52 protein-coding genes (2 of these 52 cut by a window edge) are annotated in these 56,871 nt (G+C 64.5%); 33 read left to right on the top strand and 19 right to left on the bottom strand.

Going from position 1 to position 56,871, the window contains the following annotated elements:
• Both P0652_RS15025 and P0652_RS15020 read right to left on the bottom strand, forming a co-directional pair.
• Positions 1-12: the start of a hypothetical protein gene (locus P0652_RS15025; protein WP_284179669.1), read on the bottom strand. 1,362 nt of this gene lie to the left of the window's left edge; 12 of the gene's 1,374 nt are visible here — the first part of the coding sequence; its start codon is at positions 10-12; the stop codon falls past the left edge of the window.
• Positions 13-200: 188 nt separating this feature from the next.
• Complete coding sequence (locus tag P0652_RS15020; RefSeq protein WP_284179668.1) at positions 201-1,499, bottom strand: glycoside hydrolase family 5 protein; 1,299 nt, start codon at positions 1,497-1,499, stop codon at positions 201-203.
• A 94-nt stretch (positions 1,500-1,593) separates the two neighbouring features.
• Here P0652_RS15020 and P0652_RS15015 point away from each other — a divergent pair, with 94 nt between their 5' ends.
• Together P0652_RS15015 and P0652_RS15010 are read left to right on the top strand one after the other, a co-directional pair.
• A complete protein-coding gene (locus P0652_RS15015) occupies positions 1,594-2,898 on the top strand; it encodes a GntT/GntP/DsdX family permease (protein ID WP_284179667.1) in 1,305 nt (434 codons plus the stop codon).
• Between the two features lie 86 nt (positions 2,899-2,984).
• Positions 2,985-3,665 (top strand): Crp/Fnr family transcriptional regulator, encoded by a 681-nt coding sequence (locus P0652_RS15010; protein ID WP_284179666.1) that lies wholly within the window; start codon positions 2,985-2,987, stop codon positions 3,663-3,665.
• A gap of 8 nt (positions 3,666-3,673) precedes the next feature.
• Here P0652_RS15010 and P0652_RS15005 read toward each other — a convergent pair whose 3' ends face one another.
• Genes P0652_RS15005 through P0652_RS14995 form a run of 3 tightly spaced genes read right to left on the bottom strand, consistent with a single transcriptional unit; the run spans position 3,674 to position 8,851 of the window.
• Complete coding sequence (locus tag P0652_RS15005; RefSeq protein ID WP_284179665.1) at positions 3,674-5,758, bottom strand: S8/S53 family peptidase; 2,085 nt, start codon at positions 5,756-5,758, stop codon at positions 3,674-3,676.
• A gap of 31 nt (positions 5,759-5,789) precedes the next feature.
• Positions 5,790-7,025, bottom strand: coding sequence for a phosphatase PAP2 family protein (locus tag P0652_RS15000; protein WP_284179664.1), 1,236 nt, complete (start codon positions 7,023-7,025; stop codon positions 5,790-5,792).
• A gap of 29 nt (positions 7,026-7,054) precedes the next feature.
• Complete coding sequence (locus P0652_RS14995) at positions 7,055-8,851, bottom strand: adenylate/guanylate cyclase domain-containing protein (protein ID WP_284179663.1); 1,797 nt, start codon at positions 8,849-8,851, stop codon at positions 7,055-7,057.
• 386 nt (positions 8,852-9,237) lie between these two features.
• On the opposite strand from P0652_RS14995, the gene P0652_RS14990 reads away from it, so the two are divergent.
• Entirely contained in the window at positions 9,238-10,425 is a 1,188-nt protein-coding gene (locus P0652_RS14990) for a TMEM43 family protein (RefSeq protein WP_284179662.1), read from the top strand.
• 9 nt (positions 10,426-10,434) lie between these two features.
• On the opposite strand, the gene P0652_RS14985 is transcribed toward P0652_RS14990, so the two are convergent.
• On the bottom strand, positions 10,435-11,379 hold the full coding sequence (locus tag P0652_RS14985; RefSeq protein WP_284179661.1) for a dihydrodipicolinate synthase family protein: 945 nt from the start codon (positions 11,377-11,379) through the stop codon (positions 10,435-10,437).
• Positions 11,380-11,526: 147 nt separating this feature from the next.
• On the opposite strand from P0652_RS14985, the gene P0652_RS14980 reads away from it, so the two are divergent.
• From P0652_RS14980 to P0652_RS14950, 7 genes are read left to right on the top strand one after another with little or no spacing between them, the layout of a single operon-like run.
• Positions 11,527-12,417, top strand: a complete 891-nt coding sequence (locus P0652_RS14980) for an amidohydrolase family protein (RefSeq protein ID WP_284179660.1) — start codon at positions 11,527-11,529, stop codon at positions 12,415-12,417.
• The gene (locus tag P0652_RS14975) at positions 12,410-13,303 is read left to right on the top strand and encodes an NAD(P)-dependent oxidoreductase (RefSeq protein WP_284179659.1); all 894 of its coding nucleotides are present in this window, start codon (positions 12,410-12,412) and stop codon (positions 13,301-13,303) included. Before P0652_RS14980 ends, P0652_RS14975 begins: the two co-directional genes overlap by 8 nt.
• 48 nt (positions 13,304-13,351) lie before the next feature.
• Complete coding sequence (locus P0652_RS14970; RefSeq protein ID WP_284179658.1) at positions 13,352-14,344, top strand: TRAP transporter substrate-binding protein; 993 nt, start codon at positions 13,352-13,354, stop codon at positions 14,342-14,344.
• A 55-nt stretch (positions 14,345-14,399) separates the two neighbouring features.
• Positions 14,400-14,882: a TRAP transporter small permease gene (locus P0652_RS14965; protein WP_284179657.1), complete on the top strand. Its 483-nt coding sequence runs from the start codon at positions 14,400-14,402 to the stop codon at positions 14,880-14,882.
• Positions 14,883-14,892: 10 nt separating this feature from the next.
• Positions 14,893-16,176, top strand: coding sequence for a TRAP transporter large permease (locus P0652_RS14960; protein WP_284179656.1), 1,284 nt, complete (start codon positions 14,893-14,895; stop codon positions 16,174-16,176).
• Positions 16,177-16,179: 3 nt separating this feature from the next.
• A complete protein-coding gene (locus P0652_RS14955; RefSeq protein WP_284179655.1) occupies positions 16,180-17,388 on the top strand; it encodes a CaiB/BaiF CoA transferase family protein in 1,209 nt (402 codons plus the stop codon).
• A complete protein-coding gene (locus tag P0652_RS14950; RefSeq protein ID WP_284179654.1) occupies positions 17,385-18,170 on the top strand; it encodes an enoyl-CoA hydratase/isomerase family protein in 786 nt (261 codons plus the stop codon). The genes P0652_RS14955 and P0652_RS14950 overlap by 4 nt, the downstream gene beginning before the upstream one ends.
• A 6-nt stretch (positions 18,171-18,176) precedes the next feature.
• Here the strand turns inward: P0652_RS14950 and P0652_RS14945 are convergent, their stop codons facing one another.
• Together P0652_RS14945 and P0652_RS14940 are read right to left on the bottom strand one after the other, a co-directional pair.
• A complete protein-coding gene (locus tag P0652_RS14945) occupies positions 18,177-18,830 on the bottom strand; it encodes a GntR family transcriptional regulator (protein ID WP_284179908.1) in 654 nt (217 codons plus the stop codon).
• 297 nt (positions 18,831-19,127) lie between these two features.
• Complete coding sequence (locus tag P0652_RS14940; RefSeq protein WP_284179653.1) at positions 19,128-20,519, bottom strand: SAF domain-containing protein; 1,392 nt, start codon at positions 20,517-20,519, stop codon at positions 19,128-19,130.
• A 121-nt stretch (positions 20,520-20,640) separates the two neighbouring features.
• Between P0652_RS14940 and P0652_RS14935 the strand changes: the two genes are divergently transcribed.
• From P0652_RS14935 to P0652_RS14925, 3 genes are read left to right on the top strand one after another with little or no spacing between them, the layout of a single operon-like run.
• Positions 20,641-21,633, top strand: coding sequence for a tripartite tricarboxylate transporter substrate binding protein (locus tag P0652_RS14935; protein WP_284179652.1), 993 nt, complete (start codon positions 20,641-20,643; stop codon positions 21,631-21,633).
• Between the two features lie 12 nt (positions 21,634-21,645).
• Entirely contained in the window at positions 21,646-22,134 is a 489-nt protein-coding gene (locus tag P0652_RS14930; RefSeq protein ID WP_284179651.1) for a tripartite tricarboxylate transporter TctB family protein, read from the top strand.
• A gap of 7 nt (positions 22,135-22,141) precedes the next feature.
• Positions 22,142-23,641, top strand: coding sequence for a tripartite tricarboxylate transporter permease (locus P0652_RS14925; RefSeq protein WP_284179650.1), 1,500 nt, complete (start codon positions 22,142-22,144; stop codon positions 23,639-23,641).
• An 83-nt stretch (positions 23,642-23,724) separates the two neighbouring features.
• On the opposite strand, the gene P0652_RS14920 is transcribed toward P0652_RS14925, so the two are convergent.
• Entirely contained in the window at positions 23,725-24,735 is a 1,011-nt protein-coding gene (locus P0652_RS14920; protein WP_284179649.1) for a 4-hydroxythreonine-4-phosphate dehydrogenase PdxA, read from the bottom strand.
• 217 nt (positions 24,736-24,952) lie between these two features.
• Here P0652_RS14920 and P0652_RS14915 point away from each other — a divergent pair, with 217 nt between their 5' ends.
• The 6 genes from P0652_RS14915 to P0652_RS14890 all read left to right on the top strand — a co-directional run bounded on the left by P0652_RS14915 (position 24,953) and on the right by P0652_RS14890 (position 31,854).
• Positions 24,953-26,398 carry an FAD-binding oxidoreductase gene (locus P0652_RS14915; RefSeq protein WP_284179648.1) on the top strand — a complete coding sequence of 482 codons (1,446 nt, stop codon included), beginning with the start codon at positions 24,953-24,955 and terminating at the stop codon, positions 26,396-26,398.
• A gap of 9 nt (positions 26,399-26,407) precedes the next feature.
• Positions 26,408-26,815, top strand: coding sequence for a hypothetical protein (locus tag P0652_RS14910; RefSeq protein WP_284179647.1), 408 nt, complete (start codon positions 26,408-26,410; stop codon positions 26,813-26,815).
• 3 nt (positions 26,816-26,818) lie between these two features.
• The gene (locus tag P0652_RS14905) at positions 26,819-27,886 is read left to right on the top strand and encodes a hypothetical protein (RefSeq protein ID WP_284179646.1); all 1,068 of its coding nucleotides are present in this window, start codon (positions 26,819-26,821) and stop codon (positions 27,884-27,886) included.
• Positions 27,876-28,181, top strand: coding sequence for a hypothetical protein (locus P0652_RS14900; protein WP_284179645.1), 306 nt, complete (start codon positions 27,876-27,878; stop codon positions 28,179-28,181). Before P0652_RS14905 ends, P0652_RS14900 begins: the two co-directional genes overlap by 11 nt.
• Before the next feature lie 452 nt (positions 28,182-28,633).
• Positions 28,634-31,465, top strand: a complete 2,832-nt coding sequence (locus tag P0652_RS14895; RefSeq protein ID WP_284179644.1) for a glycosyltransferase — start codon at positions 28,634-28,636, stop codon at positions 31,463-31,465.
• 2 nt (positions 31,466-31,467) lie between these two features.
• Positions 31,468-31,854, top strand: a complete 387-nt coding sequence (locus tag P0652_RS14890) for a hypothetical protein (RefSeq protein WP_284179643.1) — start codon at positions 31,468-31,470, stop codon at positions 31,852-31,854.
• Here the strand turns inward: P0652_RS14890 and P0652_RS14885 are convergent.
• Positions 31,792-33,393 (bottom strand): glycoside hydrolase family 17 protein, encoded by a 1,602-nt coding sequence (locus P0652_RS14885; RefSeq protein WP_284179642.1) that lies wholly within the window; start codon positions 33,391-33,393, stop codon positions 31,792-31,794. The genes P0652_RS14890 and P0652_RS14885 overlap by 63 nt on opposite strands.
• Before the next feature lie 213 nt (positions 33,394-33,606).
• Between P0652_RS14885 and P0652_RS14880 the strand changes: the two genes are divergently transcribed.
• The 8 genes from P0652_RS14880 to P0652_RS14845 are packed head-to-tail and all read left to right on the top strand — an operon-like array spanning position 33,607 to position 40,343.
• Positions 33,607-34,515, top strand: a complete 909-nt coding sequence (locus P0652_RS14880) for a dihydrodipicolinate synthase family protein (protein WP_284179641.1) — start codon at positions 33,607-33,609, stop codon at positions 34,513-34,515.
• Between the two features lies 1 nt (position 34,516).
• Entirely contained in the window at positions 34,517-35,173 is a 657-nt protein-coding gene (locus P0652_RS14875; protein WP_284179640.1) for a GntR family transcriptional regulator, read from the top strand.
• Between the two features lie 41 nt (positions 35,174-35,214).
• Entirely contained in the window at positions 35,215-36,207 is a 993-nt protein-coding gene (locus P0652_RS14870) for a sialic acid TRAP transporter substrate-binding protein SiaP (protein ID WP_284179639.1), read from the top strand.
• Positions 36,208-36,264: 57 nt separating this feature from the next.
• The gene (locus tag P0652_RS14865; RefSeq protein ID WP_284179638.1) at positions 36,265-36,759 is read left to right on the top strand and encodes a TRAP transporter small permease; all 495 of its coding nucleotides are present in this window, start codon (positions 36,265-36,267) and stop codon (positions 36,757-36,759) included.
• Positions 36,756-38,042 (top strand): TRAP transporter large permease, encoded by a 1,287-nt coding sequence (locus P0652_RS14860; protein ID WP_284179637.1) that lies wholly within the window; start codon positions 36,756-36,758, stop codon positions 38,040-38,042. The genes P0652_RS14865 and P0652_RS14860 overlap by 4 nt, the downstream gene beginning before the upstream one ends.
• Positions 38,042-39,058, top strand: coding sequence for an aldo/keto reductase (locus P0652_RS14855; RefSeq protein WP_284179636.1), 1,017 nt, complete (start codon positions 38,042-38,044; stop codon positions 39,056-39,058). The genes P0652_RS14860 and P0652_RS14855 overlap by 1 nt, the downstream gene beginning before the upstream one ends.
• Positions 39,058-39,897, top strand: coding sequence for an amidohydrolase family protein (locus P0652_RS14850; protein ID WP_284179635.1), 840 nt, complete (start codon positions 39,058-39,060; stop codon positions 39,895-39,897). Before P0652_RS14855 ends, P0652_RS14850 begins: the two co-directional genes overlap by 1 nt.
• The gene (locus tag P0652_RS14845; protein WP_284179634.1) at positions 39,897-40,343 is read left to right on the top strand and encodes an RbsD/FucU family protein; all 447 of its coding nucleotides are present in this window, start codon (positions 39,897-39,899) and stop codon (positions 40,341-40,343) included. The genes P0652_RS14850 and P0652_RS14845 overlap by 1 nt, the downstream gene beginning before the upstream one ends.
• 8 nt (positions 40,344-40,351) lie before the next feature.
• Here P0652_RS14845 and P0652_RS14840 read toward each other — a convergent pair whose 3' ends face one another.
• Entirely contained in the window at positions 40,352-41,227 is an 876-nt protein-coding gene (locus tag P0652_RS14840; protein ID WP_284179633.1) for a substrate-binding domain-containing protein, read from the bottom strand.
• Positions 41,228-41,338: 111 nt separating this feature from the next.
• Between P0652_RS14840 and P0652_RS14835 the strand changes: the two genes are divergently transcribed.
• The 3 genes from P0652_RS14835 to P0652_RS14825 are packed head-to-tail and all read left to right on the top strand — an operon-like array spanning position 41,339 to position 43,618.
• The gene (locus P0652_RS14835) at positions 41,339-42,022 is read left to right on the top strand and encodes an ABC transporter permease (protein WP_284179632.1); all 684 of its coding nucleotides are present in this window, start codon (positions 41,339-41,341) and stop codon (positions 42,020-42,022) included.
• Between the two features lie 5 nt (positions 42,023-42,027).
• Complete coding sequence (locus tag P0652_RS14830; RefSeq protein ID WP_284179631.1) at positions 42,028-42,750, top strand: ATP-binding cassette domain-containing protein; 723 nt, start codon at positions 42,028-42,030, stop codon at positions 42,748-42,750.
• Positions 42,751-42,778: 28 nt separating this feature from the next.
• Complete coding sequence (locus P0652_RS14825) at positions 42,779-43,618, top strand: ABC transporter substrate-binding protein (RefSeq protein ID WP_502947537.1); 840 nt, start codon at positions 42,779-42,781, stop codon at positions 43,616-43,618.
• A gap of 48 nt (positions 43,619-43,666) precedes the next feature.
• On the opposite strand, the gene P0652_RS14820 is transcribed toward P0652_RS14825, so the two are convergent.
• From P0652_RS14820 to P0652_RS14810, 3 genes are read right to left on the bottom strand one after another with little or no spacing between them, the layout of a single operon-like run.
• A complete protein-coding gene (locus P0652_RS14820) occupies positions 43,667-44,380 on the bottom strand; it encodes an ATP-binding cassette domain-containing protein (protein ID WP_284179630.1) in 714 nt (237 codons plus the stop codon).
• Positions 44,380-45,555, bottom strand: coding sequence for an ABC transporter permease DevC (gene devC / locus P0652_RS14815; protein WP_284179629.1), 1,176 nt, complete (start codon positions 45,553-45,555; stop codon positions 44,380-44,382). The genes P0652_RS14820 and devC overlap by 1 nt, the downstream gene beginning before the upstream one ends.
• A complete protein-coding gene (locus P0652_RS14810) occupies positions 45,552-46,784 on the bottom strand; it encodes an HlyD family efflux transporter periplasmic adaptor subunit (protein ID WP_284179628.1) in 1,233 nt (410 codons plus the stop codon). Before P0652_RS14810 ends, devC begins: the two co-directional genes overlap by 4 nt.
• A gap of 77 nt (positions 46,785-46,861) precedes the next feature.
• On the opposite strand from P0652_RS14810, the gene P0652_RS14805 reads away from it, so the two are divergent.
• Both P0652_RS14805 and P0652_RS14800 read left to right on the top strand, forming a co-directional pair.
• Positions 46,862-47,527 carry a TetR/AcrR family transcriptional regulator gene (locus tag P0652_RS14805; RefSeq protein WP_284179627.1) on the top strand — a complete coding sequence of 222 codons (666 nt, stop codon included), beginning with the start codon at positions 46,862-46,864 and terminating at the stop codon, positions 47,525-47,527.
• A gap of 1 nt (position 47,528) precedes the next feature.
• Complete coding sequence (locus P0652_RS14800) at positions 47,529-49,013, top strand: NAD(P)H-hydrate dehydratase (protein WP_284179626.1); 1,485 nt, start codon at positions 47,529-47,531, stop codon at positions 49,011-49,013.
• 2 nt (positions 49,014-49,015) lie between these two features.
• Here P0652_RS14800 and P0652_RS14795 read toward each other — a convergent pair whose 3' ends face one another.
• From P0652_RS14795 to P0652_RS14780, 4 genes are all read right to left on the bottom strand, one after another.
• Entirely contained in the window at positions 49,016-49,990 is a 975-nt protein-coding gene (locus P0652_RS14795; protein ID WP_284179625.1) for a transglutaminase-like cysteine peptidase, read from the bottom strand.
• Positions 49,991-50,179: 189 nt separating this feature from the next.
• Entirely contained in the window at positions 50,180-51,496 is a 1,317-nt protein-coding gene (locus P0652_RS14790) for an HlyD family type I secretion periplasmic adaptor subunit (protein WP_284179624.1), read from the bottom strand.
• Positions 51,489-53,639 carry a type I secretion system permease/ATPase gene (locus P0652_RS14785; protein WP_284179623.1) on the bottom strand — a complete coding sequence of 717 codons (2,151 nt, stop codon included), beginning with the start codon at positions 53,637-53,639 and terminating at the stop codon, positions 51,489-51,491. The genes P0652_RS14790 and P0652_RS14785 overlap by 8 nt, the downstream gene beginning before the upstream one ends.
• Positions 53,640-53,783: 144 nt before the next feature.
• The gene (locus P0652_RS14780; RefSeq protein ID WP_284179622.1) at positions 53,784-55,160 is read right to left on the bottom strand and encodes a TolC family outer membrane protein; all 1,377 of its coding nucleotides are present in this window, start codon (positions 55,158-55,160) and stop codon (positions 53,784-53,786) included.
• Positions 55,161-55,366: 206 nt separating this feature from the next.
• Between P0652_RS14780 and P0652_RS14775 the strand changes: the two genes are divergently transcribed.
• Positions 55,367-55,645, top strand: coding sequence for an Ada metal-binding domain-containing protein (locus tag P0652_RS14775; protein ID WP_284179621.1), 279 nt, complete (start codon positions 55,367-55,369; stop codon positions 55,643-55,645).
• Here P0652_RS14775 and P0652_RS14770 read toward each other — a convergent pair.
• Positions 55,617-56,871, bottom strand: the 3' portion of a protein-coding gene (locus P0652_RS14770; protein ID WP_284179620.1) for a tripartite tricarboxylate transporter permease. The gene runs 245 nt beyond the window's last position; only the last 1,255 of its 1,500 coding nucleotides appear in the window; its start codon lies off the right edge, out of view; the stop codon is at positions 55,617-55,619. The genes P0652_RS14775 and P0652_RS14770 overlap by 29 nt on opposite strands.

Genomic DNA, 56,871 nt, shown 5'->3' with positions numbered 1-56,871 from the left:
CAGGGCGCTCATCGTGTTCTTGTTCCGGGCGCGTTCCCGTTTGGAGGACCTGGGTCGCGCAGGCGGAACCGGCCGACGGGCGGACTAACAGCGTGCCGCCCTTGAGAAAGTCAAGCATTGTCGCGGCCAAAGCGGTTCCGGAGCGTCACTTTGGGGCCAGAACCACGTAGAAATGCGTGGTCTTTACAGGGCGCCTCGCGTCAGTCGCCCCTGCCGGCCAGACGTTCGGCGGCACAGGCGGGTTCGAGTTCGGGAGACAGCCCGAGCGAGCGCAGATAGCAGGGGCGGATCTCGATATTCCGGAACAGCATCGCCTCGAGATAGGCATCGAGGATGCGGCGTGCCTCGTCCCGCGTCAGGCCGGCACGGGCAAGGTCCGGCACCGGCATCGAGCCGAGCGCTGCCATTTTCGACCAGCCCCCGGGTTGGCGGATGCTGGCAATGGTCGAGCGGGAATCGAGGTTCTTGTAGGTCCAGTAGGACCAGCCGAACCCATGCCGTTCGTTGAGCAGGCGATACGCCTCGTTCCAGCGGTTGTTGAATTCCCCCGCCTCGCCGAGAAAGACCGGTGCGTTGTTCTTCAGCGAGAAATGGATGTAATCCTCGATCGCATCCCGCCGCGTCGATGACCAGAACTGGTGATAGACATAGACGAGGTTTGGCGCGAAGGGAGGCTCGAAAATCTTGAGGTTCTGATCCCATTGCGAACCGGCCAGGATGATCACGCGGTCAGGGTCGATCTTGCGGATCGCCGCCACGGCCTGCTTGTAGAAAGGCTCGAGTAGCCAGTTCAGCCGGTCCTCGTCATGATAGGTCGAGATCGGTTCGTTCAGCAACTCGAAGCCGAGGATCGTCGGATCGCCCTTGTAGCGCCGGGCGAATTCCTCCCACCAGGCAATGGTCCGCCGGCTTTCGCGCGGGACATAGAACATCAGCGGAAAGCCTGTTCCGTCATCATGGTTGATGCCGGTCTGGCCGCCGGGGGCGGCATGGGCATCGAGGATGACCTTGAGACCGTATTTGCGGCACCAGCCGATGAACCGGTCGAGCAAATCCCAGCCCGGCCCGTCGAAGACCAGCGGTTCGTTGCCACGCACGGTCTGCGCTTCCGGCATGAAGAGCCGGTAATGCAACGGCACACGCAGGGTGTTGAACCCGGCCTTGGCAAGGAAGGCGACGTCCTCTTCCGTGATGTAGTTTTCGCGGAACCGCGTCCAGAACCGGGCAGCTTCTTCCTCGCCGATCGCCAGTGCAAACAGGCGCGCGATCTCTGTCGGCGAGCGCGCCTTCTTGAACTTGAACATATAGCCTTCCGGCACCAGCCAGTTGCCGAGCCCGATACCGCGGATCAGGAAGATCTCGCCGGAGGGGCGGACGAGGTGTCGGCCCCGCACCTCGATCCGGTCATTGTCCGGCGCGGGCTGGCTCCTGGCGGGGAGGGCCAGCAGGCTTGCGAGTCCGGCAAGCAGGAGGGCGGCAATACGCTTGGGCAAGGACACGCGAAACTCCGGTTGGGAGGAACTCGGCAAGGGCTTCCGATCCGGCAGCCGGCAATGCTAAGGACACCGGCCCGCCAAAGGATTAGACTCGCCCGTGGATGACGCCAAGTTCCTTCTTCTGTTCGCACTCGTCGGTTTCACGGCCTTCCTGAGCTACCACTATCGTGTGGTGCCCTTCGTGGCGCTGGTCCTTTCGACCTGCCTCTTCTGCCTGTTGCTACGGGTTGACCTGACCTGGGTTGCGCGCAGTTTCCACAATGGTTTCGGCCAGTCGCTGGCTGCCGGCGGCCTGACGATCCTTGCCGGCATTCTTGTCGCGTGGATTGGCGCCGCGACCGGCGCTGTTGCGCGGCTTCGCGCCTATCTGCCCGAGCGTTGGCGGCCCCGTCTGCTCTGGCTGGTCGCGCTGCCGGCCGGCATCGGCGGCACACCGCTCGCGTCCCTTGCTGTCCTGCAGCCGTTGATTGTTCTGGTCCAGACGGGCCGTTCCCGTGCTGCTTTGGGGGCTGCCGCCATTGTCAACGCGCTGCAGGGGGCCATGCTGCCTGCGCCGTTGCCGATCGCTGCCATAGCGGTCCTGCAGGCGGATTGGCGCCTCGTCCTTGTCTTTGGCGCACCCGTGGCACTTGCGCAGGCCCTGTTCGGGCTCTGGCTGACGCGTGGCGCACCGGAAATCCCGCTAGAAGCCATGCCGGTTACGCCGGCCGGGCCGCGCCGGACCGTGTTCGGTCTTGCGCTTGCTATCCTCTGCCTTCTGGCCATGATCATTCTCAACGCGCTCGGCCAGATCCCCAGTGAGCCGCTGGCCAGCGGCAATACGCGCGAACAGATGATCCGCCTCGGCCTGCCGCTCATGCTGCTGGTCGTCGGTCTCGGTTTTGCCCTGCTGCCGGCCGGCCCTGCCGCCATCCGTGAGGCGCTTGTCGGGGAAGGCACGGTTGCCCGCGCCATCACGGCCTCGGCAGGCCTGCTGCTGGCCGTTGGTGCCGCGGGCGGGCTCCAGCTCGTCCTGCATCAGGATGGCTTCGCCAGCCTCGCGGTGGAGGCGGTCGCGGAAGGCCCGGCACGGCTCGGGCTGGCTCTGCCTTTCCTCGTCGCCCTTGTCAGCCGCATCCTGCAGGGCTCGGCCCTGACAGCGGCGATCACCGCAGCAGGCGTGATGATTCCGCTGCTGGCGCCGCTGGGGCTGGATGATCCTGCCGGGCGGGCGCTTGTTGTGCTGGCGGTGACGACCGGCGCTATCGGGGCGCCGCATATCCAGGACGGCTATTTCTGGTTGGCCTCCGATCAGGCCGGCCTCCGTGCCGATCAGGGCCTGCGCTGGGTGACGCTGACCGCGCTCCTGCAGGCCGGGCTCGGATTGGTGCTCCTTGTGGTCATGCAGCAGGTGCTCGCCTAGTCTTCCTCCGGCCAGTGGTCACCCGCGCGGGACTTTGCTAGTCCTCTTATGGCAGGCTTGGTCTGCGGGCCGCGGGGGCGGAAACCATGTCGGAACTGTCGGAAATCGTTCTTTTCCAAGGGCTGGACGCTGCGGCGATTGCGGTGCTGGAACAGGCCGTGGTCGTGCGCCGCTATGCGGCCGGAAAGGCGATCATCAGCACCGACGAACCCAACACCGATATCTTCTTCGTGCTGTCGGGGCGCGTGCAGGCCAAGCGCTTCGCGCCGGATGGCCATGAAGTCGTGTATCTCGACATCGCGGAAGGATCCTATTTCGGGGAATTCGCGGCGGTCGACGGCCAGCTTCGCTCGGCGGATGTGATTGCCATCGGCGAGGCGCGGATCGCCCGGATGCGGGGCGAGCAGTTCAACGAATTCATCCTGCGCTATCCGCGCATCGGCCTGAACCTGTCGCGCGAACTGGTCCGCAAGCTGCGCGATCTCTCGGCGCGCGTGTTCGAGTTCACGGTCTACCCCGTCCCGATCCGGATCCGGAAGGCAATTCTTCGCCTTGCCGAGCAGGCCCGCCGGCCGGGCAGTGCCTGCACCATCAAACCTGCGCCGACCCATTACGAAATTGCGGCGCTGACCGCGACGCATCGCGAGGCCGTAACGCGGGAACTCGCTTTCCTGGCCACCCAAGGAATTCTGCGGACAGGGCGCCAGACGATCGAAATCCTCGATCTGCCCCGGCTTCGGGCCCTTGCCGATCCGGATTCAGGCTGAGCCAGCCTCTACGGCGCGAGCCGGCCATTTCCGCGCCTCGCATCCGGCACAGGGACGGGCGGGTCGACCAGCATCTGCGCAAAGACGGTCTTGGGCTTGCCGCGCCGGAACCGGTGGATCAAACGGGCAATTTCCCGCGTCGCCATGGCCGCGGCCATACTCGTACCGAACAAGCGGATCGAACCCGCTGCCCGCATGCCCGAGGAAAGGCGCCCCGGGAGCAAGGCGGAATCATCGGAGGCGGCAAGGCCATCGACCCCGTTCTGCCATTCGGGCCGACCGCCGCCGGAATAAAGCGAGACCTCGATCGGGAAGATCTTGCGCGCGGCGCAGGCGCCAATCACCAGCGTGCGGGGCCCTGTGGCGAGTGCATTCAGGCTGCCCGGCCGCTGGACGGGGCTCGTCTCTCTTGAGCCATCGCCGGGTTGGCCGGGCGGATCGAACGGGCGGAAATCGGCATGCCGGAACCGCGATTGGCGTGAGGGTCTCGCCGTGGCGACGGGCAGGTCATCCCGCTGCACCCAGGCTTCGATGGCTTCGTTCCGCAGCAGCCCCGTGGCCTCGATCCGGATTTCCCACGCGCCGCTGGCCGAGCGGTTGACCGCATCCGGCTGGGTCGGCCCGACCACAAGCTGGAACATCCCGCGCGGGCGGGAAGCCTGCGGCGCGCAATAGAGCCCCATGGCCACAGGCACGCCGGAACGGCCCTGCAGATCGGCGATTGTGCCCTTCCGGTTGCCCAGCCGCATTGAGGCGCCGGAGGGCGAGGTCAGAGTGATATGCGCTTTGCCCCGGAAGCCCCGCGGCAACCAGATCTGGACCGAATTGGCGCTGCCGTCATCCGGGGGAATTTCCCAGATGACGCGGGCTTTTGCCGGATCGCTCAGGGCATGCCGATCCCATTGGGCGAAGGTCTGGGATTGGTAGCCATTGCCCGCCGGCAGCACGATGACCAGCGGCGAACGCGGATGTGCGCGGCTCCACAGGGTCTGCATCTCGAGCAGCGCCTTCTCCAGCGGCCCCTCGCCATCATGCGGGCCGGCATTGAACCCGTAGCTCAGATTCACAACCACCGGGGGCACGGCAATCGCTTCCGGTTGAGGCCGGGGCTGCCCCTCGTCCAGCACGAAAAGCGGCGCAGGCGCTGGATGGGCAATGTGTTCCGCTTCGGCGAGGATAAAGCGCAGCGCATCGAAGGCATGCGCCGAAAGGGCCGCGCCCGAACTGTCATCGACCGTGGTTTTCGGCAGGTGCACGGCGACAACCGGCTCCGATCCGTCCACTGGGCCCGAGGGGTCGAGCGCGAGGCCGGAGACATGGGCGCCGTGGCTGGCGGAAAGCTGGGTCCAGTAGCTGTCCCGGTCATGGCTCCGGAAAAGGCCGGTCGCGGCATAGAACCGATCCTCGTCCCCATCCACGCTGGCGAGATGCCGGACAATGCCTTCGCCGGAAATCTTTGCGCCGTATTCGAACCCTTCCGGCGAGGCGAGGCCCTGATCGGGATGAGCGGCAGCCGGCCGGCCATCCTGGATCCAGAGCGCCCGAAGCCGGGTGCCCCAACCTCCCTGCCCAGCCGAGCGGCGCGAGAAAACCGGACCGGCCACCGGAAACCCGTGATCAATGATGCCGGTCAGCACCCGGACATCCCGCGGCTTTGCCATGGGCGCTGCAAGCGCCGCGCTGCGGAGGCGGAGTGGCGCGGGCGGCGCGTCGATCGACTGGCAGAGCGTGATCTCGTCGAACAGGCTCTGGACCGAGGATGAAGCCAGCAGCCACTCGAAGAAGAGCGGCAATGCGCGGGCAGTGAGGTAACGCGCCTTGCTCCAGGTGCCGCTGGCCGTCGCGGGGATATCCAGCGTCTGGTGCCATTGGCCTGTCGTGACACCGCGGCCCTGATGCACGAAAAGCCGGTTGGGGTCCGGCGCATGCCGGAAGCTGCGGAGCGCTGCAATGTCCACGCCTTCGGCCAGCCGGACCAGCAGGAGGGTCCGGCCGGTCGGGCTGCGAACGACCTCGGGGCGGATCCAGTCTGCCAGCGGGTCCATGGCCAGCGGGAGCGATTGATAGGCGCTGGTGCCGGTTCGCCACGTCATGGGCGCCTCCCTTGTGCTGCGACGCCGGTCGTCAGGCCCATTCCGCGAGCGCCTGCTGCCAGAGCCAGCCGAGCACGCCCGAGGAGCCGAGCGTCAGCCGGGCCTGGACGCTGAGGCCCGCAACAACGGCCGGGGCACCCGCCTCGGCAGCATCGGCGGGCGGGCCATCTCCGATATCCATCTGCCGGATCAGGGCGGCGTGATCGAAGAAGCCGTCGGGCTCGTCCCCGCAGAAAGTCGAGGCATCGAAATGCCACGAATGGCAGGACGCCTCGGATCCCTGGCAGCGCGCGGCGAGATATCGGGCCAGGGCAACCCCGAGCATGGCACCTGCTGCATTGTCGACGGGGAAGTGAACGCCGGCCACGGTCCGGTTATAGGCGATCCGGTCCGCCAGCTTGAACAGCCGCTCCCGCCAGGGCCGTCCTGCCTCGCGGGCGCCGGCCTTTTCCAGAAGCTCGACCAGCAAGGCCACCATGGCGAAGGCTTCCGTCGCATGCCCGCTCGGCAGCGTGCCGTGCATCGGGGTCGGGATGACCGGGTTGATCTGGGGTGAAAGCTGGTTCGGGCGCGGCAGCGAGAAAGCGTGTTTGAAGGCCATCTCGACAAAGACAGACAGGCGAAAGACTGTCGACAACAATTCGAGCGTCCAGCGCGTCCGCTCCTCTGAAAGCGGGACAAACATGCCGAGATAAGGCAACGGCGCCGGGATCTGGCCGAGGATCTCGTGGATCCGGTCTCCGCGGAGGAGGGCCGCATTGGCCACCAGCGCCAGTTGCCGGTCACCCAGCTGGGCGATGCTTGGCGGAACCATTGTCACGATGGGGTCGTACTGGGCCGAGAGATGCGGGCCGCCAGGCTCGCTGGTCCAGCTTTGCTGCGAGGAATGGACAATGAAGCCGCGCGGATTGGCCGGATCAGCCGAAAAGGCGAGCTGCGAGAACAGTTCGGCATCGAGGATGCGGGCGCGCACATCACTTGACCAGCGGGCGAGGCTGTCCTGCTCGGTGGCGGGAACCGGCCCGGGCAAGGATGACGGCGGCGCGTAGAGTCCGGCCAGCGCCTCATGGATCGTCAGGGCGCTGCCCGGAGCCGCGTTCCAGCTGCCGGAAAGTCCGTTCAGGCCATTGAGCCCGTTGAGGCCGTTCAAACCGTTGAGGCCGTTCAGGCCATTCAGGCCATTCAGCCCGTTAAGGCCGTTGAGACCATTGAGGCCGTTGAGCCCGTTAAGGCCATTCAGCCCATTCAATCCGTTGGCAAACGACATGCTGAGCTCCTGCCCCTGGTTTTCCGGGATTAGTTTTCCGCGATTCCCGCGCCGCGCAATCCTGCCGCCATCCGGTTGCCGACATCGAAATCGGCTGCTGGGGATTTGGCCAGCCACCGTGCGACCGTGAGGTTGGGTTCAATATCCTGCAGCGCCTGCGCGGTTTTCCGCGCCTCGTCCTTCCGGCCGAGGTGCCAGAGGGTAGCGGCCCTGACCCGGCTGCCGGAAGGGTAGAGCCGGTTGGCGCGGATCGCCTCGTCGGCATGGGCGAGTGCAAGCTCGTAATTGCCGGCCGAGAAGGCAGAGGAGGCTGCAATGGCCTCGAAATAGTAGCGATGCGGATCAAACGGCGAGAGCATCATGGCCCGCCGCGCAATCGGATAGGCCTCCGCCCCGCGATCGGTGAATTGCAGCAAGGCCGCTTTGTGAAGGAGGGCATAGGTCTCGTTCGGATTGAGGTCGCTCGCGCGGTCCAGCAGGGTTTCCGCATCGACGAAGCGCCGGGCGAAATTCGTCTCGATCAACCCGGCCACCGCCAGCGCAAGCGGGTTGTCCGGGTCGAGATCCATGGCCCGCCGCGCCAAAGCACTCGCTTCGTTCCCCTCGCGGGCAGGGTCATCGGAGAGGCCCTTCTGCACCTTGATCGTGTACCAGCAGGCGAGCCAAGCGCAGGGAAGCGTCTCGCGCGGATGGCGTTCCATCAAGGTGGAGAGGATCTCGGCCGCATACGCAAAATCCTGCCGGCCGGCGCGGTGCATCATGCTCACGGCCCCGAGCAGCAACGAATGGCTTTCGAGGCTGGGCAGGGTCTGCCGCCGCACGCGCTGGACCTCGTTCCGGAGCACGGCCTGCAGTAACCCGGCGATGAATCCGTCGAATCCATGGAACTCCGCCGTGATCAGCGCCTCCGCCGGCATGGAGAAGCGCTGCTCCAGCCGCACAAGGCCCGTCTTCCTTTCGGTGAGTTCGAGCGTCGCCCTGACCCTGTCCTGAAGCGCGGAATACGTGCCCGAAACGATATAGTCGGCCTGCAACGCCTCTGCCGCGAGCCCGGGCGAAAGGCCGCGTTGCCGGGCCACAGAGGCCGAGAGCCGCGAGATGACATTCAGATAGGGCGAACCCGAGAGGGCAGAGATGAGTTCATCGGCAATGATGTCGCCGAGCGCATCCCGCGCCGGTCCACCCTGGATCGGCACAAGCGGGACTACGGCAATCGTGGGGACGAGTTGCGCATCATTGCGGGCCGGCATCAACGGCAGCCGCCGCTTGCCGACGGGACGAAGTGCATAGGCCCGGATAGGCGCCTCCAGGTGCTTGAGAAAACAGGTTCCGAGATCCTCGATCTCGGCGTCGACGCCGTCGACAAGGTCCGCGCGGAGATCTTCGGGGACAATAATGGCGCTGGGCATGCCGAGGCCGGACAGGCGCGCCGCGAGATTGACGGCCTGGCCGTAGATGTCCTGCCGGTCTGTCAGGAATTCGCCGCGTGCCATCCCGACGCGGATAGCAATCGGCAGCGGGCCCGCGAGATCGGTATTGGCGCGCTCGACCATCGCCATGGCCTCGAAAAGTGATGCGATAGCCGCTCGCGGTTCGGAAAACTGGCCGATGATCCCGTCTCCGGTCGACCGGATCACCCGACCGTCACCACGGGCGAAGAGATCCTCGATGGCCTGTCGCTGTTCGATCCAGCGCGTGATGAAGAGCCCGCCATCCCTGGCGGTCAGCCGGACGGATTCCATCACGTCGATGAAGACGATCACGCCGCTCGACCACGCGAGTTCCCCCGTCGCGAACCGATGAAGCGTCGAACCCTCATCCGCCATCGACACCCCCTGCCAATCGGATCGGGGGGTGAAGCTAGGCAGTTTCGGTGGCGATGTCACGCGAGGCCGGCGTGAGGGAGAGCCAGCCTTCGCAGAGGAAGGCTGGCGCTCGATCAGGCAGGGGGGCGTGCTTTCGGTCATCGGCTCTCGGAAACACAAGGAAGGCGGATTGCATCCTTGCATCTTCGCAGCCCTGATCTGTGGCAAAACCCACAGGCTCTCTCGAATATGCCGATCAGGGCCCCAGTCGTATTCCCGAGTGCATGAGCCGGACATCAACAGCGGAATGCCGGCAGGTTCTGGACAAAACGCCGCAGATATCGCCGGATTCCCGGCAAGAATGGCCGATCGGGTGAGTCGGCGGGGTCACAGGGCGCGGGGGTTCCATGTCAGACAATGATCCATTCCGGGGCGAGGACACCGTTTCCAGCCCCTCCGGCGAGGATGTCCATGCCGCGCCGCAGGGCTTTCTCGAAAGGCTGTCCAACAGTTTCGGCGCCATCCTGATGGGGCTGCTACTGGTCCCGCTGGCCTGCTGGGGCCTGTTCTGGAACGAGGGACGGGCGGTGAAGACCGCGCGGGCGCTGGAAGAGGGGCAGGGGCTTGTGCAATCCATCGGCACCCAGCGCCGAGACCCGGCTTTTGACGGCAAGCTGGTCCATGTCACCGGAGAGGTCCGGTCGGCCGGTGGCGTGCAAGATGACCTTTTTGGCATCCGTTCGCGGGGGTTGAAGCTCTCCCGCAAGGTCGAGATGCTCCAATGGGTGGAGAAGGAATCGGGCTCGGGGCAGGACCGCAAGTTCACCTATTCGCAGGAATGGAGCGACCGCCCTGTCGATTCGAGCCGGTTCCGCGTTCCGCAAGGACATCAGAACCCGCCAATGCGATGGTCGTCCGAATCTTTCTTTGCACGCGACGCGAAGATCGAAGCCTATCCTATTGGTAATGCGATACAACGATTGTCCGGAGCGAGCGATTTTCGTCTTGATCCGACGGTGGTCGAGACTGCACGCCGGCGAACAGGGTCAGCCCTCGTGATGCGGGACGGGATGCTCTTTCTCGCAAACAACCAGAACGGCACGCAGGTTGGCAGCCTGCGCGTGAGCTATCAGCTCCTGCCCGAGGGTACGGCCAGTTTCGTCGGCCGGCAGACGGCGGATGGCATCGAACCCTACAGGGCCCGGAACGGCCGCGACTTCCTGCTGGCAGCCAAGGGCACCCGCACCACAGACGAGATGTTCGAGACCGCCCAGCAGGACAATGTCACCCTGACCTGGATCCTTCGGGCCGTCGGCCTTCTGGTGATGTTCATCGGCTTCTCGTCGCTCTTCGCCCCGGTGACGTTGCTCTCGAGCTATGTTCCGCTGCTCGGGAGCCTTGTCAGTGGCGCAGTTGGGCTTGTTGCAGCTGCAGCGACCGCCATTCTTGGGCCCGCGGTCATCGCCGTGGCCTGGTTCGCATACCGGCCGCTCGTCTCGATCATCGTGCTGGCCATCGGCTTCGGCCTTGCCTTCGGGTTCCGGATGCTCCGGCAACGTCGTCAGGCCGTGGCAGCGCAGGGCGCCCCGGCCTGAAGCCAGGGCTCAGCGCGCCCAGCGCAATGCCATCACGTCGAGTTCGCGGGCGAGTTCCAGTAACTGCGCCTCGGCTTCGGCCGAGGGGCGCCGCAGCGGATGGCGCACTTCATCGCAGGCGATGATTCCGCCTGCCTTCATCAGGATCTTGGCCGTGATGAGCCCGCATTGCCGGTTCTCATGGTTGATCAGCGGCAGCCAGCGTGCATAGGCCGCCCGGGTGGCGGCCCTGTCACCGCGTGCCCAGGGATCCATGATCTGGCGGATGCCATCGGGATAGCCGCCGCCGGTCATCGCGCCGGTGCAGCCCGCATCGAGATCGGCCATGAGCGTAATCGCCTCCTCGCCATCCCACGGGCCTTCGATCGCCGTGCCGCCAAGGGCCAGCAGGTCCCGCAGCTTGGTGGCGGCGCCGGCTGTCTCGATCTTGAAATAGGCGACCTGCTCGATTTCCCTGGCCAGTTTGGCCAGCAGGGCGGGGGGCAGGGGCGTGCCCGCTACGGGCGCGTCCTGGATCATGATCGGGATCGAGATCGCATCGGAGATAACCTTGAAGAACTCGGCGATCTGCGCGTCTCCAACGCGGAACGTCGCGCCATGATAGGGCGGCATGACCATGACCATGGCGGCGCCCATCTCCTCGGCGGCTTTTGATCGTTCGGCGCAGATGCGTGATGAGAAATGCGTCGTGGTGACAATGACCGGCACGCGGCCGGCCACATGCTCGAGGCAAAGCCGGGTCAGCACCTCGCGCTCGGCATCGGAGAGCACGAACTGCTCCGAGAAATTCGCGAGGATGCAGAGGCCGTGCGAGCCGGCATCGATCATGAAATCGAGGCACCGTTTCTGGCCCTCGAGATCGAGGCCGCCGGCCTTGTCGAAGATTGTGGGAACAACCGGAAACACGCCCTTGTAGGGGCGCTGGAACTTGTGCGGAGCCTTGGCCTGGGCCATTGCGCTGAACCTTCCTGAAAAACTGTATGCAGCATACTTGCGACAGGGAAACCATTAGCTATAGTGGCACCGCCGTCAATCCGGGAGGCAGCGATTTCACACCAGCCAGGGGCAGGAACGGTCAACCCGAGCGGCGCTGGACGCGCCGTGGTCGATGCACATCACCATGTCTGGGACCCCGGCCGGAACTACCATCCCTGGCTCAGCGACGAACCCCCGATCCGCTTCCGCTATGGCGACTATTCCGCCATCCGCCGGCCTTATCTGCCGGAGGAGTATCGCCGGGACGCCGCGCCCTATCGCCTGCTCGCCAGTGTCTATGTCGAAGCCGAATGGGACCCGCGCGATCCTGTCGGCGAGATGGACTACATTGCCGGCTTGCGCGCTGAAACCGGCTTGCCCAGCGTGGCCGTGGCGCAGGCCTGGCTCGACCGGGCCGATTGCGCAGCGGTACTTGAGAGCCATGCCGGGCGCGGATTTGTCCGTTCGGTTCGCCACAAGCCGCGCGCCAACGCTTCGCCGGTTGAAGCAGCACCCGGCGGCATGGCCGATCCGCTTTGGCGCGAGGGGTTCGCCCGGCTGGCACCGCTCGGGCTGCGCTTCGACCTCCAGACACCCTGGTGGCATCTGGGCGAGGCAGCTCGGCTGGCGGCAGATTTCCCGGACACGACCATCATCCTGAATCATACCGGACTGCCGGCGGATCGCTCGCCCGAGGGGCTTGCCGGCTGGCAAGGCGCGATGCAGGGCCTCGCAGCCTGCCCGAATGTCATGGTCAAGATTTCCGGGATCGGCATTCCGGGCCAGGCCTGGACGGCCGCGGCCAATCGCGGCGTCGTGCTGCGGACGATCGAGGCTTTCGGCGTCGAACGCTGTATGTTTGCCTCGAATTTCCCGGTCGATTCAATCTGTGCCAGCTTCCCTGCAATTTTCAGCGGGTTCGAGGCCATCGTGGCGGGCTTCCCGCCGGAGGAACAAGAGGCGTTGTTCGTCGAAAACGCCCGACGCATCTATGCGATAGGAGAGGGATATGCCTGAAACGGGAACGGCGAAGCCACGGCTTGGCTATATCGGGATCGGCCTGATGGGCCTGCCGATGGTCAGGCATCTGCTGCCGAAGGGCTATGCCATCACCACCTATGATATCGCGCCGGCCCGCTGCGAATCCGCGCGGGAGGCCGGAGCCGGCATCGCGGCCACGCCCGCCGGCGTGGTGGATGGCGCGGACCTCGTCATCCTCAACCTGCCGACCCTGGATGCTGTGGAACAAGTGATGTTCGGCAGCGGCGGCGTTGCTGCGGCGATGAAGCCGGGCCAGATCCTCGTCGATTTCTCCACCATCCCCGTCGAGGCCTGCCGCCGTCTTGGCGCGCGCCTTCTGGCGGAGCGGGGCTGCGGCTGGGTCGATACGCCTGTTTCGGGTGGCCCGCCGGCTTCCGGCACAGGCACGCTGACCGTCATGGCCGGCGGCCGCGAGGAGGATCTTGCCCGGATCGCGCCGCTCATGGCCGATGTGGCCGGCCGCTACACGATCATGGGCGGCCCCGGTGCGGGGATGGTGGCCAAGATGATCAACCAGATGATCGTCGGCTGCACCCATGCCGTGCTGGCCGAGGCGCTGATGGTGGCCGAAGCGGCGGGGATCGACGCGAAGCGCATCCCGGAATGCCTGGCCGGTGGCCATGCCGACAGCAACCTGCTCCAGCGCAACTATCCGCGCATGGCCAACCGGGAATTCGCGCCGCAGGGCTATGCCCGGCAGATGCTGAAAGACCTCGAGATGGTCAATGTCTTCACGGCCGGGCTGAAAACCGCCACGCCGATGACGGCGGATGCGCTGAATCTCTACCGCATGGCCGTCCATTTCGGCCATGCGGAACTCGATACGACCGCCTTGGTCAAGGTTTACGACCGCGAGGGCTGAAGCCCCGCTGCAATAAAGGCCCCAAGGGCTCACAAGGGAGGAAGAACGATGCTGAACTGGAAATGGTTGCTGGCGCCGGGTCTCGCGATCCTGCCGCTCATGACGGCGCCGGCCGATGCGCAGATCAAACTTCGCTACGCGCATGTCGGCGTCGCGAATGCCCCGCAGACGCTCTATGCCGACGAGGTCGCAAAACTCGTGAAAGAACGCACGCAAGGCCGTGTCGAGATTCAGGTTTTCGCCAATTCGCAACTCGGCGGCGTGGCAGAGATGGTCGATGGTGTGAAGTCCGGCGCGATTGCGATCGGCCATCATGATTTCGCCTCTCTCGGCCGCATCCTACCCAATACCGCAGTTTTCAACACACCCTTCGTCTACCGTGATGCCGAGCATTCGCTCCGCGCCACCGATGCGCGGATCTCGCCCGCGCTTCAGGCGATCAACAAGGAACTCGTCGAGAAGGGAGGGATGCGCATTGTCGGCTCCTTCTTTCAGGGAACGCGTCACCTCACCTCCAAGGAAAAGGTGCTTTCGCCCGCTGACATGAAGGGCAAGAAATATCGCGGCGTGCCTGTGAAACTGTGGTCCTCGATGCTGACCGGGATGGGCGCCATCGCGACGCCGGTGGAAGTCTCGGAACTGGCGACTGCGCTGGCGACGGGGCTCGTCGTCGGGCAGGAAAACCCGCTGCCGAACATCTTCACCCTGAAACTGTTCGAAGTGCAGAAATTCGTCATGCTGACCGGCCATATGCAGTCGGTCCTGTCGGTTTTCGTCAACGAGCGCATCTGGCAGGGTATCCCGACCGCCGATCGCAAGATCATCGAGGATACGATGGCCGAGGTTGGCCAGAAGACGTTGGCCTGGGACAAGGAAAGTTTCGATCGTTACCGCAAGGAACTCGAAGGCAAGGGCATGACCTTCGTCACGGAGAAGGACGGGCTGGATCTTGCCGCCTTCCGCAAGGCCGTGCTCGACCAGGTCGCGAAGGATTTCCCGGACTGGACCAGCTATATTTCCCAGATCCAGGCCGTGAAGTGACACATCGTTCCGGCGGGCCTCCGGGCCCGCCGCCTACAGCCAGCCGGAAACATTCATGCGACAGCTCGTCCTTGTCCTCCGTGTCGTATCCTGCCTGCTTCTGGCTGGCCTGATCCTGGCGCCCTTCACCCAGATCATCATGCGCGGGGTCTTTGATGTACCGCTGGCCGGCGCCGAGGAAATCGCCCGCTACATGCTGATCTGCTTGACCTTCCTTGCCGCGGCCCTTGTGTCGCTGGAAGGCGGGCAGATCCGGATGGAAGAATTCCAGGGCATGCTGCCGGAACGGCCGCGCTGGCTCCTGCAAATGGCCATCGAAATTGCCGGGATCGTGTTCTTCTCGGTGCTTTCGGTAGCCGCCTTCCTGACGATCAGCCGCAATTTCAGCAGCACGACCGCGACGCTGGAAATGCCCTTCGTCTTCTTCATGGGACCGCTTGCCATCGGCGCAGCCTTTCTCGCGTTCGCCTGCGCCAGCCTTTTCTGGACCACCTTCTCGCGCGGCAAGCCCGACGAGAAGCAGACCACCCTGACCTGAGGTCCCGATCATGGCCGGCTTTCTCGTTATTCTCGCCTTTGTCGGCCTATTCGCGCTCGGGTTTCCGGTCGTGCTGGCCATCGGCATTCCGTGCCTGATCTATCTCGCCGCGAACGGCCTGCCGATCGACCTGCTGGCCCAGCGCACGCTCTATGCGATGGATTCCTTCCCGCTGGTCGCGGTGCCGGTCTTCCTCTTCGTCGGCAGCCTGATGAACTCGGCCGGTATCTCGAAATACATCTACAAATTCGCCGACACGCTTGTGAGCCGGCTTCCCGGCGGCCTCGCGCAAGTGAACATCTTTGGCTCGCTGGTCTTTGCTGGCATGTCTGGCTCCGCTTTGGCCGATATCGGCGGGATCGGCCGCATCGAAATCGATGCGATGAAGGAAAAGGGCTATAACCGGGCCTTCGCGGCGGCGGTTACCTCGTCTTCCGCCATTGTCGGCCCGATCTTCCCGCCCAGTATCCCGCTGATCATCTACGGCACCGTCACGGGCGTTTCGGTGCTGCAATTGCTGCTTGGCGGGATCCTGCCAGGCCTGCTCTGTGTGGCGGGCCTGATGCTCATGACGGCATGGCTCGCCCGGAAGCGGAACTACCCGCGCGCCGACCGCTGGCCCACGATCCGGGAAATCCTGCGCGATTTCTGGCCCGCCCTGCCGGCGATCCTGGCGCCGGTCCTGCTGATCGTCGGCATGCTCGCGGGCTTCTTCACGCCGACCGAGATCGCCTCCGTGACTGTGGTCTATACCATTGCAATCAGCGCGCTCTTCTATCGCGAATTGACCTGGCATGGCCTGTACTCCGCGGCCTTGGAGACGATCCGATCCTCGGCCGCCATCCTGCTCATTGTCGCGGTCGCCGCGCTCTTTGGCTGGATCCTGTCGGTCGAGCGCGTGCCGCAGATCCTTGCGGGCTGGATGCTGTCGATCTCGTCCGATCCGCTGGTTCTGCTGCTGCTCGTCAACATCCTGTTGTTGATCGTCGGCATGTTCCTCGACTCAACCACCGCGATCCTCGTCATCGCGCCGATCATCGCCAAGCCGCTGATGCTGGCCGGTGTTGACCCCGTTCATCTCGGGATGGTCGTTGTATTCAACCTGATGGTGGGCCTGCTGACGCCGCCCATGGGGCTGGCGCTCTACCTTGTCGCCGATATCGCGCAGGTCAGGATGCGCGATGTCCTCCGCGAAATGATGCCGTTCTATATCCCGCTGGGCTTGACGCTGCTCGTGATCACCTATGTGCCGTGGATCACCACCTTCATCCCGCGCCTCGCCTTCGGAAACTGAACCATGCCCAGACCCGCGCCCTCGACCGCGCTCCGACCTCTCCGCGTGATCGACCTGTCCCGTGTGCGCGCCGGACCGACCTGCGTGCGCATTTTCGCCGATTTCGGCGCTGACGTGATCAAGGTCGAGCCGCCGCCGGGGCTTGATCCGAACGAGAACATGAGCGGGCCACGCCACGGCTACGACATGCAGAACCTGCACCGGAACAAGCGCTCGCTGACGCTCAACCTCAAGAAGCCGTCCGGCATGGCTGTCCTGCTGCGCCTGCTGGAGACGGCCGACCTCCTGATCGAGAATTTCCGCCCTGACGTGAAGGGCAAGCTCGGCCTCGATTTCGAAACGCTGCACATGCTCAACCCGCGCCTGATCCTCGTATCGCTGTCCGGTTTCGGCCAGACCGGGCCTTATCGCAGCCGCTCCGGCTTCGACCAGATCGCGCAGGGCATGGGCGGGCTGATGTCGGTTACCGGGCTGCCGGGTCAGGGGCCGGTTCGGGCCGGGATCGCGGTGGCGGATTCGGCCGCCGGCCTCTATGCCGCGATCGGCGCGCTGGTTGCCCTGCAAGAGCGGTCCGTATCGGGCCTCGGCCAATGGGTGCAGACATCGCTTCTCGAAGCGCAGATCGGCATGATGGATTTTCAGGCCGCACGCTACCTCGTCGAGGGCAAGGTCCCGCCGCAATCCGGCAATGACCACCCGTATTCGACGCCGATGGGCGTCTACCGGACGCGCAATGGGCATATCAATATTGCTGTCGGCGCCGAAGGGCACTGGCGCGCTTTCTGCGCCGCCATTGGCGAGGCGGACTGGGCTGATGACCCGGATTACAATTCGCTCGAAAAGCGCTTTGCCCGCCGGCCGCAGCTACGCGAGCGTCTCGAAGCGATCCTTGCCCGCGAGGATTCAGCCTATTGGCTGGAACGGCTTGAAGCAGCAGCCGTGCCGGCCGGGCCGATCTATGCCGTGGACGAGATGTTCGAGGATCCGCAGGTCAGGCATCTCGGGATCGCGAAGCCGGTCACCCATCCGTCGCTGGGCGAGATCCGGCTGATCGGCGAGCCGGTCACCCTGTCGCGCACGCCGGCCAGCCTGGCCACGCCGACGCCCGATGCCGGCGACCACAATGCGGAAATCCTTGCCGAACTCGGCTATTCCGGGAGCGAGATCGATTCGTTGCTGGCCGAACACGGCCCGGGGGAGCCCACACCATGACCGACGCGGCCGCCGAGATCCTATTCTCGCATGAGAACGGGATCGGTATCATTACTCTGAACCGGCCGCAGGCCCGGAACGCGCTGACCTTCGCCATGTACGAGGAAATCGCTCGGATTGCGGCCGATCCGCAGGCCATGGGCGCCACACGCGCGCTGATCCTCACCGGCGCGGGCGACAAGGCCTTCGCCGCCGGCACCGATATCGCCCAGTTCCGCGATTTCCGCACGCCAGAAGATGCACTCGCCTACGAGGACCGGATCGAGCGCGTTCTCGACACGCTCGAAGCCTGCCCGGTTCCCACCATTGCCGCGATCTCCGGCGCGGTGACAGGCGGTGGTGCAGCCATCGCCGCCTGCTGCGACCTCCGCATCGCCACCGAATCCGCCCGTTTCGGGTTCCCGATCGCCCGGACGCTCGGCAATTGCCTCTCGATGCGGAATTATGCGCGCCTCAATGCCCTCTTGGGCCCCGCCCGCGTGAAGGACATGATCTTCACTGCACGGCTGATCGAGGCGGAGGAGGGGCGTGCGATCGGCCTGTTCAGCGAGATCCTGCCCGACTACGCCGCTCTGACCGCGCGGATGATGAGCCTCGCCGCGCTGATCGCCGGTCATGCGCCGTTGACCCTCCGCGCGACCAAGGAGTCGCTCCGCCGGATCGGGCAGGGCGGGGATCCCGATGACAGCGAATGGATCCTGAACTGCTATCTCAGCGGCGACTTCAAGGAAGGCATGGAAGCCTTCCTCGCCAAGCGCCCGCCGGACTGGAAGGGCCGCTGAGCGGCTTCAAATCGCGTCGCGGACGCGGTCGAGCGTCTTGTCGAGGTGCCGGCCGAGCACTTCCGACAATTTCTCGCCGTCCCGTGCCAGCAGCGCGAGGTTCATTTCCTCGTGCTCGGCCACGGCGCCGGCCCAGCGTTCCGGCAACTCATTCCCGATGAACCGCACCCGCTTGATCCGCGCCTGAAGCTGCTCATGCACCTGGGTGAGGGCATTGTTGCCGCTGGCCCGGACAATCGCCGAATGGATTTCCTGATTGAGCTTGAAATAGGCCAGCCGGTTGCGGTCCGCATAGAGCCGCAGCATCTGCTTGTGCAGATCGGCGATTTCCGCGATCTCGGCATCGCTCGCATGGGCGCAGGTCAGCCGGGCGGCGAGCTGCTCCAGGGTTTTGAGCACGTCGAGAATGTCGCGGATGTCCTTCTCCGAGAATCGCCGGACAATCGCGCCCTTGGCCGGAAGGATTTCTACCAGGCCTTCACTGGCCAGCGTCTTGATGGCTTCGCGCAACGGCGTGCGCGAAACGCCGAGCGAGGCGCCGACCGGCCCCTCGTTGATCCGCGTGCCGGGCGGCAGCTTGCCCTCGATGATCATGTCGCGGAGCTGGTTGAGCACCGCATCATGCAGCGTCACCCGCGTGATCCGTTGCACGCCATCCATGGCTTCGTCGGAGACGGCCCAGGTCTTTTTTCCGGAATCGGCCACGTTTCCCCTCGCGTCGCGCTTCCCTGTCGCGTTTCCTTGTTGCCAGAACCGGGATTCGATTTCTAGAACCCCAGCCGACCCTTGATGGCATAAATCCGGCGTAGATCCGGTTCTGCCCCCTGAATTTTCAGCAAAGAGGCCGAAAATGCAGGCGCTTCGCTGCCGGGTCCTCGCCGTTCCGCTGGCGTGCCCACCGGGAAGGCGCAACCAATCCTCTCTGTATGCAGAATACAGAGCGTGACGTGTAACCTGTCAAGCGCCGAGGAAGGCTGCGTCTTGCTGAAGGCGCAGGTCGAGCAAGGTCGACTTCGGCTCGATCGCGAGGTCGGAAAGCCGGATCGCCTGTCCGGCCGGCAGGTCACGTGCCAGAACGCGGTTGGCGACCAGATAATATGGCGTCGTGGCCGCTGCCAAGAGCGGCAGGGCAGGGCGCATTTCGGCTGTGACGCCATCAATCGTGTGGTGATGGCCGCGAGCCTCCAGCACAGTGCCGGCAACAAGGGGGCGAGTTGTCACCGCGACGAGATCCTGCCTCGGTGCGTAATCCGGCCCGTAGGGCGTTTCGCCCGAGGCGGCGAGATCGAACAGGCTGGTCGCAGCCTCCAGCCCGAGCAGGTGGCGCGGGAGGTAGATCATCGCGGTTTGGCCGTCCCGGCTGACGGCATGGCCCTTCTCCGCCAGCACTTGCCAGGCCGTCCGGTCCTGGCACCGGACGCAGACAAAGACACCGCCGGCAAAGCTCGCTTCATCGGCAAGTCGGATATGGTGGAACACATCCAGCCGGCATCTGCCGGAGAGGAGCCCTGCCATCTCCTGCGGTCGGAAAAGCTCGGCAATCTCGGGGATGCGGGCCACAGGGCAATGGAACCCCGCCCGGTCGGCGACAAGACCGGTCGCATTGGCGACCAGAGTCATCTCGCAGAGATCGGGCACCGCGCGCAGCGGGAAATGCCGGCCGAGCAGGCTGGCACGGTGTGCCGCGCGGTCCGCGGCCGGCAGCGCCGGGTCATTCCAGGCAGCGCCAATGCCCTCGATCCGCGCCGGAACGCCGTTGCAGGTGACGCTGTCGGATGCAGGGTCGACCACGAAATCATATTCGCTGGATTTGCCGGCACAGAGAATCTCGAAGCCGAGTATCTCTGCCCAGGTCACGAGATCGATCAGAAGGCTTGGCTGATCACCATCCACCGGGGCGATACGGACGCCATTGGCCCGCGCCTTGCGGGCGAGGATCGGTCCGGCCACGGAATCGGCTTCCTTGCTGACAAGCAGGACGTGGCGCTGCGAGTCGATGGCCGCGAGGCTGTGGCGCGCCGCCGCTTCCGGATGCCCCGTCGCTTCGACGAGAATGTCGAACGGCAGGTCAAGAACGATATCGAGGCTGCCGGCTGCAACGAGCTTCCCCGCCTGATGCGCGGCCTGGGCCTCGCGGTCGGTCATGCACAAGGCCACATCATGCGGATCATGCCCGGCAGCCACGAAGGCGCGGCCGGCGGTTTCCGCTGTCAGGTCGACGGCGATACGCGGCGCGAGGCGCGGAATATGGCGCGCCTGCGTGATCAGGCTCAGCCCGAATTGCCCGCTTCCGATCACGCAGAGGCTGACCGGGGCAGCGAGCTCGGCAAATCGATGGTGATGGTTCATGGCGGGGGATCCTGTTTACGGGAACAGGATGAATGTTGCATGCTGCATACAGTTATGACAAGTTGTCACAAGGCAGGCCGCTCAAGGGCCTGTGGCGAAGCATGAGCAATGGGAGGAAAGAATGGCACGCAAATTAGGAATAGCGCTGGGCTTCCTGGCCGCCGGCATGGCTGGCGCGGCTGCGCAAGGCTGGCAGCCGACCAAGCCGGTCGAATTCGTCGTGACGTCCAGCCCGGGCGGCGGCACCGACAATTTCACCCGGATGATCCAGTCGATCATCCTGAAGTACAAGCTGATCGACCAGCCGATCGTCGTCAGCAACAAGGGCGGCGGTTCGGGTGCGGAAGGCTATCTTGTGTCCAAGACGGCCGCCGGCGACCCCAACAAGGTCATTTTCGGCACCAACAATGCCTATCTGCTGCCCTATGTCGCCAAGCTCGGCTACAAGTTCTCGGACCTGACGCCGGTGGCCGCGTTGGCCCTCGACGAGTTCCTGCTCTGGGTCAAGGCGGATGCGCCCTACAAGACCGCCAAGGACTATATCGAGGCGGTCAAGGCCAAGCCCGAGACCTACAAGATGGGCGGCAGCCAGTCGAAGGATACTGACCAGACGCTGACCAGCATCCTCTCCACAGTTACGGGTGCAAAATTCATCTATGTCCCGTTCCAGGGCGGTGGCGCGGTCGGCACCCAGCTCGCCGGGGGGCATATCAACTCGCATACCAACAACCCGAACGAGAGCATCGGCCAGTGGAAGGCCGGGCAGGTCCGCCCGCTCTGCGTCTTCTCGCCGGCGCGCCTGCCGGCCGGTCCGAAAGTCACCGAAACGCAGGGCTGGGCCGATATCCCGACCTGCAAGGAAGCCGGGATCCCGGTCGAACGCTTCCAGATGCCGCGCACGGTCTGGCTCCCGGCTGGTACGCCTGCCGGCGCGGTCCAGTTCTATGAGGGGGTCCTGAAGAAGGTCTCGGAAACCCCGGAATGGAAGGAATACATCGCCCGCACCGTCCAGACCGGCCAGTTCCTTTCGGGTGACAGCCTGAAAGCATTCGTTGCCAATGACGACAAGCTCTCGCGCGAAGTGTTCGAGCGCGAAGGCTGGATCGTGAAATAAGGGCAGCGGGCAATGGTTGCACGCTGGCAGGCGGAACTCGGGATGGCGGCCTTTCTGGCCGTCATCGGCGTCATAACCATCATCGGTGCGATGGAATACGGTGTCGGCTGGTCGCCTTCCGGCCCGGAGCCGGGCGCCTTCCCCTTCTACATGGGGATCATCATCCTGCTGGCGAGCCTCGCCAATGCCCTGCGCGCGACCTTGCCTCGCCTTCGGCCCCCGCGCTGGGCGGAGCATGCATTCCTGAAGCCGGAGCAGCTGCGGCTCGTCCTCGGCTTCACGCTGCCGATCCTCGGCCTTGTTGTCGTCAGCCTGATGCTCGGCCTCTATGTCGGAATGGCACTCTATCTGTTCGGCACGCTCGTGCTGCAGAACCGCTACCCCATGCTCAAGGCTGGCCTCATCGCCCTGGCGACACCGTTCCTCGCCTATCTGCTGATCGAGCGGGTCTTCAAGGTCGGCATGCTGAAAGGCCCCCTCGAAGCCTGGCTGGGGCTGTGAGGTTGCCATGGATGGATTTTCCGGCCTCCTGCATGGGTTCGGCGTCGCACTGACCTGGTATCACGTCATGCTGATGGTGATCGGCGTGCTGCTCGGCATCCTTGTCGGTGTCCTTCCGGGGCTGGGCGCCCCGAACGGCGTCTCGCTCCTGCTGCCGCTCACGTTCACGATGGACCCTGTCTCGGCCATTATCCTGCTGACAAGCATGTATTGGGGCGCGCTGTTCGGCGGCTCGACCACGTCGATCCTGTTCAACATCCCGGGCGAGCCCTCTTCTGTTGCGACAACCTTTGACGGCTATCCGATGGCGCAGAATGGCCGCGCCACCGAGGCCCTCAGCTTTGCCTTTCTCTCGGCCGGTTTCGGCGCGATCGTGGGCGTCCTGCTGATCACCGCGCTTTCCGGCTGGGTGACGCAATTCGCGCTGAAATTCTCCTCGCCGGAATTCTTCGGTGTCTATTTCCTGGCCTTTGCCAGCTTTGTCGGCCTGTCCGGCGCCCCTCCTTTGAAGGCCGCGGTCTCGATCGCCCTCGGTTTCTCGCTGGCCGGCGTCGGCATGGATTCGGTCTCGGGAAGCCTGAGGCTGACATTCGGCTTCGATGTGCTGCTGGCAGGCATCAGCTTCCTCGTGGCGGTGATCGGCCTGTTCGGTATCGGCGAATTGATCCTGACCATCGAAGACGGGCTGAAGCTTGACGGCATCCGCGCAAAGATCACCCCGCGCGATGTGCTGCGGACAGCGGCGCAGATGCCGAAGCACTGGGCGACGTTGCTGCGCTCGTCCATTGTCGGTTGCTGGATGGGCATCACGCCGGGCGGCCCGACGGCGGCCTCCTTCATGTCCTACGGTCTGGCCAAGCGCTTCTCGGCCTATCGCGCCAATTTCGGCAAGGGTGAGCCGGATGGCGTGATCGCACCCGAAACGGCCGATCACTCTGCCGGCACCTCGGCGATGCTGCCGATGATGGCGCTCGGCCTGCCGGGCTCCGCCACCGCCGCCGTCATGCTCGGCGGGCTGATGATCTGGGGCCTCAATCCCGGGCCGATGCTGTTCGTCGAAAGGCCGGATTTCGTCTGGGGCCTGATTGCCTCGATGTATCTCGGCAATGTCGTGGCGGTCGTGCTGGTTCTCGCCACGGTGCCGCTCTTCGCCTCGATCCTGCGCATCCCCTTTGCCATTATCGGCCCGCTTATCGTCGTCGTCTGCTTCATCGGGGCCTACACGATCGCCGGGCGGCCTTTCGATCTCTGGTTGGCCCTGGCCTTTGGCGTGCTGGGCTATGTGTTCAAGAAGCTCGACTACCCGATCGCGCCGCTGATCCTCGCCATGGTGATCGGCGACAAGGCAGAAGATGCTTTCCGGCAATCGATGATCATGTCGAAGGGATCGCTGACGATCTTCTGGTCCAACCCGCTGGTCACGGGCCTGATGCTGCTCGGCCTCGTCCTGCTCTTTTGGCCTCTCCTCGGGACACTGCGCCAGCGGCTCCGGCCCTCGCGGGTCTGAAGGGCGAGCGCCTTTCGCAGGATCAAACGAAAACGCCGCCCGGAAAGGCGGCGTTTTTCATCCCTAAAGGCTTGGAAAGTTGCTCAGGCCGCCCGGCGGCGGGCGGCGGCCATGCGCGTTGCGATTCCCATCGCATTCCTCATCGCATCGGGATTGGCGATGCCCTTGCCGGCAATGTCATAGGCCGAGCCATGGGCAGCCGTGGCGATGGGGAAGGGGTAGCCACCGAGGACAGTCACGCCCTGGTCAAAACCGATCAGCTTCATCGCGATCTGGCCCTGATCGTGATACATCGTCAGCACGGCATCGAATTCGCCCTTGCGCGCCCGGACGAAAACCGTGTCGGACGGGAAGGGGCCTGCGCAGGCAATGCCCTCACGCTGGCCGGCAGCCACCACGGGCTCCAGTACATCGATATCCTCGCGGCCGAAATTCCCGCCATCCCCGGCATGGGGGTTGAGCCCGGCCACGGCAATGCGCGGCCGCGACCAGCCGGCGGCCCGCATCGCCTGATCGGTCAACCGCAGGGCGCGGGTCACATTCTCGGCGGTGATCAGCGCGGCAACGCCGGAAATCGGCACATGCGAGGTGACGCGGGCATTCCAGAGATCCGGCAGGATGTTGAACTCGCTCGCGGTTCCCTTGAAATCGAGGAACTCGTTCATGAACACGACCTCATCCTCATAGGCGGGGTAGGAGAGCCGCATCGACGCCTTGTTGAAGGGCGAGAAGGTCACCCCGTCCACAAGCCCGGCCTTGGCCAAGGCCAGCCCCTTGCGGAAATTCGCCATCGCCGCATCGCCCGCCGGCTTCTGCAATTCGCCAGGGCGGATCGTGGCAGGGTCGAGATGGGCCATGTCGATCAGCACCGGGCCGTTGCTGGCGGGGATCGGATCGCCATCGCCGATGGTCGGCAGGGAGACAGTCACGCCTGCGGCCCGCGCGCCGGCCGCAAGCACCCGCGCATCGCCGATCGCGATGATCCGCGCGGCGGCATTGATGTCGCTGTCGCTGAGGATGCGGGCGGAAAGTTCCGGGCCGATGCCCGCCGGACAGCCGATCACATGGGCAAGGACAGGCCGGCTGGCATCCATTGTCGAAACTCCTTCAGAAGGGCGGGGGCGGTGGGAAACCACCTCGGAGCCTAACCTAGAAACCTCACCCGGATTGGTCAAGTATGCTGTATACAGCGTGCGCGATCTTTTGTGCGAAAGGAGCCGCAAACAGGCCGGCTCGGCATCGCTTGGCCCGTCGCCGACAATCTGTATCCTCCGGCAGGTTGGACGGTGCGATTCCCCGGGGGAGGTGACCATGCCGAAAATGACGCGGCGTGCCGTGATGGCAGGGGCCGGGGCGATTGCCTTTTCCACCCTGCCGCGCGTCTCGCGCGGGCAGACACGGCTGATCATGAACGATGCCAGCCGATTGAACCCCACGCCGGTGGCGCGGCACTGGCACGCCCGCAACGCCGAGGCCGATCTCGTGGCAGCGCTACGGCGCGAACTCAAGGCCGCTGAAGGCGAGGGACGCCCGGTTTGCGTGGGTGCCGCGCGCCATTCGATGGGCGGGCAGGCCCTCATCCGTGATGGCGTGGCCATGACGCTCGACATCAACCAGACTGAGCTGGACCGCGCCGGCAAGCAGTTTCGCACGGCGGGCGGCACGCGCTGGCATCAGGTGATCGCAACGCTCGATCCCCAGGGTTTCTCGCCGGCTGTGATGCAGTCGAACAGCGATTTCGGTGTGGCGGCGACCTTCTCGGTCAATGCGCATGGCTGGCCAACGCCCTACGGCCCCTTCGGTGCGACGGTGCGCGCCTTCCGGATCATGCTGGCCGATGGCACGATCATCCGCTGCTCGCGCGAGGAGAATCCCGAGCTTTTCGGCCTCGCCATGGGCGGATATGGCGCTTTCGGCATTATCCTCGACCTTGACGTCGAGATGGTCGAGAACATGCTCCTCCGCCCGAAATTCGAGGCCATGCCGGCAGGCGAATTTGCGCCGCGCTTCATCGCCGCTGCCAATGATCCTGCCGTGCCGATGATCTATGGCCGCCTCAATGTCGAACGCGGCAGCTTCTTTGAGGAGGCTTTGCTCGTCACCTATCGGCGCGAGCCTGTTCCCGCTGCCGGTTTGCCGCCGGCCACGCGGGAAAGCGCGTTGAGCGGCTTCTCACGCCGCGTCTATCGGGCTCAGGTCGAACGGGAATGGGGCAAGAGCCTACGCTGGTTCATGGAAAAGACAGCTGGGCCGACGCTGTCCTCCGGTATTTCCTCGCGGAACAGCCTGATGAACGAGCCTGTGCTGAACCTCGCGAACCGGGATTACCGCCGGACGGATATTCTGCATGAGTATTTCATCGCGCCCGATCAGTTTGGCGCCTTTGTCGAGGGCTGCCGGCGCATTATCCCCCGGGCCTCGGCCGAGTTCCTCAATGTCACTCTGCGCCATGTGAAGCGCGATTCCACAAGTCTGCTTTCCTATGCCACCACGGACCGGATCGCCGCCGTCATGTCCTTCTCGCAGAAGAACAATCCGAATGGCGAAACCGATATGATCGCCACCACCGAAGCGCTGATCGACATGGTCGGGAACATTGGCGGCAGCTATTATTTGCCCTATCGCCTGCATGCACGCCCGGACCAGTTTCTCTCGATCTATCCCGGCGCGCCCCTTTTTGCGGCCCGCAAGCGCCAGATCGACCCGAAGCTCCTGTTCCGAAACGCGTTATGGGATGCCTATCTTGACCGTCTGTAAGGAGCGCTGATGACCCCCCGCCATGTCTGCCTTGGCTATGCCCTTGCGCTGCTCGTCGCCGGATCGCTCAACTACATTCCCGGGCTGACCGATGCGCAGGGCCGCGCCTTCGGCATCTTCGCGCTCGATATCTATGATGACGCGCTCCATTGGGCCTCCGCGCTCTGGGCAGCCATCGCAGCCTTCATCTCGCGGCACGCCGCGCTGGCATTCCTCAAGGGTTTTGGCAGCCTCTATCTCGCCGATGGCGCCCTCGGGCTTGCGACTGGGTCCGGCTTCCTTGATCTCGGCATCCTGATCCACGGCGTGCAGGCCATGCCGTTCGGGTTCAAGATCCTGGCCAACCTGCCGCATCTCGCGTTGGGCGGGTTTGCCGTCCTCGCCGGCTTCGTGCTGTTCCGGCGCGAAACGGCCTGAGCGATGCGGCGCCTGTTCCGCCTCCTGCGGGTTTTCGGTCTTGTGACGATCTTGCTGGGCATCCTTGCGGCTGCCCCGATCCTTTACGTCGAGACCCAATGCTTCGGGCCGCCCCCGGCCGAGCCGGCAAAGCGCGATGCGATCCTTGCGCCGGAGCATCATCGTGCACTTGTCGACACGCTGTTGACCTATCCCGAATGGTCGATCGTCCATGCCTACGAGGATCTGGCCATCGTCTCGCGCCGCGAGGGGGAGGGCGCCTTCGCCTATCGTGCGGCGATTGCCGGCTATTGGCGCAACCTCTGCGCGTTGGCCCGCACAGCCTCGTCGCGGGGGTCGGTCTCGTCGGAGATGAAGGCGATGCTCTATGTCATCGGAGTCAGCGTTTCGGCCGAGTTAGGACTCAAGGGCATCTACGAAACCACGCTCGGCGCCTTGTTCCGGCCCTCGGCTCCGCCATTTCCGGCGGAAGACCAGCTCGCATGGCAGATGGGCGATGCCTACGCTGCCTTCCTCCAGCAGACACCATGGTATGCTTTCCCGTTCGGCGAGTATCTCGGCCGGCTCTGGGCACTACCCTGGCAGGGCACGGCACCGGCCCGTTCGATCGAACGGCGTCTCGCCCTCTCGCTCGAATGGGGCGGCAAGGCGCTTTATGCGAAGGCAATGGCCGCTGCGGCAGGGTTGTCTCCCGCCAGCCTGACGATCCGCAGCGTCCTGTCCGGCATGGAGCCGACCGCCGATGCACGGATCATCGAGAAGCGGCCGGATGGCAGCGTGATCGTCGAGACGCCGCGCTATCGAGCTTTTACTGCGTTCCTGTTGCTACAGATTGCTGGCGGCCATCGCGTCATCGAGATTGCCGGGCAGGCCGAGATCCTTGTCACGGTGCTGGTTCCCGAGGGCTGGCAGGCACCGCAGAACCTGCCGCCGGCCCTGATCGCCGTGCCCCTGCAGGCGAGCCCCGGCTGGCAGCGCATCGGCTTTCTCGTCCGGCTTGAAACCCTGCCGGGCCTGAAGGCTGCGCTGGACAAGGCTGGTGGTCGCTTCGAGCACGCCTATGATTATTGACCGGCAGCGCTTCGACTGGCTGGCCGGCGCTGCTCTGGCGCTGGCAGGCTGGTGGAGCTTGCTGCTGGCCTTTCCGCTTCTGAGGGCCGAGCCCGGCATCGTCACCGTTATCGCCCTGTCCGAGTCCCGGCTATTCCGGGCCATTGCCGCATCGGACGTGGCCCTGCTCGAGGGCAGCGGCCGTGTGATGGTGCTGGCTGGCCGTAGCCCCGGCTTTGTGCGCCAGCTCTATGCCGCCGGTGGCGTGGTGGTTCTTGCAACGGACGGGCGAGGCTGCACCGGCCTCCGAAAATGAGGAAGCGCCGGCAGAGAATTGCCGGCTTCCTGAATGGCCAGCGCGACGGGGCTGCACCGAAACAGGGTGAATCCTTGCCGGCGAAAGCTGACCAAAGTTTAGGCGTTCCGCCTTGCAGCTGGGCGCCCGGATTCCGGCTCTTGATGCCGGAACAGGCAGAAAATCGCCCCCGGGGACGCAGAATCGGCTTCCGCAGCGGCAATTCGCCCTGCGACGGCATGGCCTCTTGCCTCGTGCAGCCAGGAAAATGGCTTGGTCCGGCCCTTGCTTGATGCACTGCGAAATCTTTCGCGGTTTCGCGGCGGTTCACAGGAATTATTCATCTGGCATACAGCCAGCCATCGGCATAACCCGCACGAAATCGAAGAGATTCCGCAAGCCGTCGAAACAGCGCATCAGGCGCCGCAGAGAAGGTTTGCGCCAGCAACCCTAACCTTGGTCGAAGTCCTGCCGTGAGTGCTCCCTCTTTCGTCCGGTTCCTGACCCGCCTGCCGGTTCTTGCCGCTCTGCTCGTCACCCTGCTTCATGCCACCCTATGGGGTTGGTATCAGGAGGTACGACACGCACCTGACCTTGTCGGGCGGCTCGCCAGCATGTCCTACACGGCCTTCGAGGGTCAGAAGCGCGAGCGCGGTGACGGCTATGTTCCGACCGCTGACCAGATCCGCAACGATTTCCGCGCCATCGCGCCCTACACGAAGGCGGTGCGTACCTACACCGTCACCGAGGGCACCGATCTGGTTCCGGGCGTCGCTGCGGAATTCGGCATGCGCGCCACGATCGGGGCCTGGTTGGACAATGATCCCGAGCGGAACACGCGTGAACTGGAGCGGGCGATCAAACTCGCCAACACGCACTGGAACGTCAATGGCATCTATGTCGGCAACGAATTGAACGTCCGCGGCGATGTGCCGATCCTGCGCGGCGAGCAGCTGACCGACGAGGAAAAGCGTGCCATCGCCACCAAGGAGAAGGACGCGCTCGAGCGTGCGACCGTGAACCGGCTCATCAAGCTGATGCGCCGCGTCAAGGCCGAGACGGGCGGCCGGGTGCCGGTCTCCACCGGTGAAATCTATACGGTTTGGCTGAAATATCCGGAACTGGTCGAAGCGGCGGATTTCATCGCCATCCACGTCCTGCCCTACTGGGAAGGCACGCCGGCCAATCAGGCCGTGGACAGCACATTTGAAATCCTGTCGAAGGTGCAGGCGGCCTATCCGAACAAGAAGGTGAAAATCTCGGAATTCGGCTGGCCGAGCGCCGGCTACAATCGCCATGGCGCTGCGCCGGGTCGGCTTGAACAGGCCGTCATCCTCCGCGATTTCGCGGCGCGGGCAAACTGGCTGGGCGTCGATTACAACATCATCGAAGCCTATGACCAGCCGTGGAAGACCTTCGAAGGCGGCGTCGGCCCCTACTGGGGTGCTTTCTCCACCGATCGCAACACCAAGTTCCCCTGGACTGGCCCGATCCATGACCGGGGCTACACCGAAAAAGCAACCGTTGCCGTCATTGCCGGCCTCCTGCTGAGCCTGCTGATCCTGTTCCTGCAGGGCCGCGGCCCGCTTCGCGTCACCACCCGCCAGGCGCTCGTGCTCACGCTTGCGGCAAACGCCGTTGGCGCCTGGGCGGCGTTCGCCTGGGGCCATTGGGTGCTGCATTATTTCGTGCCAGGCGCAGCCTTCGCGTTCCTGCTTGGCATGGTGCTGCTGGTGCCGCTGGTCATCGTGGCGCTGAACCACATTGCCGAGATCGCGCAGTTCCTGTTTGGCCGCAAGCCGAGCCGCCTGCTCGCGGCCGGCCGTCTGGCCCAGGCTGCGCCGTTGCCGAAGGTCTCGATCCACATTCCGGCCTGCCGCGAGCCGGCCGAGATGCTGAAGGAGACGCTCGATTCCGTTGCCCGGCTCGACTATCCCGATTTCGAATGTATCGTTCTGATCAACAACACGCCGGACGAGGCGATGGTTGCGCCGGTGGAGGAGCATTGCCGCCTGCTTGGCCCACGCTTCAAATTCGTCAATGCCGGCCGGGTTGAAGGCTTCAAGGCCAAGGCGCTCCAGATCGCCCTCGACCATACCGATCCGGCCGCCGAGATCATCGGCGTGATTGATGCCGACTATATCGTCGATGCGAACTGGCTGCGCGATCTCGTGCCTGCCTTCGCCGATGCTCGCGTCGGCCTCGTCCAGGCCCCGCAGGATCATCGCGATGGCCGCCGCTCGCCGCTGCATCAGGCGATGAATGCCGAATATGCCGGCTTCTTCGATATCGGCATGGTGCTGCGCAACGAGGAGAACGCCATCATCACCCATGGCACGATGTGCCTTGTGCGCCGGGCTGCCCTCGAGAGCGCGGGCGGCTGGTCCGAGGATACGATCTGCGAGGATACCGATCTCGGCCTCTCGATCCTCGAGAAGGGCTGGCTCCAGCACTACACCAACCGCCGCTATGGCCGCGGCCTGCTGCCGAACACCTTCCGCGACTACAAGAAGCAGCGCCATCGCTGGGCGTCGGGCGGCATGCAGATCGTTTTCAAGCATGCCCGCGCCTTCCTGCCTGGCCGCAGCAAGCTCTCGCTGCCGCAGCGGCGCACTTTCGCGGCAGGGTGGCTCTCGTGGCTGGCCAATGAAAGCCTCGGCGTGCTGATTGCGATCCTGAATATCGTCTGGACGCCGGTTGTCGCTTTCCTGAGCATTGCCGTGCCGGACAAGATCCTCACCCTGCCGATCCTGTTCATGCTCGGCCTGTCGCTCCTGCATTTCGGCCTGCTGTACAAGCGCTGCGTCGATATGTCGGCCAAGGAGATGGCGCTGGCGCTGATGGCGCACATGTCCCTGCAATGGACGATGGCCCGCGCGGTCGGGAAGTCGCTCTTTGCCGACAAGCTCGTCTTCATCCGCACGGACAAGGGCGGCAAAGCGCAGAAGAGCGATGTCTTCGCCGCCCGTGGCGAGGCCATCATGGCTGGATTGTTGCTGGCCTCTGCAACGATGGTCGTGATGACCAACTACACCGAAGTGCGCGAGCTCTATCTGTTCGCGGCCGTCATGGTGGTGCAGGCGATTCCGTTCCTCTTCGCCGTCCTGCTGGCCCTGATGGAGCGCCTGCCGGAAAGTGCCAAGACCCGCATGGTCGAGTTCGACCTGCCGAGCCTAGAGGGACTGCGTGCGCGCGTCGCCACCAGTTGGGGCAAGCCCGCCACGGGTAATTCCATGGCGGGGGTGACGGCGGGCTCCGTCCCCTTCGCGGCCAATGATCAGGAACCGCAGCGGAAGAGCGGCTGATCATGGCGAAGGCGCAACTGCGACATTCACTGGCCATTCTGGCCGGGGCTGGCCTGGCGGTCGGCCTTGGCTGGTGCCTGCGGCACCTGTTTCTGGACAATGATGCCGTGCGCACATTATGTGATGCAGACGCGAATGCCTGGTTCTGCCGGCTTCGCGCCCAGCTTTCGCTGGTTCTCCGCAATCCGGCTGGCGGTTGGGTCTTGCTGGCCATGGCAGTCCTGACGCTCTGGCGGCCGACACGGCTCCGCATGGCCGCGGCACTTGTCCTGTGCAGCGCCGGGCTGGTGCTTTACCATGCGGATCTGGCTTCCGGTGCAGCGGCCCTATTGCTGCTGCATCTGGCGCTGCTGGGCCCCACGCGCGACGGTCATCGCCACGCCGGCTAGGCTGGCCACGAACCATAATGCCTGCCAGTTCTGCAGACCTTCGACGATCAGGATCCAGATCGCGGTGAAGGCGAGCCCGAGGGCCAACGCCATCCCGCCGGACAGGTCGGACAGGTTCCGGTCCCGCCAGACAAGAATGAGTAAAGGCAGGGTGCCCATCATCAGTGTCGGCGCAGGAAAGTCCCGGTAGCGCGCATCCAGAGCCAGCCCGAGCGCGCTTTGCAGCGCGAAAAAGGCCAGTGCAAGGAACAGCAAGTCGAGCGGCCGCGCCGGCTCGCCCGCACGCCCGGCCAGTCGGGCCACCGCACGCGAAAGACGCGGCGCCGTCTCGTTGCCGGCGAGCGCCAAGGTGCCGAAAACGGCAAGGGCGATCATGACCGCCAGTCGCGTGCCGGCAAAGAGCCAGTCCTTCCAGGTGATGCTTTCCAGCACCAGCTTCTCGAGGCTGAGGCCGGCAAGCGCCCCGCCGACCAGAGCCACGGCCGCGACCTGCATCCATAGCCGCGAGATTTCGGCCTTCGGCTGCCGGCGGATGCGCGTTGCGGCAAGGCCGAACAGCAAGGCCGCGAAAGCCAGGCCGCCACCGAGTTGCCAGCGCCAGAATGGATGATCGGAAACCGGCGAACCCGGGAAGAATTTCGGCTGGTCGGCCCCGGCCTCGAACAGGCCCCAATAGCCGCCGACCGTGCCTTCCGAACGGCGCTTCCAGGGCTGGTCGATCACCTCGATCCAGTTGAACTTGTAGTTCCCCTTCCGGGCGATCTCCGTCATGTCGGCGAGCAGCTTCGCCTGGTTGGACAGCGAGGGCAGGGCGCCTTCGCGCATCCGGCCCGCGCTCGGCCAGCCAACCTCGCCGATCAGGATCTCCTTGCCCGGGAAGGATTCGCGGACTTCCTTCAGCGTATGGTCGATATGGGCTGCAGCCTTGTCGATCCCGATCGGGATATCCTCCCAATAGGGCAGGGTATGGATGGTGATGAAATCGACGAGATTGGCGAGTTCCCGGTTCTTGAGCCAGAATTCCCAGACATCGGCATAGGTCACGGGCACCTGCGACCGGCTCTTCACCTCGCGGATATAGGCGGCCAGCTCGGCCGGCGAGCGGTCACGGCGCAGCAGCACCTCGTTGCCGACAATGATCGCCCGCACGACATCGGGATAGCGCGCGGCCAGCGCAATCGCCGCCTCGACCTGCACGCTGTTCCGCATGATGTCATCGCCGATCCAGATGCCGAGATAGACCTTCATGTTCAACTTGCGGGCAATGCCCGGCACATGCTGGCTGCCGAAATCGGTCGCATAGGTCCGGACGCAATCTGTCAGCGCACGCACCCGCTTCATGTCCTCCTCGACCTGCTCCGCTTCGATACGGGTGGACAGGTCGAATGGGCTCTGATGCGAACGGAAGGGCGCGAAGGACACACAATAGATCGGCTCGCGCACCGTGGAGGCGGAAACGATGACCGGTGTGCCCATCCAGGCCCAGAACCCCGTGATCAGGGCAGAAACGGCGAGAAAAAGAGCAAGGGCGATGCGCATCGGATCCCTACATGTCCTGAATGGGCTGCACGGCTGGGCACGGTTCGGCTTTGGGCCATCTGCCTCGTGTTTCGATTAGGCAGGGATTGTGCAGCTGGCAACACCGGTTGTGATCGATCGCGGTCAAGCCTGCGGATTATTCTCGTGCAGACTAACATGTCAGTCTTGACATCGTCGGCAGGTCAGCTGAATCTGCCCGAGAGTGAGGGATCCATGACATTGACATCGACAACGGGCCGCATCGGCCTGAACTGCGCGCTTTCCACCCCGTTTCGGCCGGATGGCCAGGTCTGCCTGACGCGGCTGGTTTCCCATGCCCAATGGGTTCTCGCCAATGGCTGCGACGGGTTCACCCTGTTCGGCACCACGGGCGAGGGCGCTTCGCTTGGCCATGCCGAGCGCAACCGCATGCTCGGGGCGGTCGGGTCGGCCGGGATTGACCTCCGCCAGAAGGTGATGGTCGGCGTTTCCGCCGCCACCCTGGATGATGCCGTCGAACAGGCCCGGACCGGCTATGCCGTGGGCTGCCGGGCGCTGCTGCTTGCGCCGCCATTCTATTTCGGCAATGCCAGCGATGAGGGCCTTTTCCGCTTCTTCGCTGCCCTGTTTGACCGGCTCGGCGGCCAGCTGCGGGATGTGATCCTCTATCATATCCCCGGAATGACCCGGAACGGCATCTCGGTCGAGCTGACCCAGCGCCTCGCCAAGGCCTATCCCGGCATGATCATCGGCGTGAAGGATTCCAACGGCGACTGGAACGCCACCGAACGCCGCCTCACCGAGCTGCCGGGCCTGCAGATCCTCGTGGGAGACGAGCGCCAGCTCGCTCGTTCGGTCCGCTCCGGCGGGGCGGGCAGCATCTGCGGCCTCGCCAACATCGCGCCTGATCTGCTCCGCCCGCTCGCCAATGAGGGCAAGGATGATCCGCGCATCAATGCCATGGTCGAGGCCATCCTCAAGCATTCCTTCATGTCGGCCATCAAGGCCATGATCGCCGAGCAGACCGGCGATGCCGGCTGGCGCGTCATGCGTGCGCCGCTGGATCCGATGACGGAAGCGGCCGCACGCGAACTGGCATCGACACTTGGCGCCCTTCGCTCGGGCGCGAGCGCGGCGGCATGACATGAACAACGCCCCGGTCAAGCTTCGTGAGCGTGCCTATGAGAGCTTCACCGAGAGGCTCCTTTCGCGCGAGATCCGGCCGGGGCAGTTCATTTCCCAGCGCGAGTTGGTCGAGTTGACCGGCCTGCCGCTCGGCGCGATCCGCGAATTGATCCCCCGGCTCGAAGCCGAGGGGTTGATCACGACCGTGCCGCAGCGGGGAATGCAGGTTGCGCATGTTGATCTGAACCTGATCCGGAATGCCTATCAGTTCCGGCTTTTCCTTGAGACGCAGGCCACCGCGCTCTTCGCCCATGCCCGGTCGGAAGCGGCGGTTGCAGCGCTCCGCGCCAGCCATGAGCAGATCATCGCCCGGGCAGAGGCCGGCGAGCGCGAAACGCTGATCGCCGATGCCGAGGCGACCGACCGCTCCCTGCACGAGGCGGTGATCGATCACCTTGATAACGAGATCATCTCCAACGCTTTCCGCGTGAACTGGATCAAGATCCGCCTGATCCGCCAGAACGAGACCCGCCTTTATGCGGATCTCGTCATCCCGGTCATGCGGGACCACCTGGCGGTGATCGAGGCCATCGAACGGAGGGACGCAGAGGCCGCCGTGGCCGCGATGGCCTTCCATATCAATCAGGCCCGGAGCCGGGCCATCAACATTGAATGACAGACCAGAGGCCGCGAACGGCCCATTTCGGAGGAAAGACCATGACGAGGATCGATCGACGCGGGTTCCTGGCTGGCACCACGCTTGCCGGCGCCACCCTGGCCATGCCGTCCGTGCTGCGGGCGCAGGCCACCACCATCCGCTGGGGCGAGTTGCTCGCCGCCACCCATCCGCAAGTGCAGATGGTCCAGCGGATTGCGGCAGATGTGAAGCAGAAGACAAACGGGCGGATCGACATCCAGGTCTTTCCGGGCGGCCAGCTCGGCTCCGGCAAGGACATGATGGAATCCGTCTCTGCCGGAGCGCTGCAATTCACGACCGATGGCGCGGGCGCGCTTGGCGCCTTCCTTCCGGCGCTGACGCTGGTCGAGGCGCCCTATCTCTGGCGGGACGCCGCGCATCTGGCAAAGGTGAAGGACACGCCGATCTTCGCCAGGATGAACGAGGAGCTTTCTGCCAAGCGCGGCATGCGGATGCTCAACGTCACCTATTACGGCAAGCGCCATCTCACCACCGGCAACAAGGCTGTCCGCACCCCGGCCGACATGGTCGGCTTCAAGTTGCGCGTGCCGCCGGTCGATGTCTTCCAGGCCATGGCCGATGCCTGGGGGGCCAAGGCGACGCCGATCGCCTTCCCGGAACTCTATCTCGCGCTCAGCCAGGGCGCCGTGGACGGGCAGGAAAACCCGCTGCCGACGATCCAGTCGGGCAAGTTCTTCGAGGTCCAGAAATTCCTGGTCCTGACGGAGCACATCATCACGCCGCGGATGATCATCGTGAATGACGCCTTTTGGAAGGGCCTGTCCGCCGCCGATCGCGGCCTGCTGCAAGCCGCTTTCGACGCCGCTGCGGCCTGGCAGGACAAGGAATTGCTCAGCCAGGAGGCCAATCTCGTCGCCACGCTGAAAGGCGCCGGCATGACGGTGATCGAGCCCGATCTCGAGGCCTTCCGCAAACCCGTCCTGGCCACGGTTCCGGCCAAGTTCGAGGCCCGCTGGGGCAAGGGCTCCTTCGATACGCTGAAGGCGCTCTGAGGTGATGCCGGCCGGTTGCCGCCCGGCGACCGGCCTGATCCCGGTTCAGGACAGACCATGACGATCCTTTCGCGAATAACCGACCGCGCCCTGCGCTGGATGGCGGTGCTGCTGATGGCGGCCCTGCTGGCTTCGGTCGTGGCCGGGGTGGTCGCGCGGGCCATCGGCCAGCCTCTGGCCTGGACCGACGAGGCGGCGCAGAACCTGCTGGTCTGGACAGGCTTTACAGGCCTGATGATCGCCGCCCGTCGGCGAAGCCATATCCGGATCACGATGCTGGTCGACTTGCTGCCTGACGCGTTGGCGCGGCTCGCGGAGATTGCCATCCGCCTGGCAGTCATCGTCTTTGCGATCCAGCTCATCCGGTACGGCACCCCGCTCATCGGCCGGAACTGGGATATCGAGTGGGTCAGCCTGCCCTTGCCGGCGGGGCTTCTATACCTGCCCATTCCCTTTGCTGCAGCCCTGCTCATCGTGCAGGCTTTGGCCGAAGCAGTGCAGATCGCGCGACATGGCCCGCGGGCCGGAACCGGCGGGGGCATGGCGCTGTGACCGCGACCATGGGCTATATCCTGCTCGGCTGGTTCGGTGCGCTGCTGGCGGGAATCCCGCTTTTCGCCTCAATGGGGCTGGCGGCCTTTGCCTTCGTGGCTTTGGCTGGCATTCCCGCCGGTATTGTGCCGCAGAAGATCGCGCAGGCTGCGAATTCCTTCCCGCTTCTGGCTGCGCCGCTCTTCATCCTGATGGGCAACATCATGAATTCGGCCGGCGTGACCGACCGCATCTTCGCCTTCGCCACGGCCTGTGTCGGTTGGCTCCGGGGCGGGCTCTGCCATGCCAATATCCTCGCCAGCGTGATCTTTGCCGGCATGTCCGGCTCGGCCGTGGCCGATGCCGGCGGCGTCGGCACACTGGAGATCAAGGCGATGCGCGACGAGGGCTATGACCCCGAAACCGCAGCGGCCATTACCGCTGCCTCGGCCACGATCGGCCCGATCATTCCGCCCTCGCTGCCGATGGTGGTCTATGGCGTCTCGGCGGATGTCTCGATCGGCGGCCTGTTCCTGGCGGGGGTCATTCCCGGCCTGTTGATGGCCGGGGCCCTGATGCTGATGGTCTCCGAAGTGGCACGCCGCAAGGACATGCCGCGCCATCCCTTTCCGGGCCTTCGCGAAGTCTGGACCGCCTACAAGCGCGCCCATTGGGCGCTGATGACGCCGGTCATCCTGTTCGGCGGCATGATTGGCGGCTGGTTCACCCCGACAGAAGCCGCCGGTGTGGCTACCGTCTATGCGCTGGTGCTCGGCCTCTTCGTCTACCGGGACTTCCGTCTCTCCGATCTGCCGGACCTGATCGTCGATACGGTCGAGACAACCGGCGTTGTGCTGGCACTGGTCATGACAGCAGCGGCGCTGGCCTGGTGCCTGTCGATCTCGCGGATTCCCCAGACTGTCGGCCCGATGATCGTCGACTGGATCGGCAATCCGCTGATTTTCCTGCTGGCCGTGAATGGCCTGCTGTTGGTCGTTGGCTGTTTCATGGAGGCGCTTGCCGCCATGCTGATCCTGATCCCGATCCTCACGCCCGCGGCCGCCCAGTTCGGGATCGATCCGATCCAGTTCGGGCTGATCTTCGTGCTCAACCTGATGATCGGCACAATCACGCCGCCGGTGGGCGTGGTGCTTTTCGTGACGGCGAGGATCGCCAACATTTCCTTCGAGGCCATGTCCCGCGCCATTATTCCCCGGCTCTTGCCTCTGATCGGGGTTCTGCTGGCCATTACGCTCTGGCCACCTTTGACCACCTCCCTGCCCAAGCTCTTGATGGGGCGCTGATGATCGCCATTGCCGGACGCACCCTTGGAAGGACGGGGCTCACCGTCAGCGAGATCGGCTTCGGCGCCGCGCCTTTGGGCGATCTCTACCGCCTGATCGATGACGAGGAGGCGATCGCGGCGGTGACGGCGGCGATCGGATCCGGCGTGACCCTGATCGATACCTCGCCGCTTTATGGCCACGGCCTTGCCGAGCACCGCGTCGGCACCGCTATCCGCCGCGCCGGCCGGGACCGGGTTGTCCTGTCGACCAAGGTCGGCCGCTGGATGAGCCCGGCCCGCGGAGAATGGGACCGCGAGGGCTATGCCGGCGGGCTGCCTTTTGCCGCTACGCTTGATTATTCGTATGACGGGACGATGCGCTCGCTCGAGCAATCCCTGCTGCGCCTTGGCACAGACCGGATCGACATCGCGCTGATCCATGATGTTGACCGCCGCAACCATGGCGATGCGGTCGACCAGCGTTTCGCCGAGGCTTTGGCCGGCGCGTGGCGCGCGCTTTACCGCTTGCGTGAGCAGGGCGTCATCCGTGCCATCGGGATCGGCGTCAACGAGGTCGAGATCTGCCTCCGTTTCGCCGATCATTGCGATCTCGACTGCCTGCTGCTCGCCGGCCGGTACTCGCTGCTGGAACAGGGCGCGCTCGATGTCCTGTTTCCGCTGGCGGAGGCGCGCGGCATCGGCATCCTGCTTGGCGGGGTGTTCAATTCCGGCATTCTCGCCACCGGTGCTATTCCCGGCGCGAAATACGATTATGCCGATGCACCCGAGCCCGTTCTCGACCGGGTTCGCAGGATCGAGGCGCTTTGTGCCCGTCATGGCTTGGCGCTGCCTGCCGCGGCGATGCATTTTGCCCGCGCCCATCCCGCCGTATCGAGTGTGGTGCTCGGGGCGGTCACCCCGGCAGAGATCCGGCGGAATCTGGAGGGCTGGTCGGTTCCGGTTCCCGCGGCCTTCTGGCAAGACCTGCGCGATGCCGGGCTGATCGACCCGCGGGCGCCGACAGGAGAGGGATAATGCGGATTGACGCCCACCAGCACTACTGGTCTCTGGCCCGTGGCGACTACGGCTGGCTGACGCCAGCCCTCGCGGCGATCTACCGCGATTTCGGCCCCGGCGATCTCGCGCCACATCTGGCGGCTGGCCGGATTGACCGGACGATCCTCCTCCAGGCCGCGCCGACCGAGGCGGAGACACGGTATCTGCTCGATCTCGTCGCCCGGCACGAGACGATAGCCGGCGTGGTTGGCTGGATTGATTTTGATGCACCCGACGCTTCGCGCCGCGTTGGCGCCCTCGCAGCGGATCCGCTACTGGTCGGCTTGCGACCGATGATCCACGACATTCCCGACCCGGACTGGATGCTCGCGCCGTCCGTTCTGCCAGTCCTGAGGGCGATGGTGGCAGAAGGACTCGTCTTCGATGCACTGGTCCGCCCGCCACATCTCTCGCGCCTGCTGGTTCTGGCCGATCGGATTCCTGACCTCTCGATTGTGGTCGATCACGCCGCCAAACCGAGGATCCGGGAACGGATCCAGGAACCCTGGGCAAGCGATCTGGCCGCCCTCGCGCAGCGCCCGAATGTGGTGGTGAAGCTCTCCGGACTGCTCACGGAGGCGGCAGCCGGCGATGGCATGTATCACCTCTATCCTTATATCCGGACCGTCATGGAAGCCTTCGGCCCTGAACGGATCCTGTTCGGTTCCGATTGGCCGGTTCTCGAACTGGCAGGCACCTATGCCGACTGGCTCGACATTGTCGAACGGACGATTGCTGGCCTGACCGCCGAGGCAAAGGCCGCCATCATGGGGGGCAATGCCGCCCGGATCTACCTTACGAAAAGGGGACGGCGCTGATGCTGAAGGGGATCGATCCACGGCTCTCGCCGGACCTGCTGCACCTCCTCGCCCGGATGGGTCACGGCGACGATCTCGCAATCGTTGACGCGAACCATCCGGCAGAATCCGTCGCCGCCAGCACCGTTACGGGCGAATTGGTTCGATTGCCCGGGCTCGCGGTCGATTCCGTGCTGGAGGCCGTGCTGACGCTGTTCCCGCTGGATGATTTCACCGAAGACCCTGTCCGCTTCATGCAGGTTGTCGGCGATCCGGAGGCACACCCAGAAGCCATCCAATCCATGGAATTGGTGGCGCGCCGGGCTGGCTATGCCGGGCCTTTCCATGCGCTGGAGCGTTTTGCTTTCTACGCGGCGGCAAAATCGTCCTTCGCCGTGGTGCAATGTGGCGAGCAGCGCCTTTATGGCAATGTCCTGATCCGCATGGGTGCGCTCGCACCAGGCTGAATCCGCCACTACCGGTTAAACCGCACGCTGCCGGCTGCCGAAACGTCAAGCCCGCCAAGGCGATCCGCATGATCGCGGAAGGCCGGGCTGCGCAGGAATGCCCATAGGGCCTGCTGCGCCGGCTCGAAATAGGTCCGGCGGCGCAGGACGAGATCGAAATTCTCCCAGGCCAGCGGCAGGAAGCCGAGCCCGTTCGCTTCGGCAACCGCCCGCGTGGCAATCCCGCAATCGATTGTATTCGCACGGAGGGCAAAGGCGAGGTCCTGGCCAGTCTCGAAGGCGAGGCCCATGGGCAGTTGTTCAGGTTCGAGTCCATGCTCCTGGGCCAGCTTCGCCAGGAGCAATTGCGCGCCGGCCCCTGCCTGGCGCTGGCCGAAGCGGATGCCGGCGGCAAAGGCATCGGCAAGCCCCTTGATTCCGCGCGGGTTGCCTGCCGGCAGCAGAAGGCCCTCCTCGCGGCGGCAGAAATGGATCATCACAAGGTCGCTGAGGCCGGGCATGGTCGCGACGGCATCGAGATTGGCATCCTCGCTGCCGGGCATATGCAGATGGATCGCTGCGATGGCCACCTCGTTCCGCGTCAAACGGTCCAGTCCGGCCTCGGAGCCCACGGCCAGCAATGCGAGGCCGGATCCGGATCGCCGCGCCGCCCATTCGAGCAGCGGGTCATGGCTGCCGCCGATAATCGCAGGGGGTGTGGCAGGTCCCGGCAACGCGGCGGACATCCCCGCTTCGATCCACCGGTCGAGCGCCGCGCGCGGGAACAGCCATTTCCCTGTCACTTTGGAACAGGGCACCAGCCCGGCCGCCGCCATATCATAGAGCTTGCGCTCCTTGAGGCCGAGATAGGCGGCAGCCTCCTCCGTCGAGAGATATGTCGACATGCATAGACCTGCATTGATTTGCAAATTTTCCGATAATGCTATCTTTTGCAGAAATTGCTTTTCGACGTCAAGGTGTCGCACTACATCGTTTCCATGGATGCATTGGGGGCCATGCAGGCAGCCATAGGGCTGGTGGTGACGTTCGATCCGCAGTTCCTGCAGATCGTCGGGCTATCCCTGCGTGTCACACTGACGGCGGTCCTGCTGGCCGCCCTGATCGGCCTGCCTCTCGGTGCCTGGCTGGCCCTTTCCCGGTTTCGCGGAAGGGCGGCGCTGATCGTGCTGATCAACGGGCTGATGGGCCTCCCGCCGGTCGTGGCCGGGCTTTTCGTCTTCCTGCTCCTTTCGCGGTCCGGCCCGCTGGGCCCGCTTGGCCTGCTCTTTACCCCCACGGCCATGGTGATCGCCCAGACGGTCCTCGTCCTGCCGATTGTCATCGCACTGACGCGGGGCACGCTGGAGGAACTCTGGCAGGAATATCGCGAACACCTGACATCTCTCGGCCTGAGCGGATGGCGTGCGGTGCCCACTTTGCTCTGGGATGGCCGTTTCGCGCTTGCAACGGGGCTCCTTGCGGGGTTCGGGCGCGCCAGCGCCGAAGTGGGTGCCGTGCTGATCGTCGGCGGCAACATCGCGAATTATACCCGCACCATGACCACCACGATCGCGCTCGAGACCTCGAAAGGTGACCTTCCGCTCGCGCTGGGCCTTGGCCTCGTTCTGATGGCGCTGACACTTGCAATCAACGCCGCCGGTTATGCAGCCAGCCGGGTCGGCGCACGTTTCGCCGGATGACGCCGATGCTCGGGATGCCCTCGATCCTTCCGCTGGCTGTCAACGGGCTCGTTCTCGAGCGCGAGGGCCGCCGCTTGCTGGATGACGTCAGCTTCACGCTGCCGCGAGGAGGGGTTACTGCCCTGATCGGGCCCAATGGCGCGGGGAAATCGCTCACGCTCCGTCTGTGTCACGGGCTGATCCGACCCGAGGGTGGCAGTGTCGGCTGGAATGTCGGTGACGGCCGGATTGCCGGGCGACTGCGTCATGCCATGGTGTTCCAGCGCCCGGTCATGCTGCGCCGCTCTGTCCGCGCCAATCTGCTGCACGCCTTGGAAGCGCTCTCGTTCGACCGGCCGGCCAACCGCGCTGACGTGGCTCTTGCGCGGTTCGGCCTGTCCGATCTGGCGGCGCGGCCGGCGCGCCTGCTCTCCGGCGGCGAGCAGCAGCGCCTCGCCATCGCCCGCGCCTGGGCGCTTGAGCCGGAACTGCTCATGCTCGACGAACCGAGCGCCCATCTGGATCCCGGAGCGACCCGCCAGATCGAGCAGATCATTTCCGCGTTGGCGGCCGAGGGCATGACGATCCTGATGACCACGCATGATCTCGGGCAGGTCCGCCGCCTCGCGGCACGGGTGCTCTTCCTTCATGCCGGGCGGCTGCGCGAGGACGCGCCCGTCGACCGGTTTTTCCAGGCTCCGGTTTCGCCGGAGGCCCGCGCCTTCCTCGCCGGAGACCTGCTCTGGTGAACCCCAAAAACCAAACGGAGAAAATGCCATGATCAGTAGAAGAATGGGGCTCGGCCTTGGTCTTGCTCTTGCCCTTTCGGGCCCGGCCTTTGCGCAGGCCCCGGCATCGGACCGGTTCATCACGGTCTCCTCGACGACCTCGACCACCGATTCCGGCCTGTTCACGCACCTCCTGCCGCTCTTCAAGGCGAAGACCGGAATTGATGTGCGCGTGGTCAGCCAGGGCACCGGACAGGCGCTCGATACCGGCCGACGCGGCGATGCCGACGTCGTTTTCGTCCATGCCCGTGCACAAGAGCTGAAGTTCGTCGATGACGGCTTCGGTGTCGAGCGCAAGCCGGTGATGTACAATGATTTCGTGCTCATCGGCCCGAAGACCGATCCCGCCGGCATCAAGGGTGGCAAGGACATCGTCGCCGCGCTGAAGTCCGTGCAAACGAAGGGCGCGCTTTTCATCTCGCGCGGTGACAAGTCCGGCACCCATTCGGCCGAACTGAACCTCTGGAAGGCGGCCGGGATTGAGATCGGACAGGTGAAAGGCCCATGGTATCGCGAGATCGGGCAGGGCATGGGTGCGGCGCTCAACATGGCCTCGGCGCAGGGCGGCTACGTGCTGTCGGACCGTGCAACCTGGCTCAACTTCAAGAACCGTGGCGATCTCGAGATCGTGGTCGAGGGGGATCGCCGCCTGTTCAACCAATATGGCGTGATCCTCGTGAACCCGGCGAAGCATCCGCATGTGAAGAAGGCGGATGGCCAGACCTTCATCGACTGGCTGGTCTCGCCGGAAGGGCAGAAGGCCATCTCGGATTACAAGATTGGTGGCGCCTCTCTCTTCTTCCCGAACGCCACCCAGCCGGGAGCGTAAGTCCTTGGGCGGCTAGAAGCGGGCTGGCCTGGCGGCATTCCCCGCCGGTCATCCCGTCATCCGGCCGCCATCGACGATCCGGCCTTCATCGATGGTGATGATCCGGTCGGCGAGGTCGAGGATCTTCGAGTCATGGGTGACCATCACGATCGTGGTCCCCTGTTCCTCGCCCAGTCGTTTGAGCAGGTTCACGGCATTGAGCGCGCTGTCCTTGTCGAGGGCAGCGGTCGGCTCGTCGGCAAAGATGATGTCGGGGTTGCCGACCAGCGCGCGGGCAATTGCCACGCGTTGTTTCTGGCCGCCAGAGAGATTGCCGGGAAGGTAGTTGAGCCTGTCCTGCAGCCCGAGCAGGGTCAGGATATGCCTGCAGGCCGTCTGCCAGTGTCGCATCGCCCCTGGCCCGTGCACTTCCAGCCCCATCCGCACATTCTGCATCGCCGTGAGGCTCTCGTGCAGGTTATGCGCCTGGAAGATGAAGCCAAGCCGACGCCGTGTGGCAACAAGGGTTGCTTCATCCGCTTCGGCCAGTTCCTGGCCCAGCAGCCGGATGCTGCCCGATTGCACGCGGCGAAGGCAGCCCATCAATGTCAGCAGCGTCGTCTTGCCGGATCCGGAAGCGCCGACCAGAACGTTGAGCCTGCCGGCCTCGATCTCGAGGTCGATGTCGAACAGCGCCTGCTTGCGCGCTTCCCCCTCGCCGAACCAATGCGCAAGGCCCTTTGCGACAATGGAATGGGGCCTGTCCAAGCGGGGGCTCGCCATCAGAACAGATCCGCCGGGTTGGCCCGCGCGAGCTTGCGCGTCGCAATGGCGCCGGACAGCGTACACATGACCAGCGTGCCGCCGAGGACTGTGACCGCACGCTCCACTGTCATGGCCAGAGGCAGGCCGGTCGCGCCGGCAACCAGCGTGTAGAGGCCGAGTGCGATCAGCAGGCCAGGCACGAAGCCGAGCAGCGCGAGGATCAGGGCTTCCTCGAATACGATGCCGAGGAAGAATCGCTGCGGAAATCCGATGGCCTTGAAGGTCGCATATTCCCGAAGGTGGTCGGCGACATCGGTCGAGAGCACCTGATAGACGATGATAATGCCGACCAGCACGCCAATCACAATGCCGAAGCCGAAGATAATGCCAATGGGCCGCTGGGTCGTCTGGAAACGCTGGTCCGCAGCCACGGCCTCCGCCACGGGACGGACCTTGCTGTCATCCGGCGGCAAAACCGCGCGCAGGGCGGCGAGGACCTGCTGCGGGGAAGCGCCCGGCTCCAGCGTGACGAAGATGAAGTTGGGCGCGCCCGGCGCACGTTGCGGAAACAGCTTGAGGAAGGTCTGGTCCGACACGACGAGGTACCCGTCTGCACTAAACCCACCGCCCATGACGAATGTGTCCACCACGGAGATCGTCCGGCCCTTGGCCTCGAAACGGTATTGCTCGCCCCTGCCGATCGCGGAAAACATCTCGGGCGGCACGTTGCGGGTTCTGGAATCGATCAGCGCCACATCGGACAGGGCGAGTTCAGGCAGGCGGGCGGCAATCCGCGGGTTGCGGAAGGTTGTGACGGCCGGGTCGATCCCGAAAAGGTCGAGCGTCCGCACCGAGCCATCCGGCCTCTTCCAGTCCAGTTTGGCGAGATAGACGGGCGTCGCGCTCCGTACGCCTTGGACAGCAAGCGCCTGATACATGCGTTGCCGGGGGAGGGGCGATCCATCCGCAAGCGTATTCATGTCGGAGGACGAGATGATGAGGTCGGCCTCGAACTGGCGATAGGGAACCGCGATGCTACCGACGAGCGCCCCGAGAAAGCCAAGCTGCATCAGGATCAGGATATTGGCAAAGGCAACCCCGGCAATCGCGGCCGCGAGCCGCCCCTTGCTGTGGCTGAGTTGCAGCCAGCCGATCGGCAGCCGACCGAGCAGCTTTTCAAGCAGCCCGGTCATGGGCCGGTCGGCAAAATGCGCGCGCGCACCGGCAGGTTGGTAAAGCCGCGCGCGATGACGTTCGAGGCCGGATCAAGCCGGACCGTGACTTTGATGACGCGCGCATCCGTATTCGCGGCCGGTGAGGGGTCGGTAATCGTCTGCCGCCCGACCTCCAACCCGATCCGCACAACCCGGCCGCTCAGCGCCTCCGGCAGCGCCTCGGCCTGAATCTCGACCCGCGCATCGAGCGCGACCCGGGAGATTTCGGTCTGGTAGATCTCGATCTCCGCCTTCATGTGGTCGATATCGCCGAGATTGAGGATGCCGCCAGTCCCCGGCTTTTCGCCCGGCCGTGCGGTGATCGAGAGAACCGTCGCTGCCAGCGGTGCCCGGATATAGGCGCGCTCGAGGTCAGCCGCCGCGCGCTCGAGATCCGCCTTGGCGAGATCGACATTCCGCGCCGCGACCACGATATCCGGCTGACGGTCGAGTTCGCCCTGGCCATAGCGGGTCAGCGAGGCGCGGTTCCGCTCCACATCCCGCTGGGCCTCTTCCATCTGGCTCCGGCGCTGATCGTGGCTCTGATCCGAGGCAAAGCCTCGACGCTTCAGTTCCTCGACCCGTTCGAACTCGCGGACAGCATTCTGTGCCACCGTTTCGGCGCGGGCGAGCGCGGCCTCTGCTTCGGCCCGGCCGGCTGCCGTGGCATTGCGCACCTGCGCCAGCACCGCTTCCTTCGAGGCAAGGTTTGCCTTTGCCGTCTCCAGCGCCGACAGAAGCTGTCTTTCGTTGTCGAGTACCCCGAGCAGCGTGCCGGCAGCCACCCTTTCGCCCTCGCTGACGAGCATCCGGCTGATCCGCGCATCGCCGGCGCCGTAGGGCGGAGCCACCGTGACAACCTCTCCTTCCGGCAGGAGTTTGCCCAGCCCGATCACCGCGCGCGGCAACGCCTTCGCCGTATCGGCCGGCGCGCTGGGCGCGGGCACGGCGATCGGGTTCGACGTGCCGCCGCCCGGTGCAAGCTGCAACCACGACATGATTTTCCGGACGCCCGGAGGCTGGAAATAAAGGCCGATCACCCCGCCTGTCATCAGCAGGCCCATGACCAGCGGAACAGCGGGCAGCGCCCGCAACACCGGTCGCAGACGGCTTTTTTTGACCGGAGCCGGAAGCTGGCGTTCGACAACCACCAGAGGCAGGCCAGCTGGTGGCCTGGCGGTATCGGCAGGGTCCTCGCCCGAAGCCATGCGATAATCCTTGGTGTTTCGATTGTTGCTGACTACAAAGTCATTTGTAACTCGCCCGGCGGGGAATGCAAGGATTAATGACCAAAAAGTCAGTTATAGTGTCGACCGACGAGCGACCGGAAGCTCCGCGCCGGCGTCGGCGGAAGGAGGCACGGCCCGCCGAGATCATCGCGGCGGGTATGCAGGAATTCGCCTTGCGCGGCTTTGCCGGCACGCGGCTCGAGGATGTCGCGCGTCGTGCCGGTATCGCGAAGGGCACAATCTATCTCTACTTCGAGGACAAGGAATCGCTGTTCATGGCGGCTGTCCGCGAAAGGGTGGGGCCCGCGATCCTCGAGGTTGCGGGGTTTGTTGATGGCTTCCCCGGCCCGACGCGTGACTTGCTGCGGTTGGTCATCCCCGTCCTCCACGAGCGTCTGGTCCAGAGTGACCTGCACACCATCCTGCGGATCATGATCGGCGAGGGGAGCACCTTCCCGGGCCTGACCGCACTCTACTACCGCGAGACCGTGCTGCGCGGCCGTGAATTGCTTGAACGGATCGTCGCGCGCGGCCGGGCGCGCGGCGAGATTCGCGAAGGAGCCGCCGCCGACCTGCCACTGGTGATCATGGCCCCGGCCATCATGAGCGCAATCTGGCAAATGACGTTCATGCACGAGGCGCCGATCCCGCCGGAACGTTTCCTGGCCGCCCATCTCGATCTGATTACGGAAGGGCTGCTCGTTCCCGATGCAGGGCGCTGAGATGGCTTTGCGTGACCTGCGTCTTTTCCCACCTGAATTGCTCTCCAATGCAGCCATGGCCCTTGCGGATGCGAATGCCGTCCGCCGGGGCGTGCCGGTTCTGAACCTCATGGAAAGGGCTGGTCGTGCCGTCGCTGATGCAGTTCCCTTCCGCGCCCCCGTGGCCGTGCTTTGCGGGCCTGGCAATAACGGTGGCGATGGCTATGTCGCGGCTCGGTGTCTGGCGGCCGAGGGGTTGGATGTCTCGGTTTTCACCGATCATCCGCCGAAATCGGGCTCGCCTGCTGCCGAAATGGCGGCTCGCGCCAGATGCACCGCGCACCCCTTGGCAGATTTCCGGCCGCATGCGGGGATGATCGTGATTGATGCACTCTATGGAGCCGGACTTACGCGTGCCATCGAAGGAGAAGCAGCCGCAGCCATCGCACGCACCTCGAAATCGGGGGCCTTCATCGTGGCCGTCGACGTGCCCAGCGGCCTGTCCGGCGATACAGGACTGGCCACAGGCCCAGTTCTGCCAGCCGACCGAACGGTTACCTTTTTTCGGACCAAAGCCGGGCACTGGCTGCAGCCGGGGCGTCACCTCTGTGGAACGTTGATCCTTGCCCAGATCGGCCTCGAGGCCGTGGATATGCCGGTCGATCCGGCCGACCTACAGCTGTGGCTGAACGGGCCATGGCTCTGGCGCTCGGCCGTGCCGGAGCCCGGGCCGGAGGTCCACAAGTTCCGCAAGGGGCATATCCTCGCGATCAGCGGCCCGGAATTTCGTACCGGTGCGGCGCGCCTTGCGGCGCTCGCCGCGCTCCATGCCGGCGCTGGTCTTGTGACCGTGGCGGGCAACGCCGCAGCCTTGCGCGTTCATGCTGCCCATCTCTCGGCCATCATGCTGGCAGAGATCGAGCAGAGGGATGCCGAGGACAACGACCTCCGGGCCCTCCTGACGAAATCCCGGTTTTCTGCCGCGCTGATCGGGCCTGCCGCTGGCATCGGGCCGGAGACAAAACGCAAGCTGGCTATCCTGCTCGAAGCCGGCTTGCCGGCTGTAATCGACGCGGATGCGATCAGCGCCCTCGGTGGCCTGCCCGAATGGTTGGCTGCCCGCAACCGGGCAGGGGCCGTCCTGACGCCGCATGCGGGGGAGTTCATCCGCCTTTTTGGGCCGGATATCACCGGCTCTAAGGTCGAGACCACGCGCGCCGCAGCGCGCAGGAGCGGATGCGTCGTCGTGCACAAGGGTCCGGATACGGTCATCGCGGCACCGGATGGTCGCGCGGCGATTAACACCACAGGCGGCGCCGAACTCGCGACCGCCGGCTCAGGTGACGTTTTGGCCGGCATCATCGCGGCGCATCTAAGCGCCGGGTTGCCACCCTTCGAGGCGGCAGCGGCCGGGGTCTTTCGTCACGCCGAAGCGGGGCGCCGGCTCGGGCCGGGGTTGACGGCGGATCTCCTCGCCATCGCCCTTCCGCCGCTTCGGGCTGCCTGACCTCATCGCGTGCCGCGAAGCGACAGCTCCGACATCAGCACTTCTGCACCACCTGGATGGGCCGGCTGAAACCGGGCGCTGGTCTGCGCTTCGGGATCGTCAGTCTGGACAAACGGGGCGGCAAACAGGTCCTGACGCAGGCTGTTCAACGCGATTACCGGGCGGTAATGCGGCGTATTTGCATCGCTGTCCAACGTGTCATAGCGATTATCGAGCAAGTGCCAGGCAAACCGGCCCCTCACTGCGAGGACGGCATGGTCATCGCGGGCCTTGTGGTCGCGCAGAAGGACGATCCGCATGTCATCCTCGGCAATGCCAACTTCCTTGAGCAGGTAGAATTTTGCGATTGCGTAGTCTTCGCAATCCCCTGCTTGCGCCAGCGTCTTGAGCGGGCTCGACCAGACATCCGCTTCGGAATGCCGGGCCACGTCGCTCTGATAGCGAACCGACGCGTTGACCCGGGCATTGATGAGGGAAATCTGCGCATCCCTGTCCAGCGGGCGGGCCTGCCGCGTCATCGAAAGGAAGGCGCTGCCGCCTTGCGGGCAGCGGGCCGGGTTGCGCTCGCATTGTTCAAGGATCGCCCTTTCGCGGATCCAGTCCGCCTGGATCCGGCGCCAGTTCAGGGCAACCTTCGCGTGGAAGGAAGGGAACAACTGGTAGCCAGAACCCAGGTAGGGCGACTCGGCAGCCAAGGCCGCAGGACTGTCCGGGTCGAGGGTCGACAGGCGAAGCGGCCAGGACTGTGCCTCGCGCTCATTCCTTTGCGGCTTGCCTTCCTGCCGGTCAACCAATTGCCGGATCGTGAAGAATTTCGGTCCGTCATCAAGTCTGGGCGCCACGGTCAACACGGCCGCCGGACGACGGGCCACCACGGCATTCTGTGCCATGACCGGCGAAAGCAGGGCGAGGATCGGGAAAAACCCGGCAACAAAGCTGACAATGGGCCAGCGCCAGTGCAACCCGTAACTCGACATACGCAACCCCACACCTGTTGGCGAAGGGAAGCGAACCCGGAGGTCCGGCCTGATTGTTCAGGTCTTCAACCCTGCGCCAGTTGAGGATGCGTGGCCTGCGTCGGTTTTTGGTTAAATCGCGCTTCGGAAGCGGACGAAACCGGTGGCGTGCTTTCGCACCAGCCAAGGAATTCGATCCATTTTTATCAATTAGCGCTCACGCAATGCCTCATCAAAGACCTTGCGGATCGGCCGGAGCACATATTCGAGGACCGATTTGCGCCCGGTCAGGATCTCGACGCTGCCTACCATGCCCGGAATGATGGGCAGTTGCGCGGCATCCGGGCCAAGATGGCTCCGGACAGTTCGGATCACGACGCGGTAATATACCTCCTTCTGATCATTCGTAATCGTATTGGCGCTGATCCGTTCGACCTTGCCCTGTAGCGAGCCGTAGACCGTCGGATCATAGGCAGAGATCTTCACTACGGCATCCTGCCCGGGGCGGATGAAGGCAATATCGGCCGGTCGGACATTCGCCTCGATCAGCAGGTTGTCCTCCAGCGGAACGATATCCATCACGGCCTGGCCGGGCTGGACCACGGCGCCGATCGTGGTGACGCTGATCTTGTTGACGATCCCGTGCACCGGGGCCCGGAGATCGGTCCGTCGGACGCGATCCTGTGCGGCCCGGATGGTTTCCTCCACAACAGCAAGATCGGCCTGGACCTTGGCGAGCTCTTCCTCCGACGCCGCGCGGAAGGTCGAGGTGACGCTGTCGCGCCGTGCCTCTGCCTCGAGAATGGCAACCTCGGCCTTGGCCAGGGAAGCCTTCACCACATCGAGTTGGCCCTGCATTTCCGCAGCCTGGCGATCGAGACGCAGCATCTCGATTTCCGGCACGACGCGCTGCTGGAAGAGCCGGCGGGTAATCGCCGTCTCTTTCGAGAGAAGGTCGACGGCCTGTGCAAGACGCCGTTCCTGCGCCTGCAGCTCGCCAAGTTCGGCTCGCCTCTGCCCGACCTGCTGCACGATCACCTCGATATCCTGGGTCAGCTTGCGCTGCCGCGCTTCGAAAACAAGCCGTTCTGCCTCTGTCGCCCGGCCAGCCTCCTTCAGGAGCGAGGGCGGGAAGCCGATCTGGCTCTGGCCGGTGGATTCGGCAGTCAGGCGCGCGACGCGGCTCGCCAATGCGAGGCGCCGTTCACGGATCTCGCCCAGCTGGGCGGCAAAATTCGTATCGTCGATGCGCATGAGCACATCGCCTTTCTGGACGATCGCACCTTCGGCGACATGGATGTTCTCAACCAACCCGCCCTCAAGCGGCTGGACGACCTGGACCTGGCGGGACGGGATGACGCGTCCCTCGCCGCGGGTCACTTCATCGAGCACGGCCAGCGATGCCCAGATCACGGCCGACAGGATCAGCGCGGCAGTGACCCGGACGAGCAGGACATAGGTGCGCGGAGTCCGGAGATCGGCGGCCGCCCGGATATCATTGGCAAAGGCAAAGTCATCCTTATGCATCGGCTGCACCACGCGTGACCACCGAGCGCTTGTTCAGCCCGGCAAGGATCGCGTCGCGAGGGCCATCAGCGACAAGGCGTCCATGCTCGAAGACCAGCAGTCTCTCGACGAAGGCGAGGAGTGAGACGCGGTGGGTACAGACAATGAATGTCGTGTCGCGGCCGAGCACGGCGTCGAGCCGGGCGCAGAATTCCGCTTCGCTGCGGACATCAAGCGCGCTGGTCGGTTCATCGAGGAAGAGGATTCGCCGGCGCCGCAACAGGACGCGTGCCAGCGCGACGGACTGGCGCTGTCCGCCTGACAGCGACCACCCGCCTTCGGCGATGCGCATGTCGTAGCCCTCGGGATTCTGGGCCACAAAACTGTCAATACCGGCGAGGCGCGCCGCGGCGATGATCTCTTCATCGGTGGCGTCCGGCCGCCCGAGGGCGATGTTCCGCCGCATCGTGCCCATGAAGAGATCGGAATCCTGCATGACGAACCCAATATCCCGCCGCAATTCCATGGGGTCGAACTGGCGCTGGTCGGCGCCATCCAGCAGGATTCGTCCGGAATCCGGGTTATAAAGATTGACAAGCAGGCGACCGATCGTGGTTTTCCCCGAGCCGATCTTCCCGACAATACCAACCCTTTCTCCGGGCTGTATCCGGAAGCTGACGTCATCAAGGGCAGGCCTTGCGGAGCCGGGATAGCCGAACGTCACGCGATCAAACACGATCGCTCCTTGTTTGATCCGGCGGGCTGTCTTGACCTCGCCGGGGATGGTGTCCGCTTCGAGCGCCATCAGGGCATCGATGCCCTGCAGGGCGATCAATGTCTGGTTCGCGCGGGAAATCATGCCAGCAAGGTTGGTCAGCGGCGAAAGAACCCGCCCAGACAGCATGTTGGCCGCAACCAGCGCGCCGACGGACAGGGTGTTATTCATGACGAGAAACGCGCCCCCGACCATGATCCCGAGCGAAGCCATCTGCTGGGCCGCGTTCGACAAGGTCAGCGCCAGGGATGACCAGTGATGGACCTGCTCGCCAGCGCGCGCCGATTGCGCGACCGAACGTTCCCAAGCCGCTTGCAGGCCGGACTGGGCACCCATGACCTTGACAGTTTCGAGGCCGTTCAGACTTTCGATCAGGAGGCCGTGCTTGGCCGAAGCCTCTCCCTGGAATGCCTTCATGGCGCGATCGAGCGGCCGCTGGATCAGAAGTCCGATCGCAATGACGACCGGCAGCAGGAGCAAGGGAATCCAGGCGAGGGGGCCAGCAATTAGGAACAGGATCCCAATGAAAAGAAACGCAAAAAGCAGATCTGCAATCGCGATCAGCGTGGCGGAGGTGAAGAATTCCCGGACGGAATCAAAATCCCGGACCTGATTGGCCAGGACGCCAACGCGCTGGGGCCGCACCCGCATCCGGATGTTCAGCAGATGCTCGTAGATCTGCGCAGCCAGAACGCCGTCGGCTTGTTTTCCGGTCAGGTCAATCATTCTCGACCGGGCAAACCGGATGATGAAATCGAACGCAATTGCCAGCAATACGCCGACCAAAAGCGCCACGAGCGAGGAAATGGCGTGGTTCGGCAGAACGCGATCATAGACGGCCATGGTGAAGAGCGGGAACACAAGGGCCAGGACATTGATGATCAGCGTGGCGAGCGCGATGTGCCAATAATTGGACCGGAACCGCCGGATCACTCCAAGAAACCAGCCGTAAGGGGGTCTTCTGTCCACGATGCCGGTATCCGCAGTCGCCAGCGGCCGGATCAGGAAAGCATATCCCGAGTAAGCCGCGTCGATCTCGTTCGCAGGCAAGGGGGCAGCCAACGCCTCTCCTTCATCGGGAAAGCGCACAACCTCGCAGCGGCCGTCTTCAGGGTCCATCCGGCGGAGGACAACCGGCTCGGTCCCGAGGAACACGACGCAGGGCAGCACCAGCGGGGAGATCTCGCTGAACGGACGGTAGACCAGTTCTGCGTCCAGCCCGGCACGCCGGGCCGCCCGGGCAAACAACGTGGCACCGAGCGGCGCGCCTTCGAGCGGCAGCCCTGACAGCACGACATCCTCCCCCACAGCCCGGCCGTGATGCGCGGCAAGGTGGAGGAGCGCCCTGAGCAAGGGGCCTTTGGACGGGGAGTCAGACAAGGAGAACACCGGTGAGGCTTGCGCGTCGTCCGGTTGAGCCGGTGGCGAGGTGCGGATGTGGAAAGCGCTCGGTTATGACAGGCGCCGGCATACGGCAGGTCGCCATGGTGCCAAGGGAGAAGATCGTCTTCTCGGGATGTGCTGTTTGGCCGGTCAATGGAGCGCCCCCTTGAACGGGTTGCCAAACGTGGTCGGGAAGACGGATCGTCGGTCCCTCGAAGTCGGGTTCGCATCCTGCGGGCGTGCAATATTCAGGCGGACAAGCAATTGTCCTGATGTCGCCAGCAACTGGTAATCCGCAAAAACAGCGACGTTCCTTGCCGCCTCGAGCGAAAGCCGGGCATTGAAATGGGCGTTCTCGGCATTGAGCAGGTCAAGCAGGCTGCGCTGGCCCAGCTCGTACTCGCCGCGATACGCAGTCACCACCGCCTGGGCCGCACGAACCTGCCCCCTGAGGGAGGCAATCCGGGCGCCGGAAAGCTGCCGGACGCTCCAAGCGCGGTCGATGGATTCAAAGGCCGCGCGGCGCAGGGAATCAACGCGGCTCCGGCTCTCGGCCACACGTTCGCCCAGTTCCATCCGGCGGGCACTGTCCGTTCCACCCGAAAAGAGCAGCCAATCCGCCCGAAGCTTGACGGAAGCCTCGTCAAAACGCCCTCTGGCTTGACTGGAATCCCGTCCGGATGCTGCGCGGCCCTCGACACCGACACGCGGCAGGAAAAGCCCTGTCGTCGCGTCATAGTCCCGTTCAGCAGCCGTCACGTCGCTGGTGGCAGCGAGGAGGGTCGGGTTGGCGGCAATGGTCAGGTCGAAAGCCTTCTGGCGCGTCGCAGGCAGGCCGGAAAGGCGCATCGGGCCGGCCAGCCTTCCAGGAACGATGCCGACTGCCTTGCGGAATGCGGCCCTTGCTTCCTCAAGGCGGATCCGGAACTCCGCCAGCACGGCGCGGGCAGCGGCAAGGCGCTCATTGACCTGCTCCTGGTCGCCCATTCCGGCGCGGCCGCCGCTGTAGCGCTGGGAGATCGTGTTGGCCAGCCTTTCATGCACGGCGACGTTCCCCTCCGCGAGGGCGACAGAGGCCATGAAGCGCTGGATGTCGAGGAAGGCCTCCGCGGTATCCAGTGCGACAAGCTCAGCGCGTTCGAGTGTTCGCCAGGCTGCGGCATCTGACCGGGCCATTTGCCGGTAGATCTGGTTCAGTGTGGCAAAACCATCGAAAAGCAGCTGATTGACAATGATTCCGGCCTCGCCGCCGGCTTTCCGCCATTCGTTCGTGCCGGCAATGACACTTCCGGCCGCCCGGCGTGAGCGTTCATTTCCGTATTCGGCCTGCACGCGGATTTGCGGAAGCAGACCGCCCTGGACCTGCCGCAATTCTTGATCGACCGCGCGTCGGTTGGCCGCTGCCTCGCCAATCCGCGGATTGCTGGTCACCGCCATGCGGATCGCCTGTTCCAGCGTCATGGGTTGCTGGCCATGAGCCGTACTGAAAGAAATCAAGAAAATGGCCGCGAGGAAGGGCAAACGCATCGAGAATGCTCCGAGGCAAATAAAAAATGAAAATGACTATGGCTCGAAACAGGCTACGCCTGCTCGAAGGGAGAAAGGGCAAATATGGAATCGGGTGGCCGGAGGCTCAGAAAAGTGATCAAATCAGCATCAGGAATTTATAAGTGAAATCTAATCTAACGCGAACACACACAAGGCAGGCAGAGAGGGCAGAAAGACGATGCGCAATGGCCGATAACTACAAAACGACAAAGAACATTGATCCCGATACCGTAGCGGATTGGCGCTGGCAAGTGATCTCTGCCCGCCCTCGGCGGGCTTGTTCAGATTTTGTTTACGCGGTTACAACGACAGGTGTGTTCTGCCGCCCCGGATGCCCGTCCAGGTTGCCATTGCCTCGCAATATTCGCTGCTATGACACTGCCGGAGAGGCCGAAGCGGCTGGTTTCCGGGCCTGCAAGCGATGCGGAGGCGGAATCATGCCTCCTGCGTCGTCCTCGGCCTGAACTTTGCCCAGAGGGCGGGGCCGACAAGCGCGACCACGGTGAGAACCAGCAGGGTCAGCGACAGGGGTTTCTCGATAAAGATCCACCAGCTTCCCTGGCTGATCGTCATGGCCTGCCGGAAATTCATTTCCGCGAGCGGTCCGAGGATCATCCCGATAATGACAGGTGCCGTCGGGAAGTCGAATTTCCGCATCAGGAAGCCCATGATCCCGACGAGATAGAGCAGCACCAGGTCCACCACCGAGCGGGAAATGCCGTATGAGCCGACCGTGGCAAAGATGAGAATGCCGCCATAGAGCAGAGGTGCCGGGATCTTGAGCATCTTTACCCATAGCCCCACCAGCGGCAGGTTGAGCACCAGCAGCATCACATTGCCGATATAAAGGGACGCAATCAGGCCCCAGACGAGCTGCGGATTGGTCTGCAGCAATTGCGGGCCCGGATTGATGCCATAGCTTTGGAAGGCCGAAAGCATGATCGCTGCGGTGGCCGATGTCGGCAGGCCCAGCGCCAGCATAGGGACCAGCACACCGGCAGCGGAAGCATTGTTCGCAGCCTCCGGCCCGGCCACGCCTTCAATGGCGCCATGGCCGAATTCCTCCGGCTTGGTCGAAAGTTTTTTCTCCAGAGAATAGGAGAGGAAGGTCGGGATTTCGGCCCCGCCGGCCGGCATGGCCCCGATCGGGAAGCCAATGAAGGAGCCGCGCAGCCACGGCTTCCAGGATCGTTTCCAGTCTTCCTTGCTCATCATCACCGAGTCGGTGACCTTGATCACCTCTTCAGGCCCGCCCTTGGGTTGGGCAGCCAGCCAAAGTGTCTCGCCGATCGCGAAGAGCCCGACCGCGACGATGATGACGTTGATGCCGTCATAAAGCTCCGTCAGCCCGAAGGTGAAACGCAACTGGCCGGACTGGTTGTCGACGCCGATCATGCCGAGGAACATGCCGACGAACAGGGCCGTCATGCCGCGCACGGCAGAACCGCCGAGAACCGCCGCCACGGTGACAAACGACAGCATCATCAACGAAAAATATTCGGCAGGCCCGAATTTCAGCGCGAAGGCCACGACCGGTTCGGCCATGAAAGTGATGCCGATCGTTCCGATGGTGCCGGCCACGAAGGAGCCGATGGCCGCCGTGGCGAGCGCCGCGCCGGCACGCCCGCGCTTGGCCATCTTGTTGCCCTCGAGCGAGGTGACGATCGTCGCGCTCTCGCCCGGCGTATTG

Source organism: Rhabdaerophilum sp. SD176, assembly GCF_030143245.1.
Lineage (GTDB): Bacteria > Pseudomonadota > Alphaproteobacteria > Rhizobiales > Beijerinckiaceae > Rhabdaerophilum.
Note: the sequence above shows the minus strand (reverse complement) of the source record. Positions and strands in the feature narration are given on the sequence as shown.

Excerpts from the sequence above, each read along its gene's own strand:
- P0652_RS14950 (WP_284179654.1), top strand. The coding sequence starts at position 17,385 with ATGACCGACGCGGCCGCCGAGATCCTATTCTCGCATGAGAACGGGATC.
- P0652_RS14810 (WP_284179628.1), bottom strand. The coding sequence starts at position 46,784 with ATGGCTTCGGGCGAGGACCCTGCCGATACCGCCAGGCCACCAGCTGGC.
- P0652_RS14865 (WP_284179638.1), top strand. The coding sequence starts at position 36,265 with ATGACGATCCTTTCGCGAATAACCGACCGCGCCCTGCGCTGGATGGCG.
- P0652_RS14935 (WP_284179652.1), top strand. The coding sequence starts at position 20,641 with ATGGCACGCAAATTAGGAATAGCGCTGGGCTTCCTGGCCGCCGGCATG.
- P0652_RS14775 (WP_284179621.1), top strand. The coding sequence starts at position 55,367 with ATGGCCGATAACTACAAAACGACAAAGAACATTGATCCCGATACCGTA.
- P0652_RS14840 (WP_284179633.1), bottom strand. The coding sequence starts at position 41,227 with ATGTCGACATATCTCTCGACGGAGGAGGCTGCCGCCTATCTCGGCCTC.
- P0652_RS14990 (WP_284179662.1), top strand. The coding sequence starts at position 9,238 with ATGTCAGACAATGATCCATTCCGGGGCGAGGACACCGTTTCCAGCCCC.
- P0652_RS14925 (WP_284179650.1), top strand. The coding sequence starts at position 22,142 with ATGGATGGATTTTCCGGCCTCCTGCATGGGTTCGGCGTCGCACTGACC.
- P0652_RS14885 (WP_284179642.1), bottom strand. The coding sequence starts at position 33,393 with ATGCGCATCGCCCTTGCTCTTTTTCTCGCCGTTTCTGCCCTGATCACG.
- P0652_RS14890 (WP_284179643.1), top strand. The coding sequence starts at position 31,468 with ATGGCGAAGGCGCAACTGCGACATTCACTGGCCATTCTGGCCGGGGCT.
- P0652_RS14905 (WP_284179646.1), top strand. The coding sequence starts at position 26,819 with ATGCGGCGCCTGTTCCGCCTCCTGCGGGTTTTCGGTCTTGTGACGATC.
- P0652_RS14850 (WP_284179635.1), top strand. The coding sequence starts at position 39,058 with ATGCGGATTGACGCCCACCAGCACTACTGGTCTCTGGCCCGTGGCGAC.
- P0652_RS14875 (WP_284179640.1), top strand. The coding sequence starts at position 34,517 with ATGAACAACGCCCCGGTCAAGCTTCGTGAGCGTGCCTATGAGAGCTTC.
- P0652_RS14845 (WP_284179634.1), top strand. The coding sequence starts at position 39,897 with ATGCTGAAGGGGATCGATCCACGGCTCTCGCCGGACCTGCTGCACCTC.
- P0652_RS14995 (WP_284179663.1), bottom strand. The coding sequence starts at position 8,851 with ATGGCGGATGAGGGTTCGACGCTTCATCGGTTCGCGACGGGGGAACTC.
- P0652_RS15010 (WP_284179666.1), top strand. The coding sequence starts at position 2,985 with ATGTCGGAACTGTCGGAAATCGTTCTTTTCCAAGGGCTGGACGCTGCG.
- P0652_RS15005 (WP_284179665.1), bottom strand. The coding sequence starts at position 5,758 with ATGACGTGGCGAACCGGCACCAGCGCCTATCAATCGCTCCCGCTGGCC.
- P0652_RS14970 (WP_284179658.1), top strand. The coding sequence starts at position 13,352 with ATGCTGAACTGGAAATGGTTGCTGGCGCCGGGTCTCGCGATCCTGCCG.
- P0652_RS14825 (WP_502947537.1), top strand. The coding sequence starts at position 42,779 with ATGATCAGTAGAAGAATGGGGCTCGGCCTTGGTCTTGCTCTTGCCCTT.
- P0652_RS14915 (WP_284179648.1), top strand. The coding sequence starts at position 24,953 with ATGCCGAAAATGACGCGGCGTGCCGTGATGGCAGGGGCCGGGGCGATT.
- P0652_RS14820 (WP_284179630.1), bottom strand. The coding sequence starts at position 44,380 with ATGGCGAGCCCCCGCTTGGACAGGCCCCATTCCATTGTCGCAAAGGGC.
- P0652_RS15000 (WP_284179664.1), bottom strand. The coding sequence starts at position 7,025 with ATGTCGTTTGCCAACGGATTGAATGGGCTGAATGGCCTTAACGGGCTC.
- P0652_RS14880 (WP_284179641.1), top strand. The coding sequence starts at position 33,607 with ATGACATTGACATCGACAACGGGCCGCATCGGCCTGAACTGCGCGCTT.
- P0652_RS14780 (WP_284179622.1), bottom strand. The coding sequence starts at position 55,160 with ATGCGTTTGCCCTTCCTCGCGGCCATTTTCTTGATTTCTTTCAGTACG.
- P0652_RS14940 (WP_284179653.1), bottom strand. The coding sequence starts at position 20,519 with ATGAACCATCACCATCGATTTGCCGAGCTCGCTGCCCCGGTCAGCCTC.
- P0652_RS14870 (WP_284179639.1), top strand. The coding sequence starts at position 35,215 with ATGACGAGGATCGATCGACGCGGGTTCCTGGCTGGCACCACGCTTGCC.
- P0652_RS14910 (WP_284179647.1), top strand. The coding sequence starts at position 26,408 with ATGACCCCCCGCCATGTCTGCCTTGGCTATGCCCTTGCGCTGCTCGTC.
- P0652_RS14975 (WP_284179659.1), top strand. The coding sequence starts at position 12,410 with ATGCCTGAAACGGGAACGGCGAAGCCACGGCTTGGCTATATCGGGATC.
- P0652_RS14960 (WP_284179656.1), top strand. The coding sequence starts at position 14,893 with ATGGCCGGCTTTCTCGTTATTCTCGCCTTTGTCGGCCTATTCGCGCTC.
- P0652_RS14930 (WP_284179651.1), top strand. The coding sequence starts at position 21,646 with ATGGTTGCACGCTGGCAGGCGGAACTCGGGATGGCGGCCTTTCTGGCC.
- P0652_RS14955 (WP_284179655.1), top strand. The coding sequence starts at position 16,180 with ATGCCCAGACCCGCGCCCTCGACCGCGCTCCGACCTCTCCGCGTGATC.
- P0652_RS14790 (WP_284179624.1), bottom strand. The coding sequence starts at position 51,496 with ATGCATAAGGATGACTTTGCCTTTGCCAATGATATCCGGGCGGCCGCC.
- P0652_RS14795 (WP_284179625.1), bottom strand. The coding sequence starts at position 49,990 with ATGTCGAGTTACGGGTTGCACTGGCGCTGGCCCATTGTCAGCTTTGTT.
- P0652_RS14800 (WP_284179626.1), top strand. The coding sequence starts at position 47,529 with ATGGCTTTGCGTGACCTGCGTCTTTTCCCACCTGAATTGCTCTCCAAT.
- P0652_RS14985 (WP_284179661.1), bottom strand. The coding sequence starts at position 11,379 with ATGGCCCAGGCCAAGGCTCCGCACAAGTTCCAGCGCCCCTACAAGGGC.
- P0652_RS14855 (WP_284179636.1), top strand. The coding sequence starts at position 38,042 with ATGATCGCCATTGCCGGACGCACCCTTGGAAGGACGGGGCTCACCGTC.
- devC (WP_284179629.1), bottom strand. The coding sequence starts at position 45,555 with ATGACCGGGCTGCTTGAAAAGCTGCTCGGTCGGCTGCCGATCGGCTGG.
- P0652_RS14920 (WP_284179649.1), bottom strand. The coding sequence starts at position 24,735 with ATGGATGCCAGCCGGCCTGTCCTTGCCCATGTGATCGGCTGTCCGGCG.
- P0652_RS14835 (WP_284179632.1), top strand. The coding sequence starts at position 41,339 with ATGCAGGCAGCCATAGGGCTGGTGGTGACGTTCGATCCGCAGTTCCTG.
- P0652_RS14830 (WP_284179631.1), top strand. The coding sequence starts at position 42,028 with ATGCTCGGGATGCCCTCGATCCTTCCGCTGGCTGTCAACGGGCTCGTT.
- P0652_RS14900 (WP_284179645.1), top strand. The coding sequence starts at position 27,876 with ATGATTATTGACCGGCAGCGCTTCGACTGGCTGGCCGGCGCTGCTCTG.
- P0652_RS14805 (WP_284179627.1), top strand. The coding sequence starts at position 46,862 with ATGACCAAAAAGTCAGTTATAGTGTCGACCGACGAGCGACCGGAAGCT.
- P0652_RS14965 (WP_284179657.1), top strand. The coding sequence starts at position 14,400 with ATGCGACAGCTCGTCCTTGTCCTCCGTGTCGTATCCTGCCTGCTTCTG.
- P0652_RS14945 (WP_284179908.1), bottom strand. The coding sequence starts at position 18,830 with ATGGATGGCGTGCAACGGATCACGCGGGTGACGCTGCATGATGCGGTG.